This is a genomic window from Mycobacterium sp. E1386 (genome assembly GCF_001672745.1).
In the GTDB taxonomy this organism is placed as follows: domain Bacteria; phylum Actinomycetota; class Actinomycetes; order Mycobacteriales; family Mycobacteriaceae; genus Mycobacterium.
Map to the genome: position 1 here is coordinate 1 of NZ_LZKH01000012.1, position 51,353 is coordinate 51,353.

Genomic DNA, 51,353 nt, shown 5'->3' on the forward strand with positions numbered 1-51,353 from the left:
GCCATACTGTGGCGCGGCCGCCCGGCGGGTGTCCAAGACCGAGCCGCTATGCAGCGATTCACGCCGTCTATCGCCGCTGGCCAGCCGGGTTCCCAGCGTCGATAGCCAACGGTTATCGGTCGTGAGTGAATCGATATTGGACGCACGGAGCGGCCACCCGGCATGGTTCGAGCAGGTGATGACCAAGAGAGAAGGAGTGCGGCGATGAAATCTGAGGCGATCATCGGCGGCCACGCCACGGCGGAGACACCGGGCCCACGCATCGCCGACCTGGTCGAGGAGGCGGCACGCCGGTCACCGGCCGCTCCCGCGCTTGTCGCCACCTCCGACCGGGTACCGGTCAGCTACCACGATCTGCTCCGGCTGGCCGACGACCTGGCCGCGCAGCTGAAGCGGGCCGGGCTGCGGCCCGGCGATCGCGTCGCGCTGCGCTCGGGGAGCAACGCGGAATTCGTCGTCGGACTGTTGGCGGCCTCGCGGGCCGACCTGGTCGCGGTCCCGCTGGACCCGGCCCTTCCGGTCGCCGACCAGCGGGCCCGCAGCGAGGCGGTCGGGGCGCGGGCGGTGCTCATCGACGGCGACGCGCCGATCGATCAAGGGGAACCGGCTCCGCCGTGGTGGCCGCTCGCGGTGACACTCGGCGTCCCAGCGGTGCGCCTGGACGTGACCAGCGCTCCGGCACAACACTTTTCGACGCCGGAGGGGCTGCGCGCAGACGACGCCATGATCATGTTCACCGGCGGCACCACCGGGGTGCCGAAGATGGTCCCCTGGACCCGCGCCAACATCGCCGCCTCGGTGCGGGCCATCATCGACGGATACGGGCTCGGTCCCAGGGACGCCACGGTGGCGGTGATGCCGCTCTACCACGGCCACGGGCTACTCGCCGCGCTGCTGGGGACCCTGGTGTCCGGGGGAGCGGTGTTGCTTCCCGCGCGGGGACGGTTCTCGGCGCACACCTTCTGGGACGACATCGGCGCCGTGCGCGCCACCTGGTACACGGCAGTCCCGACGATTCACCAGATCCTGTTGGAGCGGGCCGAAACCGACCGACCGGGCGACGCCGCGTTGCGGTTCATCCGCAGCTGCAGTGCCCCCCTCACCGCCGAAACGGCGCAGGCCCTGCAGGACACGTTCTCGGCCCCGGTGGTGTGCGCCTTCGGCATGACCGAAGCGACCCACCAGGTCGCCACAACAGAAATCGGCCACACCGAAAACCCGGCTGCCACACCGGGTCTCGTCGGCCGCTCGACCGGGCCGGAAATCAGGATCGTCGGGCCCGACGGCCGGCCCGCGCCCACGGGGGAGGTCGGTGAGGTCTGGCTGCACGGTCCCACCGTGGTCCGGGGCTACCTCGGCGACCCGGCAATCACCGCAGCCAATTTCACCGACGGATGGCTGCGCACCGGCGACCTGGGAACGCTGTCGGCGACGGACGAGCTGATCATCCGCGGCCGCATCAAGGAGCTCATCAACCGGGGCGGAGAGAAGATCTCCCCGGAACGCGTCGAGGGCGTCCTGGGCAGCCACCCCGGGGTGCTGGAGGTGGCGGTCTTCGGGATTCCCGACAAGCTGTACGGCGAGACGGTGGCAGCGGTGATCGTTCCCCGCGGAGCCGCCGCACCGACCGCGGACGAACTCGCCGCGTTCGCCCGCGACCGGCTGGCCCCTTTCGAGGTGCCGGGCAGCTTCCGGCAGGCGACCGAGCTGCCGCACACCGCCAAAGGGTCACTGGATCGCCGTGCCGTGGCCCAGCGGTTCGGTGCGTGACGAATCAGACCGTGGCCTTCACCCGGCTGGCCGCGGTTTCCGGCATCGGTTCGTAGCGGGCGAAGGCCCGGGTGAACGACGCCGCGCCGTGGGCCAGTGAGCGCAAGTCGATGGCGTAGCGCGTCAATTCCACCTGCGGCACCTCGGCTTTGACCAGTGTGCGCTCGTGGCCGGCGGTCTCGGTACCGAGCACGCGACCGCGGCGGCCCGACAGGTCGCCCATCACCGCGCCCACGAAATCGTCGGGCACCAGGACCGAGATCTCGTCAATGGGCTCGAGCAGGCTCACCTTGGTCGCCGCGGCCGCCTCGCGCAGTGCCAGGGAGCCCGCCATCTGGAACGCGAAATCCGAGGAGTCGACGCTGTGCGCCTTGCCGTCGAGCAGCGTGACGCGGATGTCGACCACCGGGTAGCCGGCGTGCACACCCTTCTCCATCTGTGCGCGCACGCCCTTCTCCACGCTCGGGATGAATTGCCGCGGCACCGCCCCGCCGACCACCCTGTCGAGGAATTCGAAGCCGGAGCCCTCGGGCAGCGGCTCCACTTCGATATCGCACACCGCGTATTGACCGTGCCCGCCGGACTGCTTGACGTGGCGGCCGTGGCCTTTTGCTTTGCCGCCGAACGTTTCTCGCAGCGGCACCCGGAGCTCGACGGTGTCGACCGTGACGCCGTACCGGTTGGCCAGCGCGTCGAGGACGACACCGGCGTGGGCCTCGCCCATGCACCACAACACGATCTGGTGGGTTTCCTGGTTCTGCTCGATGCGCAGCGTCGGGTCTTCGGCGGCCAGCCGTCCCAGCCCGACCGACAGCTTGTCCTCGTCGGTCTTGGCGTGCGCCTGGATCGCCACCGGCAGCAGGGGCTCGGGCATCGTCCACGGTTTCAGCACGAGCGGCTCCGCCTTGTCCGAAAGGGTGTCGCCCGTTTCGGCCCGGCTCAGCTTGCCGATCGCGCAAATGTCGCCCGCCACCACGGCCGGTGCGGGGCGCTGCTGCTTGCCGAGCGGGAAGGACAGGACTCCGACGCGCTCGTCTTCGTCGTGGTCGGGGTGCGTGCTGCCGTTCCCGTTGACCGCGCCGAAGAACGACGCAAAATGGCCCGACACATGGACCGTCGTGTCGGGCCTGATGGTCCCGGAGAACACCCGGACCAGGCTGACCCTTCCGACGTAGGGGTCCGACGTCGTCTTCACCACCTCCGCGAGCAGGGGCGCGTCGGCATCGCAGGTCAGCGTCGCGTGCGGGGCGCCCTGCGGCGTAAACACCTCCGGGAGTGGATGTTCCATCGGCGACGGGAATCCGCGCGTGGCGACCTCCAGCAGTTCCAGGGTGCCGACGCCGGTGCTGCTGCATACCGGGATCACCGGGAAGAACGACCCCCGGGCGACGGCCCGCTCCAGGTCCTCGATCAGCACCGCCTCGTCGATGGACTCACCGCCGAGGTAGCGATCCATCAGCGATTCGTCCTCGGATTCCTCGATGATGCCTTCGATGAGGGTGCCGCGCGCCTCCTCGATCCGGTCCGCGTCGGATGGATCGGGCGACTGCATGGTCCGCTTGCCGTCGGCGTATTGGTAGCGGGTCTGCGACAGTAACCCGATCAAGCCTTCGCAAGACGGCAGGCCGGTCGGCAGGTAAAGCGGTAACACCTTGTCCCCGAACGCGTTCTGCGCGGCGGCCAGCGCCTCGGAGTAGTTCGCCCGGGCGTGGTCGAGCTTCGTGATCACCACGGCGCGGGGCATGCCGACCTGATCGCATTCCTGCCACAGCGATTTGGTGGGTTCGTCGACGCCCTCGTTGGCCGCGATCACGAAAAGCGCGCAGTCCGCGGCGCGCAAGCCCGCCCGCAACTCGCCGACGAAATCGGCGTATCCCGGGGTGTCGACCAGATTGATCTTGATGCCGTCGTGCGCCAGGGAGGCGACAGCGACGCCGACGGACCGCTGTTGGCGGATCTCGGCGTCGTCGTAGTCGCATACCGTGCTGCCGTCGGTGACGGAACCCGCTCTGTTCAGCACCCCGCCGGCGACCAACAGCGCCTCGACCAGGGTGGTCTTGCCGCCGCCCGAGGGCCCCACGAGGACGATGTTGCGCACATCGCCGGGACCGTTCGCGGTGGGGGCGGCCGCCGCGCCCTGGGAGGCATTCGCCTTGTCCGCCATGTCCTTCCTCCAGTTCTCCCCGGTGACGTCGCCGGTGGGTGCGCCCAGCGTGGTGTGTCCTAGCTCACAGGGTCTACTGGCAACTTTTCCCCCAACCGCGGCCCAACACAAGGCCACGGGCGGGCCACATTTGCGTCGGTCTGGCGGGGAAGGGAGCGTCGGTCGTCAGGCGTGCCAGCTCGACCAGCGGCGCACCGCGATCGCGATCACCGGCCCGTCCAACGGAACGGATTGATACTGAGGGTATTTGGCGCGCAGTAACCGGTATGCGGCCTCCATCACCGGCCCGTGGGCGTGGACGGTGGCCGCGCCGTCGGCTCGCACCCACCACAGCCGCGTCCAATCGTCGGCGTAAAGGTCGACGAGCAGGCTCACGAGGGGGTTCTCTTCGATGTTGGCCAGCCGCCGCAGCCGCCGCGTGGTCTTGGGTTTCGCGTCGACGGCGGTGTACACCACGTCGGGGGAGTCGTCGGCGACCGCGAACACCACCGGCACCAGGTGGGGGAGGCCTTCCGGCGTGACCGTGGCCAGCCGGGCCACCGGGGATCGGGTGAAGCTGGCCTTGGGGTCGAATTCGCCCACCGTGTCAGCCTAGGCGGATCGGGGCCTTGCCACTGCCATGAATAGCTACCTGCATTACGGTTATATACAGATAATTGTGCCGCCCAGAACCGCACGGCCGGGACAGTTTGGTGTTACCGCGAAGCAGGAAGGGTGTCGGATGAGCAAATCGCACCACCGCTCGGTCTGGTGGTCATGGTTGGTCAGTGTGCTGGCGGTGGTCGGGCTGGGCCTCGGTCTGGGCACCGTGCCGGCGGCCGCGACGCCGTTCACCCGGCCGCTGGCTCCGATCGACGCTGCGGCACTAGTCGGCCAGGTCGGGCCGCAAGTGGTCAACATCAGCACCAAGTTCGGCTACAACAACGCGGTGGGGGCCGGGACCGGCATCGTCATCGACCCCAACGGGGTCGTGCTGACCAACAATCACGTGATCTCCGGCGCTACGGACATCAGCGCGTTCGACGTCGGCAACGGGCAGACCTACGCCGTGGACGTGGTCGGCTACGACCGCAGCCAGGACGTCGCGGTGCTGCAACTCCGCGGGGCCGCCGGGCTGCCGACCGCCGCGATCGGCGGCGGGGTCACGGTGGGCCAGCCGGTCGTGGCGATGGGCAACGCGGGCGGCCAGGGCGGAACGCCCAGCGCCGTGGCCGGCAAAGTCGTCGCGCTCAACCAAAGCGTGTCGGCGACCGACACCCTGACCGGCGCCAACGAATCACTGGGCGGGCTGATCCAGGCCGACACGCCGATCAGGCCCGGTGACTCCGGTGGACCGATGGTCAACAACGACGGGCAGGTCGTCGGCGTGAACACCGCCGCCACCGACAACTACAAGATGTCGGGCGGACAGGGCTTTGCCATCCCGATCGGCCACGCGATGGGCGTGGCCGGACAGATCAGGTCGGGCGCCGGCTCGAACACCGTGCACATCGGCCCAACCGCGTTCCTCGGGCTGGGTGTGACCGACAGCAACGGCAACGGCGCGCGCGTCGAGCGCGTGGTCACCAGCGGCCCCGCGGCGGCGGCCGGGATCTCCCCCGGCGACGTCATCACCGGGGTTGACAACGTCGCGATCACCGGGGCCACGTCGATGACCGAGGTGCTCGTTCCGCACCACCCCGGCGACAACATCACGGTGCGCTATCGCTCGGCCGGGGGTGGCGACCGCACCACAAACGTGACGCTGGCGGACGGACCGCCGGCCTGATTCCCATGTCGACGAAGCTCGGCGGGTGGCCAATTCTCTTGGCGCCGGGCGTGTTTCGTCACATGTCAGTAGGCGTGATTCCGAATGTCGCGCCTCGGGTACCCGTGGCATCGTGGATTTGATGAACGACGCAAGAGAAGCTGTCGAGCACCATCCCGCAGGGGGCAGTCACGTCCAGGGCGGTGTCGTCGAGCACCCCGAGTCCGATGACTTCGACAACGCCGCCGCGCTGCCCACCGACCCGACGTGGTTCAAGCACGCCGTTTTCTACGAGGTGCTGGTGCGGGCATTCTTCGACGCCAACGCGGACGGGTCGGGCGACCTGCGGGGGCTCCTGGGGCGCCTGGACTACCTGCAGTGGCTGGGCATCGACTGCATCTGGCTGCCGCCGTTCTACGACTCGCCGCTGCGCGACGGCGGTTACGACATCCGGGACTTCTACAAGGTGCTGCCCGAGTTCGGCACGGTCGAGGATTTCGTCGCGCTGCTGAACGCTGCGCACGAGCGGGGCATCCGGGTCATCACCGATCTGGTCATGAACCACACCTCGGATTCGCACCCCTGGTTCCAGGAGTCGCGGCACGACCCGGACGGCCCGTACGGCGACTTCTACGTGTGGAGCGACACCAGCGAGAAGTACACCGACGCCCGAATCATCTTCGTCGACACCGAGGAGTCCAATTGGACCTTCGACCCGGTGCGCAAACAGTTCTATTGGCACCGGTTCTTCTCGCACCAGCCGGACCTGAACTACGAAAACCCGGCCGTGCAGGAAGCCATGATCGACGTGCTGCGCTTCTGGCTCGGCCTGGGTATCGACGGGTTCCGCCTGGACGCGGTGCCCTACCTGTTCGAACGGGAGGGCACCAACTGCGAGAACCTGCCCGAGACGCACGCCTTCCTCAAGCGTGTCCGTAAGGTCATCGACGACGAGTTCCCGGGCCGCGTGCTGCTGGCCGAGGCCAACCAGTGGCCGGCCGATGTGGTCGAGTACTTCGGCGACACCAGCACCGGCGGCGACGAATGCCACATGGCGTTCCACTTCCCGCTGATGCCGCGCATCTTCATGGCGGTCCGCCGGGAGTCGCGCATTCCGATCTCGGAGATCCTGGCGCAGACGCCGGAAATTCCCGACATGGCGCAATGGGGAATCTTCCTGCGCAACCACGACGAGTTGACGCTGGAGATGGTCACGGACGAGGAACGTGACTACATGTACTCCGAGTACGCCAAGGATCCCCGGATGAAGGCGAACGTAGGGATCCGGCGCCGGCTGGCACCGCTGCTCGACAACGACCGCAACCAAATCGAGCTGTTCACCGCGCTGCTCCTGTCGCTGCCCGGATCGCCGGTGCTGTACTACGGCGACGAGATCGGCATGGGCGACGTCATCTGGCTGGGTGATCGCGACGGTGTGCGCACCCCGATGCAGTGGACGCCGGACCGCAACGCCGGGTTCTCCAAGGCCAACCCGGGCCGGCTCTACCTGCCGGCCAGCCAGGACTCGGTCTATGGCTATCAGGCCGTCAACGTCGAGGCCCAACGCGACACGTCCACGTCGCTGCTGAACTTCACCCGCGTGATGTTGGCGGTGCGGCGTCGCCACGAGGCCTTCGCGATCGGCACATTCGAGGAGCTCGGTGGCTCCAACCCGTCGGTGCTGGCGTTCGTGCGCCAGGCGCCCAACGGGGGCGACACGGTGTTGTGCGTCAACAACCTGTCGCGGTTCCCTCAGCCGATCGAATTGAATCTGCAGCACTGGAGCGGTTGCACACCGGTGGAACTGACCGGGCACGTCGAATTTCCGCGGATCGGGCACCTGCCCTACCTGCTGACGTTGCCTGGGCACGGGTTCTACTGGTTCCAGCTGACCGCATGTGAGGATGAAGAGGAGCGGCGCACATGACTGAGCCAGCCAAATTGCCCTGGTCGGACTGGCTCCCACAGCAGCGGTGGTACGCCGGGCGCAATCGAGAACTGACCTCCGCCGAGGCCGCCGTGGTCGTCCCGCTGCGGGAGGACCTCGACCTGGTGCTGGTCGACGCCCAGTACGCCGACGGCTCGTCCGAGCGTTACCAGGTGGTCGTGCGGTGGGATACCGCGCCGGTCTCCGAGTACAGCACCGTGGCCACCATCGGCGCCGCCGGTGACCGCACCGGATTCGACGGCCTGTACGACACCGAGGCGCCGCAGTTTCTGCTGTCGCTGATCGATTCGTCGGGCGTTCGGGCCGCGTCGGGCACCGAAGTGAGGTTCGACAAGGAACCCGACGCGGTGCTGCCGCTGGAGGCGATGCCGCATGTGTCCGACGCCGAACAGAGCAATACCAGCGTGATCTTCGACCGGGAAGCGATCTTCAAGGCGTTCCGTCGCGTCAGCAGCGGCATCAACCCGGACATCGAACTGAACCGGGTGCTGGCCCGCGCGGGTAATCCGCACGTGGCCCGGCTGCTCGGCACCTACGAGATGGCCGCCCCGGACGGGACGGCCGATGAAGCCTGGCCGCTCGGCATGGTGACCGAGTTCGCGTCCAACGCGGCCGAAGGGTGGGCGATGGCCACCGCCAGCGTTCGCGACCTGTTCGCGGAAGGTGACCTGTATGCCCACGAAGTCGGCGGTGACTTTGCCGGCGAATCCTGCCGGCTCGGCGAGGCCGTGGCGTCCGTGCACGCCACGCTGGCCGAGTCCCTCGGAACGGCGCAGTCGGCCTTCCCGGTCGACACCGTGCTAGGACGGCTGTCGTCGACCGTGGCGAAGGTGCCCGAGCTGCAGGAGTACGCGGCAACCATCGAGGAGCGATTCGCCAAGCTCGCGGACCAGACGATCACCGTCCAGCGGGTACACGGCGACCTGCACCTCGGGCAGGTGCTGCGCACGCCCGAAAGCTGGCTGCTCATCGACTTCGAGGGCGAACCGGGGCAGCCACTCGATGAGCGCCGGGCGCCGGATTCACCGTTGCGCGACGTGGCGGGCGTGCTGCGGTCCTTCGAATACGCCGCGTACGGGCCCCTGGTGGACCAGGCGGCCGACAAGCAACTGGCCGCCCGCGCCCGGGAGTGGGTCGAACGCAACCGGACCGCTTTCTGCGAGGGTTACGCCGCCGCGTCGGGCACCGACCCCCGCGATTCGGCCGAGCTGCTGGCCGCTTACGAGCTCGACAAGGCCGTGTACGAGGCCGGATACGAGGCGCGACACCGGCCCGGCTGGCTGCCGATCCCGCTGCGCTCCATCGCCCGGCTCACCGGCTCGTAGGTGCGAGATAGGAGTTCGCTATGCGTGCCCTGCGGGGGCGGCGAGCTTCTGACAGCATGTCAGCGTGGCGAGCGAAACCTTCAATAGCGAAGCGCGGTTGTCGTGGGTGCTGGCGGTGTTGGCCGGTGTGGTCGGCGCGATCTCCTTCACCCACTCCGCGGGCTATTTCGTGGTTTTCATCACCGGCAACGCCCAACGTGCCGTGCTCGGGTACTTCACCGGGCAAGGCTGGCTAGCCGCAAGCGCGGGGCTGCTCATTGCGGCGTTCGTCGTCGGCGTGATCGTTGCGTCACTGTGCCGGCGATTTTTCTGGGTGGACCATCCGCACGGCCCGACGGTGCTGACCACCTTCAGTCTGGCGGCCGCCACCGTGGTCGACGTCCTTGATGAGGGCTGGGAAGAGAATCTCGTCGATTTCTTGCCGATGATGCTGCTGGCGTTCGGCACCGGGGCGTTGAACACCTCTTTTGTCAAAGATGGTGAGGTTTCGGTGCCGTTGAGCTATGTGACCGGCACGACCGTCAAGATGGGCCAGGGCATCGAGCGTCACATCGCTGGTGGTGGAAGCGTCTCGGACTGGCTCGGTTACTTCCTGCTGTTGGCCAGCTTTGTCGTGGGCGCGGCGGTGGGCGGCTTCATCAGCGTGGTCGTCAACGGGACCTGGATGCTGGTGATGGCCACGTCCCTTTGTGCGGTAACGACCGGGTACACCTACTTTCACCAGGACCGGCGCGCTCTGTTGATGCAACGGTCCGACAAAAAGCATCGGCAGTAGCGCTGACCGGTGCGCTACTGCCGATGCTGGTCGGGGGTCAGGCGGCTGGCTGTGCCGGCTGCGCCGGTTGCGCCGGCTGGGCCGTGGTGTTGCTGGCCAGCAGCACCTGCTGGATGTCGGGCTTCATCGCGAGCAATTGCTGGTTCCAGTAGGGCCACGAGTGCGTCCCGTTGGCCGGGAAGTTGAACGTCCCGTTGCGTCCGCCCGCGGCCGCGTAGGTGTTCTGGAACTGCTGGTTGGTGCGCAGCGTGAGGCCTTCCAGGAACTTGGCCGGCATGTTGTCGCCGCCGAGGTCGCTGGGGGTCCCGTTGCCGCAGTAGACCCAGATCCGGGTGTTGTTGGCGACCAGCCGCGGAATCTGCAGCATCGGGTCGTTGCGCTTCCACGCCGGGTCAGTGGACGGTCCCCACATGCTGTTGGCGTTGTAGCCACCCGAGTCGTTCATCGCCAGCCCGATCAGCGTCGGCCACCAGCCCTCGGACGGGTTGAGGAAGCCCGAAAGCGAAGCGGCGTAAGGGAATTGCTGCGGGTAGTACGCGGCCAGGATCAGGGCGGAGCCGCCCGACATCGACAGGCCCACCGCGGCGTTGCCGGCCGGGGAGATCTGCTTGTTGGCCTGCAGCCACAGCGGCATCTCCTGGGTCAGGAACGTCTCCCACTTGTAGGTGTAGTTCTGACCGTTGCCCGACGACGGCTGGTACCAGTTGGTGTAGAAGCTGGACTGCCCGCCGACCGGCATCACCACCGACAGGCCGGATTGGTAGAACTCCTCGAAGGCGGGGGTGTTGATGTCCCAGCCGTTGTAGTCGTCCTGGGCCCGCAGGCCGTCGAGCAGGTACACCGCGTGCGGTCCGCCGCCCTCGAACTGAACCTTGATGTTGCGGCCCATCGACGGTGACGGCACCTCCAGGTACTCCACCGGCAGCCCCGGCTTCGAGAACGCCCCCGCGGTGGCCGCGCCGCCTGCGGCGGTGACGAGGCCGGACACCAGGGCAGCCCCCACAGCCGCGACCGCCAGCTGGCGCGGCATGGTCGCCGCGGCGCCACGCAACTTCCGCAACTCTTCGAAGAACTTCATAGCTCTCTACCCATCCCAACTTTCATCTGCCATGTGCGGCGGTCGAATCTGTTCGCTGGGCAGTGAAACACGTGGGGAGGGCTCGATTCGCCTGTCACGGCCGGAGCTTCACATCGCGGTTGGCTAACGATTGGGAGTCAGGCCGGAATCGTCACCGTTGGATAACGATTGGCTATCGGAACCGAACGCCGACCTTCCCAACGGGCGGCACATCGGCTAGCGCCGGACGCCTTCCCTAGGCGACGAGTCGGCGCAATAACGTTGACGCCGCGGCGATTCCGAGCACCGCGGCAACCACCAGCACGACGAGGTCCACCGCGTTGAATGGCGTGCCGATGAGCAGCCCCCGTAGGGCGTTGACCTCGTAGCTGAGCGGGTTGACCCTGCTCAGCACGTGCAGCCACCTCGGCATCACGTCGACCGGGTACAACGCGTTGGAGGCGAAGAACAGCGGCATCGTGATCGCCTGGCCGATTCCCATCAGGCGATCGCGATTACGCACCAGGCCGGCCAGCGTCATCGACAGGCAGGCGAAGAACGCGGCACCGAGCATGACGACGGCCATCGCCGCCAGAATCCGCAGCGGGTTGGCCGTCAGGCCGACATTCATCAGATACGCCAACGCCATCACGCCGACCACCTGAGCAACCGAGCGCACCCCGGCCGCAAACGCCTTGCCGGTGATCAGCGCCGACGCGGGTGCCGGCGTCACCATCAGCTTGGCCAGGACGCCCGCGTCTCGATCCCAAATGATCTGTATCCCATAGAAGATCGAGATGAACAGCGCCGACTGGGCGATGATCCCGGGCGCCAGGAAGGCTAGGTAGGACACCGATCCGGTCTGGATGACGTGCAGGTGGCTGAAGGTGGTGCCGAAAATCAGCAGCCACAGCGCCGGCTGCACCATCCGGGTGACGAGCTCGGTCCTGTCGTGCTGCAGCTTCTGCAGTTCGACGATCGCGAACGCGCCGATGCGGCTCGACACGGCACCGACCCGTTGCCAACCGCGCGGCGCGCGGACCAGGGTGCCCGGCATGGCACTATCAACCGACACGGCGCGCAACCTTTCTGGCAGAACGGATTTCACGGAACGGTTCGGCCGGCTCGTCCGCCAAGTCCGAGGCGGCATAGTGGCGGAACACGTCCTCGAGGGTCGCGCGGGGCGACACCGTCGACTTCAACTTGGCGGGCGTGCCCACCGCCCGCAACTCACCCTGGTGCATCAGTGCGACGCGATCGCACAACGCGTCGGCCTCTTCCATGTAGTGGGTGGTCAGCAGCACGGTCATCCCGAACTGCGCCTGCATCTTCTGCACCTGTGTCCAGACGCCGTCGCGCGCAATCGGGTCCAGCCCGACGGTCGGTTCGTCGAGAACCAGCAGCGACGGGCGGTTCACGAGCGCCTGCGCCACCTCGAGTCGGCGGACCATGCCGCCGGAATAGGCGGAGGCCAGCCGGTCGGCAACGTCAAGCAGGTCCATGGCGTCCAGCGCCTGCCCGACCCGATCGGAGCGCGCGGCCCGGGGCACACCGTAGAGCCGCGCGAACCATTCGACATTCTGCCGGCCGGTCAATGCGGGCTCGATCGAGAGTTGTTGCGGCACATAGCCGATGTTGCTGCGAATGTCGGTGGTTTGGCGGCGGGCGTCCAACCCGAAGATGCGCAGTTCACCCTGCTGCACCGGCGCCAGCGTGGTGAGCATCCGGACCATGGTCGTCTTCCCGGCCCCGTTGGGACCGAGCAGGCCCATGGTTTCACCCGGCCGCACCTGCAACGTCACGTCGTTGACGGCGGTGAACTGGCCGTACCGATAGGTCAGGCCTTTGGCATCGATCGCCATCGGCAGTGCTGCGCTCATGGCCGTCGCTCCTGCAGTGTCTGGGTCATCATCTCAATGACCTCCAATCCTCTTGTCAAAGACTCGATTTGGTCGTCGTCGAGTTCGGCGAGCACCTCGGCCAGCACCGCTCGACGCGCTGCCCGGGACGTGTCGACGATCTGCTGGGCGGGCTCGGCGAGGTGTAGCCGGCCGACCCGGCGGTCCGTGTCCCCGACGGTGCGCATCAGCAACCCGCCGGATACCAGCTTGGAGACCAGGGTGGAAGCGGTGTTGGGCGCCAGGCCGAGTTCGGCGGCGGCGGCGTTGACCGAAATACCCGGCCGCCTGCCCACCAGCCACAGCAGCTCGGACTGCGACTCGGTCAGCCGCGACGAATCGAAGCCGCGGCCGGCTGACCGCCGGAGTTGCCGACGGAATCTGCCGACGACGCGAAACACCTCGGTGACCACGTCGGTACTTGACTTCACCTTGCCCATAATACCTCTGTAGCCGAGCTATCTATGTGTGGAGGCTGTGCAGCAGGTAAGTACCCGTTACTTCGTAAGGCGATGCAGGACCACGTCGGCGAGGGTCCCGTCGGCGACGTCGGCGGTCATGTAGGTGCAGAACGGCTGGCGGCGCCGATCCGTCGGCGAGCCCGGATTGAGCAGGCGCAGGCCGGTGTCGGAGCGGGTGTCCCAGGGGATGTGGCTGTGCCCGAACACCAGGACCTGGGTGCCCGGATACAACCGCGACATCCGGGCCTCGCGGCCCGTCGCCGCACCGGTCTCGTGCACGACCGTGAATCGCACACCCGCCAGCGTCACGTCCGCCCGTTCCGGCAGCCTCGCCCGCAGGGCCGGCCCGTCGTTGTTGCCCCAGCAGGCCACCAGCCGCGCCGACCTGGTTTCGAGTTCGTCGAGCAGCGCGGGCGCCACCCAATCACCGGCGTGCACGACCACGTCGGCCGCGTCCACCTCATCCCAAACCCGTGGGGGCAGGTCGCGGGCGCGCTTGGGGACGTGGGTATCGGATATCAGCAGCAGCCGCACAACCCCATCTTGCCGTCCCTGGTCGTTACCTCGCCGTGGACGCCATCGCTTTTTCGGGCTTGGTGATTGGCGCGTCGGCTTCCTCGCCGAGAAGAAGCGAACGAACGAGGCGGCGGGGCCCGAAGGGCCGCAGCATTTCGCTGGCGGGGCGGGGCCGCACCCGCATCGGCCACCAGAACCAACGCCCCAGCAGTGCCGCGATCGACGGCGTCATCAGCGAGCGCACGATCAACGTGTCGAACAGCAGCCCGAGACCGATCGTGCTGCCGGCCTGGCCGATCGAGCGCAGGTCGCTGGCGACCATCGACATCATGGTGAAGGCGAAGACCAGACCCGCGGAGGTGACCACGCCACCCGTCCCGCCCATCGAGCGGATGATGCCGGTCTTCAGTCCGGCGCCGATCTCCTCCTGGAACCGGGAAACCAGCAGCAGGTTGTAGTCGGATCCGACCGCCAGCAGAATGATCAGGCCGAATACCGGTGCGATCCAGTTCAATTCGAGGCCCAACAGGTGTTGCCACACCAACACCGACAGCCCGAAGGCGGCACCCAGCGAGAGCAGCACCGTGCCGACGATCACCAGGGATGCGACCAGGGCACGCGTGATGATCAGCATCACGACGAAGATCAGCGTCAGCGCCGCGAGCCCCACGATCAGCAGGTCGTAGTGGGAGCCCGACTGGATGTCACGGTAGATGGCCGCCGTGCCCGCGAGATAGAACTTGGCGCCCGTCAGCGTCGTACCCTTCACCGCTTGATGCGCGGCGGCCAGTTCCGGCATGACCGCCGAAATGCCCGCCGGCGTTGCCGGGTCCGCGTCGTGGGTGATGATGAAGCGCGCGGCCTTGCCGTCCGGCGACAGGAACAGCTTCAGGCCACGCTGAAAGTCGGGATTCTGGAACGCTTCCGGGGGCAGGTAGAAGTAGTCGCCGCTGCGGGACGCGTCGAATGCCTGACCCATCGCGCTGGCCGTGTCGGTCATCTGCGCCATTTGGGTGACCAGACCGGAGAAGCTGCTGTGCATCGTGAGCAGAGTGCCCTGCATCGACTGGGCGACGGCGATGATCGGCGGGAACTCGGCGAGCATCTGGGGCAATATCGCGTCGACGTTGTTCACGTCATTGATCAGCGTGCGCATGTTCTCGCTGAACTTGTCCACACCATCGATCGCCTCGAACACCGACCTCGCGGCCCAGCACACGGGGATGTTGAAACAGTGCTGTTCCCAATACAGATAGCCGCGGAACGGGCGGGCGAAATCGTCGAAATCCGCAAGGTGGTCACGCATCTCGTCCAGCGTGGCCTGCATCTCGTGCATGTCGCCGACCATGTGATGCGTCGCGCCGCTCATCTGCCCGACCAGGTCCTGCATCCGCCGCATCGAGACGATCATGGCGCCGAGGTCGTCGCTCATCTTGAGCATGTCGTCGGTGCGGTCCCGCATGAATTGCAGGTTCTGCTGGATCGGGATCGACTGGGCGCTGATCTGGAACGGTATGGAGGTGTGTTCGATCGGGCCGCCCAATGGCCGGGTGATGCTCTGCACCATCGCGATTCCGGGTGCGCGAAAGATGTCTTTGGCTAGCCTGTCGAGGATGATCATGTCGCCGCCGTTCCGCATGTCGTGATCGCTTTCGATCATGAGGATGTCGGGATTCATTGTGGCGGCGCTGAAATGGCGCTCCGCGGCCGCGTAGCCGACGCTCGACGGGAGACCGTGGGGTATGTAGAAGCGGTCGTTGTAGCTGACCTTCATGCTCGGCATGATGAGGATCCCGACGATCGCGATGACGAGCGACGCCGCGAAGACGGGGCCGGGCCAGCGCACGGTGGCGGTGCCGACCCGCCGCCAACCGCGCGTCTTGATCATCCGTCTCGGGTCGAGCAAGCCGAACCGGGTGGCCACCGCGACGACGGCTGGGGCCGCGGTCATCGCTCCGGCCACGACGACGAGCAGGCCCAAGGCGGACGGGATGCCCAGCGCCCGAAAGTACGACAGGCGCGCCAGGTGAAGGCACAACGTGGCGCCTGCGATCGTCAACCCCGAGCCCAGGATGATGTGCGAGGTCCCGCGAAACATGGTGTAGTAGGCGGTTTCTCGGTCTTGACCGGCCTGACGCGCCTCCTGGTAGCGGCCGATGAGGAAGATCGCGTAGTCCGTGCCCGCCGCGATGGCCAACGAGGACAGCATCGCAACGACGAACGTCGAGAATCCCAACAGCTCGTTGTTTCCAAGCAGCGCGACGAGCCCCCGCGCCGTGCCCATTTCGAAACCGACCATGACCAGGACCAGAAGGACGGTGCTGACCGAACGATAGGCGATGAACAGCATGATCATGATGACCACACCGGTGACGCCCATCATCTTGAACATGCTCTTGTCGGCGGCCTCGTTCATGTCCGTGGTCAAGGGGGCCGGACCGGTGACGTAGACCCTGAGTCCCTTGGGGGGCTCTGACTTGTCGACGATCTTCCGCACCGCGTCGACTGACTGGTTGCCCAGGGTGCTGCCCTGGTTGCCGGCCAGGTTGAGTTGGACGTAGGCGGCCTTGCCGTCGCGGCTCTGGACACCGGCGGCGGTGAGCGGATCGCCCCAGACGTTCTGGACGTGCTGCACGTGCTTGGGGTCGGCCTGCAGCTTGTTCACCAAGCCGTCGTAATAGCGGTGCGCCTCGTCGCCGAGCGGTCTGTCGCTCTCCAGGACGATCATCGCGATGCTGTCGGAGTCGGACTCGTGGAAGGTCGCGCCGATGCGCTTGGCGGCGATCATCGCCGGAGCGTCCTGGGGCGACATGGTCACCGCGTGGTTCCGCGCGACCGACTCGATCGGCGGCACGAGCACGTTCAGGGCGACGGTGAGTAGTAGCCAGCCGATGATGATGGGCCAGGCGAACTTGCGGACGAACCGCATGAATTTCGGACGGGCTTCGGTTTCGGTGTTCATGCGGCCTTCACCAGACAGGAAGTTTGGGCGTGGCGCCCGGCCGAGGAGCGCTGGTCCTTGACCACGCCGTTGACGGTGATGCGGCATCCGATGTCGTCGCTGTTGCCCTGTGCCACCAGGCTGGCGATCACGGCCGGCACCGTTGTGGTCACCGTGAAGGTCCACGGCAGAGCGGTGAAGTTCGCCTGTTCCGGCCGCGCGTTGTTGTCTAGGTAGCTCACGGTTCCCGTTGTGTCACTTGGGCCGTAGACCTCGTAGGTCACCTGCTTGATGTGCGAGGCTTCGAGTGGTTCGGCGCTGCGGCCCGTCGCGGTGAAGATCGCGTCGGAGCCGAAGACGCCGCGGAGCCGCTCGACGGCGATGCCACCGAGAGCGACTGCCGTCACGACGACCAGCGGCACCCACGCCCGTCTGAGAAACGTGGACACTGCCGTTTCCTTCCCTCGTGACCTGGTCGTTCTGGTACGGAGTCTCAGCCCGCGTCGCCGCGGCGAATAGGGCCGTTTGGCCCGCAGTTGAGGGCCAGCGGGCACACGCCGCACGTGATCGCGTGACTGGTACCCGCGAGTCGCGACTTGAACCCAGCGCAATTAGTACCATACCCGGTGGGGTATCGGCCAACGCGCCATGTATACCCCCGAGGGTATGGTATGAAGGAGTCATGGCTAACGAAGTTCACGACCCCGGCGACATGGATGCCGTCCTGGCCCGACTGCGTCGCGCGCACGGTCAGCTCGGGGGCGTCATCGCGATGATCGAGCAGGGCCGCAGTTGTAAGGACGTCGTCACCCAACTGGCCGCGGTGTCGCGGGCACTGGATCGCGCCGGCTTCAAGATCATTGCCTCGGGGCTGCGCGACTGCATCGCCCGACCGGAGGGTAGTCCCACCGACGGGCCGGCCGTGTCGATCGATGAGCTGGAGAAGCTGTTCCTGAGCCTGGCCTGACGGCCGGCCTTGACGAGAGGGGAAGACCAATGGAACCGACGAGGGTGACCCTGTGGTTGGACCCGGTGTGCCCGTTTTCGTGGAACACCGCACGATGGTTGCGCGCCGTCGCCGAGAAGACCGGCATTGCCGTCGATTGGCAACTGATGAATCTGGCGGTGCTCAACGAGGGACGAGAACTGCCGCCACCTCAGCAGGCCCGCATGCGCGACTCGCAACACGTAGGCCGGCTGATGGCCGCTATAGCGCGCGAAAAGGGCGCCCCCGGGTGGGCCGACGCGTACTTCGCCTTCGGTGAGCGGTACTTCGACCGCTCCGAACCGCTCGACGACGATCTGGTCGCCCACGTTTTGGCCACTGTGGGCGCGCGCGACACCACCGCCGCGGCAATCGGGGATGAATCCCTAGACGGACTCGTGCGGCAAGCGCACCGGGCGGGACAGGATGCGCTCGGGGAAACCGGGGGCAGTCCGATTTTGCGCATCGACGGGCACGCGTTCTTCGGTCCGGTCCTCACGGCGTTACCCGACCCGGCAGCCTCGATCGCACTCTTCGACGCGGTCACGACTTTGGCCGCGACTGCCGAATTCAGCCAGCTGCAGCGCCCGCGCGCCGCGGGTTAGTTGTGACCGCGCCGGGCGCGAATCGCCCTAGCGCCGAATGAAATTCCGGGTAGATCGAAACACCGAGGAGGAAGAAATGACATCAGGATTGAGCGCCACATTGCACACCTCGTTTGAGGACGCGGTGGAACAGACCACTAAGGCTCTGGCCGAACAGGGCTTCGGAGTGCTGACCACTATCGACGTCAAGGCCACCCTGAAGAACAAGCTCGGGGAGGACATGGAGGACTATGTGATCCTGGGTGCCTGTAACCCGGTGTTGGCGCATCGCGCGCTGGGCATTCACCGCCAGATCGGCCAATTATTGCCGTGCAACGTCGTGGTGCGAACCGACCCCGCCGAAAACGACGCGGTTCTGGTCGAAGCCATGGATCCCCAACTCATGGTCCGGGTGACAGGCGAGCAGGGCGCCCTGCAGGAGGTTGCGGATCAGGCCACCACCAAATTGCAGGCCGCGATCGGCGCACTCCGGTAACCGGTCCGCGGAGGGGTCGGGAGTCAGCCCTGCTGGCTCCGCGCTTCGGCACCCGATTCCCCGGCATCGAAAGAATCGTCCGAGCCGGCCGCTCCTACGTACGAGCCGTCGGCCTCGCCGGCCGCGGCGCGTGACCGTGACTCGTGAGCCTCCGGTTCGACGTCGGACTCCGTCTTGTGGCCCTTCGGCTCTCCCATTTGCTTCCTTCCGGTGCGGGTCTTGACTTCCGACGGGGTTCCCAGTGCATGCGCCGCCAAACCAGCGTGCACTGCGCTGTCGACTTCCCGCAGGATCGGTCAAGCCTCGCCCAAGGCGTCGCCGAATCCGCGGACGACGCGGTTGTGTTGGCTTTCTGCCAGCGCCTGGCCGGCGCCGAGCACCAGGGCCATGGGCCACTCGAGGATCTGAAGCGCCGCGAGTGCGGCCAATCCACCATAGAAGGCGAGATGGTCGGGGTGCGGCACCCGCACCTGCCCGATGATCGGAACGTTCAGACGCGTGAATGCGGCTTCACGGATTCGTTCCGAGGGCCGCCGGGACGTCCAGTCGTCTTCCGCGGCGGTGACGCGCGTTCGTGACCCATGCGCCTCCGATTCGATCGCGCGCTTCTTGCGTTCGGTCATGCCGTTCCCCTTCGGGTTGTTGCGTGTGCACACAGGGCTTCCCCGGGCGATCACCGTGAAACGAATTCCGGTTCTCGCGGCAGACTCGACGGGCCGAACGGCGATGCCGGATGCCCCCGGCGCTATCCTTAGCGCCCGGAGTCAAGGAGAAACCTCAATGCGCACCTTCGAATCAGTAGCCGAACTCGCGGCGGCAGCCGGCGAAACCATCGGCCACAGCGACTGGGTGACCATCACCCAGGAAGACGTCAACCTGTTCGCCGACGCGACCGGCGATCACCAGTGGATCCACGTCGATCCGGAACGCGCCGCCGCCGGTCCTTTCGGCGGGACGATCGCCCACGGTTTCATGACCCTGGCCCTGTTGCCGCGCCTGCAGCACCAGATCTACGCGGTCAACGGCATCAAGCTCGCAATCAACTACGGTCTCAACAAGGTTCGCTTCCCCGCCCCGGTGCCCGTCGGCTCCCGTGTGCGCGCGCAGACGTCGCTGGTCAGCGTTGACGACGTCGGAAACGGTGCCGTGCAGGCGACCATGTCCACCACCGTCGAGATCGAGGGCGCGCCGAAGCCGGCGTGTGTGGCCGAGAGCATCGTCCGCTACGTCTCGTGAGCCACTGCCGCGAGACATAAACCACGGCGGCGCTTTACGGCGTGTCGGCGCTGAGGTTTATGTGTCGTGACGCTGCCGGGGAGAGCCGGGTCAGAACTCCGCGACGGAATGCTCGAGCCGCTCGGCCAGTCGCGCCTGGGCTTCCGCGCGCCGGGTGGGTATGTGCGCGGACGGGAATGGCGTTGTCACCGGCTGATATTCGCGCAAGGTGCGGCGTGCCACCGTCATCTTGTGCAGTTCGGTGGCGCCATCGGCGATGCCCAGCGACTCGGCCGCCACCATCATCTTGACGAACGGCATCTCGTCGGAAACGCCCAGCGCGCCGTGCAGGTGCATGGCCCGCTGCACGACGTCATGCAGCACCTGGGGCATGGCCACCTTGACCGCCGCGATGTCGCGACGCACCTTCTGGTAGTCGTGGTGCTTGTCGATCAGCCACGCCGTGCGCAGCACCAGCAGCCGGAACTGCTCGATCTGTATCCAGCTGTCCGCGATCTTCTCCTGGGTCATCTGAAAATCGGAGAGTCGCCCGTGTCGCGTCTTTCGGGACACGGCGCGCTCGCACATCATGTCAAAGGCGCTGCGCGCCAACGCGATTGTGCGCATCGCATGATGGATGCGCCCACCCCCAAGCCGGGTCTGCGCGATCATGAACGCCTGACCCTCGCCGCCCAGCACATGGTCGGCCGGAACGCGCACGTCGATGTAGCGGACATACCCGTGGCTGGCGCGCGCCGACGACTCGGCTCCCACGCCCACGTTGCGGACGATCTCGATGCCCGGTGTCTCGGCCGGGACGATGAACAGAGACATCTTGTCGTACGTGCGCGACTCGGGGTTGGTCACGGCCATGACGATGAAGAACGAGGCGTGCTTGGCGTTGGTGGAGAACCACTTCTCCCCGTTGATGACCCAGTGGTCGCCGTCGCGGGTGGCGGCGGTGACGAATTGTCCGGGATCGGAACCGCCCTGCGGCTCGGTCATCGAGTAGCACGAGGTGATCTCGCCGTCGAGCAACGGTTGCAGGTAGCGGCCCTTTTGGTCGTCGGTGCCGAACATCGCGAGAATCTCGGCGTTGCCGGAATCCGGCGCCTGGCAGCCGAACACCGACGGCGCCCAGCGGGAACGGCCGAGGATCTCGTTGAGCAGCGCGAGCTTGACCTGGCCGAAGCCCTGGCCGCCGAGCTCCGGCCGCAGATGCGCGGCCCACAGCCCCTGATCCTTCACCTGCTGCTGTAACGGCCGCAGGATCGCCATCATTTCGGCGTTCTTCTTGTCATAGGGATCGAGCGCGACCAGATCGAGCGGCTCGAGCTCGTCGACCATGAACTTTTCGACCCAGTCGAGCTTTGCCTGATATTCCGGGTCTGTTTCGAAATCCCACACGGTGGCCACCCGTTCCCCGGCGCAGCGCCGCGCCGGCCTCGTCGATGAAGCCACCCCATCGTAGATGGCGGCGGCGGGAATCAGTCCGCGTTGCGGGTATCGATGACGCGCTGCGCGATGTCGATGAGCTTGACCTGACTTTCTTGAGACAGGCGGCGCAGCAGGTCGAATGCGCGCAGCTCGTCCACGCCATAACGCTCCATGATGATGCCCTTGGCCTGGCCGATGCGGTCGCGCGTAGACAGGGCCGATTGCATCTGCTGCCCGTGGCGGCTCGCCATGATCGCCGACGCCGCGTGTGCGGCGAAGACGGTGCCGATGGTTTCGGCCTCGGTGTCCCACACGTCGGCCCGGTAGCTGAACAGGTTCAGCGCCCCCGCCGTGCGCTCGGCGGTATACAGCTTGAACGACAGGCTGCTCAGCACGCCGCGTTCCACGGCAGCCGGCGCGTAACTCGGCCAGCGGGGTTCGTTGCGGAGGTCATCGGTCCGCACGATCGTCTGCTTCAGGGCGGCGTCGTGACAGGGGCCCTCATTGAAGTCGTGCTGCAGCTTGTCGAGCTCCGCGGCCAGGCTGTGGGTGTCCGCGACCGACTCGAAGTCCTCGCCCCCCTTGATCAGCAGCACTCCCGCGACGTCCGCCGCCGGTATCAGCTCCACCGCGGCGGTGGTCACGTCGGTGAGAACCTGGTCGAGCGAGCGCGGGGCGGCGGTGTCGCGGGCCAGCTCGGCCATCCGCATCGCCAGCTCATGCCGGGAACTCGGGTCCGATAGGTCCATAACCGGGATTGTCCACGATGTGCCTCCCGCCGCCTCACGCGGGCGCCTTCCGGCAGACCCCTTGCAGGCGCCTGCGCGGTTGCTGTCGCCCCAGTTTGGTGACCCAGACCGCGGGTATCCGGCGAGACCATAACCTTCTCGACAAGCCTAGGGAGACCCCAGTGTTCGTTCACAACAAAGATCTTCAATTTGAGGTCAGAGTCGACAAGCCGGACCCGCGGTTCGCGACGTTGCTGCAGGAGCAGTTTGGCGGCGCCAACGGTGAACTCAAGGCTGCCATGCAGTACTTCACCCAGGCGTTCGTCCTGCGCGGCAAGAACCCGAAGCTGTACGACCTTTTCATGGACATCGCCACCGAAGAGCTCAGTCACCTGGAAATGGTCGGGTCGATGATCACTATGTTGCTGGACGGTCTCAACGACAACCTGAAGATCGCCAACGAGACGTGTGACTGGATGCCGGCGGTGGCCAGCGGCGACGGTCGCGACCAGATCATTCATCAAGTCGCGGTCAACCCGCTTTATCTCGCGCTGAACGGGGGCAGCCCGGATGTGAGCAACTCCCAGGGCGTGCCCTGGATGGGCTCCTACGTCAACGCCAACGGCGATCCCACGGTGGATCTGCGCAGCAACTTGGCCGCCGAATCGCGCGCGAAGATCGTGTACGAGTACCTCAAGCAGTACACGGACGATCCCGGTGTGCAGGACACCCTCAGCTTTTTGATGACGCGCGAGGTGACGCACTACCAGCAGTTCACCGCGGCGCTCAACGAGCTACCGGTTAACTTCCCGCCGGGGCAGTTGCCGGGCGACCCGCGCTTCCAGAACGTCGCGTTCAACATGTCCAACGGTGGCGGCGAATCGATCCGCGGCCCGTGGAACGAGGGCCAGGGGCCGTGGCCCAAGGGTATGGAGTGGGACTACGTCGAGAAGCCCGAACAGCAGTGGCTCGGCGGCACCACTCGGCAGAACCAGGGCGCGCAACAGAACCCGCAGGGTTCGCCCGCCATCACGGCAGAGAAACCCTTCACGCACGAACAACACAGTCCCACAAGCTAGTTGGAGACAAGAAGGCCGGGCGTTGAGGATCCAACGCCCGGCCTTCGAGTTTCTACTTGACCTGCGGGTCCGGCGGGTTGTCCTCCGCGCGGCCGGTCAACGCGTCGCGCACGTGGTCGACGACCGCCGCCCCCATCCCCACCGTCTTGAGCACCGCCGGGTTGGGCGGGGTGCCCGGATGGGGGCGGGTAGGAGCGATCTTCTTTGCCTGCTCCAGCTTTTCGCCGATCTTCTCCAACTCTTGTCGGCTGATCGCCAGCTCGACCTGCGGCCACACCACGTCCTGCTCGTAGGCGATGTGCTCGCGGCCGGCTTTGACGAACTCCTGCAACGCCTCGTGATAGTCCGGCTCGCCGGGCTTGCCGTCCTCGAGCCGCTGCAAGAGTTGCTTACCGGCCTGCTCCTGCTCGATCGCCTTGTCGACGATTCCATCACCGATGGCCTCGCGCACCGCCGGCCAAAAGAATTGCTCCTCAATGGCTTCGTGTTGCGACTCGGCGATGATGAGGTTGTTCACCACGGTTTCCAGGCCGCTCGCTTGGGCGCCCGAGCCCGACGGCGCTCCGTCGAGCGTCTCGAACAGACCGAGGACACTTTTGTGGTCCTGGCGAAGAAAAGTGATTGCATCCATGCGTTGCCTTCCAGTTGGGCTTGTCACTCGAAGTGGCCTGCGGATACCCTGGCCCGTGGCGTTGAAACGGCCGCCCGCGGCGCTGGCGCCAGTGCGGTTGTGGCAAAAGAGCGTCGTTTCAACCGGTCTCGCCCGGGGTAGGTCGTCGAGCCCGGTTCCGTCTAGTGCAACTTGGGCAAGACGTTGGTGCGGTAGAAGTCGATCGCCGTCAGCGGATTGCTCTGGGGGAAATGCAGAAACGGCACGGCGCCGGCGTCGAGGACCGTTTGCACGGCGTTGATGTGGGCGGCCGGGTCGGTGCCGACGGTCCAATTGGCGAGCACCTTGTCGATGGGATTGACCGCGGCGGCGCGCTGGATTTCGACCGGATTCGGCTGGTCGACGGCGCCGGCGGTGAAGCGCCACAGGCCGGCGGCCGTCGTCGCCTCGGTGTTATCGCCGACGACAGCGAACAGCTCCGCGCGCTTGCCCAGGCTGCCCGGGTCGCGGCCGGCGGCCTCCGCGCCGGCGCCGAATGCGGCCACCAGCGCGGGATTCGTGACATCACGCGCTTGACCGATCCAACCGTCACCGTATTGACCCGCCATGGTCGCGCTTTTGGGTCCGCTGGCCGCCACGAAGATCGGTGGCGGTGTGGCCGGTGTGTCGTAGATCTTCAACGAGTTGGTCTGAAAGTAGCGGCCCGCGAACGACGTTCGCGATCCGCTCCACAATTCGCGGATCATCTTGATCGCCTCGACCAGCCGGTCGTGGCGCTCGGCGTATTTGCCGAACGTGTTGGTGGTCGCCTGTTCGTTGAGCCGTTCCCCGGTGCCGACCCCCAGGAACACCCGGCCGGGGCTGAGGATGGCCAGCGAGGCGAAGGCCTGTGCCACCACGGCCGGGTGATAACGGTAGGTGGGGCAGGTGACTCCGGTGCCGAACCCGATGCGGCTGGTGGCGTTGCCCACCAGCGCGAGCGTCAGCCAGGGGAACATCGAATGGCCCTCGTTGTCCTGCCACGGCTGGATGTGGTCGCTGGCCCAGACATACTGAAACCCGGCCTGTTCGGCCGCCTGCGCTTGCGCCACCAGCTGGTCGGTGCGGAACTGCTCGTGCGAGAGCACCACGCCCACCCGTTTGACCGCGGGCGGCGGCGGGGCGGCGGGGGCGCCGTGGTCATGTTCCGGCCGCCCACAGCCGGCCGGCAGCCCGGCCGTGCCGAGCATGCCCGCCCCGGCGGCCATCCGCCCGAATGCGCGACGCGAAACGCCGGTCACCGCCCTAACGTACCCGCCGCTTCGGTGATGACACCCGAATGTGGTTCACCCGCTAGCCTGACTCGGATGACTCCCCAGCCACGGCCGGCGCGGAAGGCCGACGTCCGCGACCTTTCACTCACCCTGGGCCGGGCCTTCTACGACGACCCGGTAACAACGTGGCTGCTGCCCGACCCGAAGGACCGGGCCGCCAACCTGCACCGGTTGTTCGCGACGATGACCCGCCACCACCATCTGGGCTGCGGCGGCGTCGAGGTGGCCTGCGACGGACCGGACATCGGCGCGGCCGCGCTGTGGGATCCGCCGAACCAATGGCGCGAGACCCGTCGGGGCGAACTGGCGATGATTCCGACGTTTCTGCGGGTGTTCGGCCTGCGCACGGCGAGGGCACGCGGCCTGCAGGAGCTCATGAAGCGCATGCATCCCGAAGAGCCGCACTGGTATCTCGCCGTGATCGGGAGCGACCCGTCGGTGCGCGGGCGGGGGTTCGGGCAGGCGTTGATGCGGTCGCGGCTGGATCGCTGCGACGCCGAATACTGTCCGGCCTACCTCGAGTCGAGTAAGCCCGAAAACGTGCCGTACTACGAACGTTTCGGCTTCACGGTGACCCGCGAGATCGTCGTCCCCGACGGCGGGCCAACCATGTGGGCGATGTGGCGGTCGCCGCGCTAGGAGCGGGGTTTAACCCCCCGACCCGGCGGGCAACCGTTCCCGCATGAGCGAAAACCCCCAAGCCGACGAGCTGGTGGACCCCTCGGACTTCCCCGAGGAAGGCGGCCCCGGTGACACGTTGAACGCGAGCGAAGGCACCGACTCCGACGAGTTGCACAATGACGACGGCGACATCGTCGTCGACCCGCCCGAGGACTGGAGCGAAGCGAACCGGTTCGGCATGACCGCGCGGGAGGAGCGCGAGGGCGAATCGCTGGACGCCCGGCTGGCGGAAGAGGAGCCGGACATCTCGCCCGACTTCCCCGCGGAAGGTGGGGATGCGCTCGCCGACGGTCGTCCCGGACGCGCCCACCGGGGCCAGATCGACGGAGCGCCCGAAGACGGTCAGTCCCTGTACGAGGTCGTCGACGAGAACGGAGCGCCGGACTTCACTCAGATCACGGAGTGAGGTAGCCAGTGTTCGACTGTTCACTCCGAGTGCGGCGCCGCTAAGGCTTGCTCTTCCAGCCGGCGATGCCGATGGCGATCATCCGTAGCTGCTTGACGGCGAGCCGCCGAATGTCTTCCAGCGTTTCGGCGCTCTGCGCATCCTCGATCGCCTCCGCGATGACGATCATCGCGTTGACGAACAGGGTCGCGAGCACGTTGAGATCCTCAGTGGTCCACTCGTGCAGCCGCGGGAAGCGCGCCAGGTCGGTGGCCAGTTCGGACGTGATCAACCGGATCTCGGTGCGGATCGCATAACGCAGCACAGCGAGACCGCTGTTGCGTTCACGGGCAATGAATCGCCAGTGTTCCCGCCGCTGCGCAACACTGGCGACCAGGATCTCGACGGATGATTCGATCACCCGGTTCGGGTCGAGCTTGCCGGCACGCGCGTCGCGCAGGGTGTCGCGCAAGCTGCGGAATGACTCGTCGATCAAGACCAGCCCGAGCGCCTCCATCGACTCGAAGTGGCGATAGAACGCGGCCGGCACGATACCGACCTCGCGGGTCACCTCGCGCAGGCTGAGACTGGAAAAGCTGCGGTCCTGCAGCAGCTTGAGTGCCGCGGCGATGATTGCGCGACGGGTCGCCTCCTTGCGCTCCTCACGCGACCGACTTTCGCGCGTGCGCTCGCGACCAGAACCGCGCACCCGTGAGCTAGGAGTACGGCTGTTCACTATGTGAACCCTACCACAGACCTGCGGAAACCCTTGACTGACCGGGGGGTATGGTCCCACAGTGTACATATGTTCACTCAAACCGCTCAGACTTCGGGTCGAGCCCTCGCTCGGACTTTTCGGAAGCGAGTCTTGGGTTCAGACCTTCTCGATCTGCTCACCGGCCCGCACGGCGTCGACCGGTACACCGAGCTGGTGGCGCCGACCTGGACGCTGGGGGAGGCCCGCGCCAAGGTGATCGACACGCGCCGCACCACCGCGCGCAGCGTCACCCTCACCCTGGCTCCGAATGACAGCTTCACGTCCGCCCATACCGTCAAAGCCGGCCAGTACGTCAACCTCAGCGTCGAGATCGACGGGCGCCAGCACACCCGCTGCTACTCCCCGGCCAACGCCGAGGGGAGTGCCCATCTCGAGCTGACGATCGGGCAGCACGACGGCGGGCTGGTTTCGAACTACCTGTACGAACACGCCCGCCCCGGCATGGTGTTCGGTTTGGCCGGCGTCGGCGGCGACTTCGTGTTGCCGGTGGAGCGGCCCCGGCGGGTCCTCTTCGTTTCGGGTGGAAGCGGCATCACACCGGTCATGGCCATGGTGCGCACCCTGATCGCCGAGGGGCACCGCGGTGAGATTGCCTTCATCCATTACGCCCGGAACGAGCGCGAGGCGTGCTACCGCGATGAGCTCGCGACGCTGACCGGCGTCCGGGTGCTGCACGGCTACACCCGAGCCGACGGCGGCGATCTCGCCGGCCGGTTCGGCGCCGCGCATCTGGCCGCCGCGATGCCGTCACCCGACGCGGTGTTCGTCTGCGGGCCAACGCCTTTGGTCGATGCCGTCCAAACCCACTGCGACAACGTCCACACCGAGAGCTTCGTGCCACCGTCCTTCGATGCGCCCGCCAACCCCGCGGGCGGGCGGGTTACCTTCTCCGACAGCGGGGTCGATGTCGTTGACGACGGACGTCCCCTGCTGGAACAGGCGGAATCGGCCGGCCTGTCACCCGAAAACGGCTGCCGGATGGGCATCTGCCACACCTGCACGCGGCGAAAGACCGCCGGCACGGTGCGCAACCTGATCACCGGCGCGGTCTCGACCGGCCCCGACGAGGACGTGCAGATCTGCGTGTCCGTCCCGGTCGGCGACGTGGAGCTCTCGCTTTAACCTTCGGAAAGGAAAAGCCATGACACAGAACAAGATCCACCTAACCCCCGAACAGGCCGACGCATTCGGCCGCGAACTGGATGCCATCAGGGAACGCGTGATGGCCAGCCTGGGCGCGGAGGACGCCGACTACATCCGCCGCGTCATCAAAGCCCAGCGCGCGCTGGAAGTCGGCGGCCGCGCGCTGCTGTTCCTGCCGCCCGCCTGGCTGCTGGGGACCACCATGCTCGGGTTGTCGAAAATCCTGGACAACATGGAGATCGGCCACAACATCATGCACGGCCAATACGACTGGATGCGTGACCCGAACATCTCCGGCCGCTCCTTCGAGTGGGACACCGCGTGCCCGGCCGATCAGTGGCGGCATTCGCACAACTACATGCACCACACCCACACCAACATCGTGGGGATGGACCGCGACATCGGCTACGGCATCCTGCGGATGAGCGAAGACCAGCGCTGGCAGCCGTACTTCCTCGGCAACCCCCTCTACGCCTTCTTGCTGATGGTGTTGTTTCAGTACGGCGTCGCATTGCACGAACTGGAAACCGAGCGAATCCGCTCCGGCGAAATCGCGCTCGCCGACAAGCGCGACGTGCTGCGCGCGATCTGGAAGAAGACGCGCCGGCAAACCCTCAAGGACTACGTGGCCTTCCCGCTGCTGGCCGGTCCCTTCGCGCCGTTCGTCTTCGCGGGCAACCTCTCGGCCAACCTGATGCGCAACGTCTGGTCGTACATGATCATCTTCTGCGGCCACTTCCCGGACGGCACGCAGGAATTCACCGTTGAGGAGACCAAGGACGAGTCGCGCGGCCAGTGGTACTTCCGCCAGGTCCTCGGTTCGGCAAACCTGACCGGCGGCAAGCTCTTTCACCTGCTGTCCGGCAACCTGTCCCACCAGATCGAGCACCACCTGTTCCCGGACATGCCGGCGCGGCGCTACGCCGAGATCGCGCCCGAGGTGCAGGCGATCTGCGAGCGCTACGGCATCCCGTACAACCGCGGCCCGCTGCTGCGGCAGTTCGGCACCGTCGTCCGCAAGATCGTCCGGCTCAGCGTCCCGGACTCGGTGCTGCGGAAGGCCACCGCCGACCGGTCGGCCGATCCGGTGCCCGCTGCTGCCTGACGGCCGCCCATAGCCCCCGCACGTGACCCGGGCATTCACGTGCGGGGGCACAATGGGCTGCGTGGAATGGACCGGCGCGCGCTATGCGGACAAACCGACGGTGGAGGCATCGACGTGGATCGACGCCGACCCATCCCGGGTGTGGAGCCTGGTCTCCGATATCAAGCTCATGCCGACGCTCAGCAACGAGCTGCAGGCGGTGGAGTGGGCCGAGGGTGCCGACGGCCCGCGGGTGGGCGCCCGCTTCATCGGACACAACGAGCACGACGCGTTCGGGCGATGGACCACCACCTCGCAAATCGTCGCGTGTGACGAGCCGCGCGAATTCGCCTGGGCCGTCGGGGAACCCGACAACCCCGCGACGATGTGGCGGTTTCGGCTGAAGTCCCGCGATGGCGGCACGGCGCTGAGCTACTGGATGCAGATGGGTCCGGGACGTTCGGGGCTGTCGGTGGCGATCGAATCGATGCCCGACAAGGAACAGAAGATCGTGTTCGTGCGGATGCGCGAGTTCGAAGGCGCGATCGGCAAGACGCTCGCGGCCATCAAGAGACTGGCCGAGCACGGGGTGCGCTGATGCGCACCGCCACCACGGTCGAGTTGTCGAGCGCCGGCCGTGAAACCGTGGCCTTCGTCGTCGAGGCGGAGAAGCTGGGCCTCGATGTGTGCTGGGTGGCCGAGGCCTGGGGCTCCGACGCACCCTCGGCCCTGGGCTACCTCGCGGCGCGGACCGAACGAATTCTGCTCGGGTCAGGCATCCTGCAGGTCGGCGTTCGCTCGCCCGTCATGGTCGCTCAAACCGCCATCACGCTGTCGAACTTGTCGGGCGGGCGTTTCCTGCTCGGGCTGGGCGCGTCCGGCCCGCAGGTGATCGAAGGCTTGCACGGCGTCTCGTTCAGCCGGCCCCTGGCCCGCATCTCCGAGACCGTCGACATCGTCCGGCAGGTGTTCACCGGAGAGAAACTCTCGTACTCGGGCAAGCACTTTCAGATTCCGCTCCCCGGCGGCGAAGGGGTGCCGATGCGGTTGTCGACCCGGCCCGAGCATCCCATTCCGATCTACCTGGCCGCGCTGTCACCGGCCATGCTGCGGTTGACGGGCCGGGTCGCCGACGGGTGGCTGGGGACCAGCTTCGTCCCGGAGGGCGCCGGCGCCGCCTACTTCTCGCATCTTGACGAGGGTCTGGCCGCGGCCGGCCGCACACGGGCCGACGTCGACATCTGCCAGGGCGCCGAGGTCGCCTTCGCCTCGGACGAAGACGAACTGCGCGCGATGGTGGCCGGCCGCAAAAAGGAGCTCGCGTTCAGCCTGGGCGGGATGGGATCGTCGAGCACCAACTACTACAACCAGGCCTACAGCCGGCAAGGCTGGGCCGGCATCGCCGCCGAGGTGCGCGAGCGCTGGCAGCGGGGCGACCGCGCGGGCGCGGCCGCATTGGTGACCGACGACATGGTTTTGGCCACCACGCTGATCGGCACCGAGGAGATGGTCCGCGCGCGGCTCGCGGTGTGGCGCGACGCCGGTGTGAACACCGTGCGGCTGTACCCGGCCGGCGACACGCTGGACGCGAAGCTTCGCACGCTCGGCCGGGCCGTCGAGTTGGTTGCCGAGGTCTAGGACACGTCTGTCGGGGCCTCGGATGCCCTGACGAGCTTCACCTCCGGCCGCTCCGGCACGCTGTCCGCCAGGAACCACCGGAAGGCAAGGTTGCCGCGCGGATAGCCCAGCGTGGTCAGCGAATTCGGGTGGCCGGTTCGATCGCGGGACAAGACGATCGTCACGGAGCCGTCGCTGTTGAGGGCGGCGCTGTGGCCGTTGACCGAGCAGCGGGCATCCGGGCCCTCGGAGGCGCCGAAGGTGGCCATGAACTGGTTCCAGACCACCATGTTCCAGAATCGGCACGCCGGCGGCCGGTGGGTTATCACCAGCGCCTCGTCGGCGTCGAGCACGAAGCTGCCGTAGGAATAGCACGCGTCGCGCGCTGACCAACCGAAGTTTGCGTCGGGCACCTGATAGGGATCGGCGAATTCGTTTGCGGCATGGGCGGTTTCGTGCCCGAGCGCGTGCTCGTCGTCGACACGCGTCCCTACGGCCAGCGGCACGATGGCGAACATGGTGCGCAACCAGGTCGCGACCGCCCGCAGGCTCGCGGCGGTCTCGGCGTCGCCGTGGCGGATCGGCTCCGGATCGTCGAGCGCCTCGATGCGCCAGGTGACGGGACGCCCGGTCAGCGGATCGGCCTGGTAGTCGCGGGTCATCAGCACCGCGGCGTCGGGGGTAGGGCCGAGTTCGAAGGCGAAGTTGCCGTCGGCGCCCACGTCGAGATCGCTGTCACGGACGATCGCGACCACCCGGTCGGACCACGCGCCCGGTGCCGGCTCGTTGTAGGCGGTCACCGAAAAGTACACGCTGTCACCGCGATTGCCACTGATACGGTATCGGCGCTGCGGGTCGACCGGGCACATGAAGTAGTAGGCGTCGGTGTTGTCGCCACCCCAGCGGCGGTCGCGCCGGAACGGTGTGTTCACCGCGACGAACTGGGGCCGGCCGGGCTCGGGGAACAGGTAGGCGTCGAACGCCACGCCGAGCGTGCTGGCGAGCATGCGGTAGCCGTCGGCGATGTGGCGGTCGTCGGTCACGGCCCGGTCGCCCTCCAGAAAGGGGCGGTCCAGGGTGCCAAGCGTGCCGAGCAACTCCTGCCAGGCGGCCGTCGTTTCGTGCGTCATGCGCGGATTCCCTTCAGGAGCAACGTGGTTGTGCGATCGACCCAGGCGTCTCCGAGTTCGCCGACGCGGGTGAGCAAGCCCATCAGGGTGATGCCGGCGATGGCGTCGGTGAGTTCGGTGGCGGTCACGTCGGGCCGGACCTCGCCGCGGCCCGCGGCCCGCTCCAGCAACTCGGTCAGGCCGCCGCCGATGACGCCGGCGAATCGGTCCAGCAGCGCCGAGTGCAGGGTCGGGTCGGCGGCCATCTCGCCCACCAGGCCCGGCAGGGCCGCCCTGGCGGCTGGCGTCGTCAGGAAAGCCGCTGAGCGACGGACCATTTCGCGTAGGTCTTCGGGCAGTGAGCCGGTATCGGGCAGCTCGGTCGCGACACCGATGGGAAACACCGCCTCATGGACCAAGTGCGCCTTGCTGGGCCAGCGCCGGTAGATCGCCGGCTTGCTGGTCCCGGCGCGATCGGCGATCGCGGAGACCAAGAGCCCCGCATAACCGGTCTCGACGAGCAGCTCGACCGTCGCGGTCAACACCGCGCCGTCGATGCGCGGGTCGCGGGGCCGGCCAAAATCCACTACCATTACGAAACTGAGAGTAACATAAGTCGCCGTGACCGACGCCGTTCGCCTCGATGACCTCGCCGCGCCCCGTTTCAGCGCCGAGGCACAACAACTGCTCGACATGATGGCCACGCTGGCGCCGGACTGCCCCCTGGATGCCGACGCGTTGCATGCGAGGGCCGCCGCGGACACCGGCCTGGACGACTTCGGCCCGGGCGACTACCGCGAACGGCTCGACGTCTACCTGGCCGCGCTGCGCGACATCGACGGGCTCCACCCGGCCGGCGTGGTGAACTTCTACGGGCAGCTGCTGCAGTTGCTCAAGAACCGGCTGCTGTTGACCGACCTGCTGCGCCGGCATCCCGAGATCGACGAGATCGAGCTGCAACCGCCGGTGGTGATCGCCGGCCTGCCCCGCACCGGCACCACCCATCTGCACAACCTGCTGGCGACGCCGCCCACCTTTCGCACCATGCCGTACTGGGAAAGCGTCGAACCGTTTCCGTTGCCGGCCGAGGCCGGGGTCGAGCCGGATCCCCGCCGGGCGCGGATGGACGTCGCGGTCGGGCTCATCAACACCGTGATGCCGCACTTCCCGCTGATGCACGAGATGACCACCGAGCACGTCCATGAAGAGATCCAACTGCTCGCCAACGATCTGTCGACCATGCTCTTCGAGACGCTGGCCGACGTGCCGCGCTGGCGCGAGTACTACCAGGCCCACGAACAGACGCCGCACTACGCGTACCTCGCCCGGCAACTCAAGACCATGCAGTTCTTGCGGGGCGGGCGGCGCTGGCTGCTCAAGTCGCCCCAGCATCTCGAGCAGGTGCCGGTGCTCGATCGCGTATTCCCGGGCGGCATCGTGGTTTTCACGCACCGCGACCCGGTGCCGGTGGCGCTGTCGATGATCGCGATGATCACCTACTCCGCGCGCATGCACCGGTCGCCGGTGCCCGTGGAGCGGATCGCGGCGTCGTGGATCGACCGCCTCGAGGACATGCTCACCGCCCTGGTCCGCGACCGGGAAACCATCGGTCCAGACCGCTCGATCGACATCCGGTTCGACGACTTCATGGCCGACGAAACCGGTGTCGCCGAGCGGGTGTACGCCCTGGCCGGCGAGCCGTTCACCGACGAAGTCCGAACGGCGATCGACGAGTACCTGGCCGGTCACCGCCGCGGCCGGCTCGGGAACGTCGCGACATCCTGCGAGATGTTCGGCCTGGACGAGGCCGACCTGCGCGGCCGCTTCGCGCCGTACGTCGAGCGGTTCCTGGCCTAACCCGCGGCGGCCCGCTACGTTCTCACTTCATGGTCACAATGCCCGCGCTGGACGGTGTCGAACACAGGTATGTGGATCTGGGAAGCGGTGTGACGATCCACGTGGCGGACGCCGGCCCGGCCGACGGCCCGGCGGTGATGCTGGTGCACGGATTCCCCCAGAACTGGTGGGAATGGCACAACCTGATCGGGCCGCTGGCCGCCGACGGCTATCGCGTGCTGTGCCCCGACCTGCGCGGCGCCGGCTGGAGCTCGGCGCCCCGGTCGAGTTACACCAAGGCCGAGATGGCCGACGATCTGGCGGCCGTCCTGGACCGCCTGAATGTCAAGGCGGTCAAGCTCGTCGCGCACGACTGGGGCGGCCCGGTCGCGTTCATCATGATGCTGCGCCACCCGGAGAAGGTGACCGGCTTCTTCGGCGTGAACACCGTTGCGCCCTGGGTGAAGCGCGACTTGCGCGCGGTTAGGAATATCTGGCGGCTCTGGTATCAGATCCCGATTTCGTTGCCGGTCATCGGGCCGAGGCTGATCAGCAACGCCAATTCGAGGGCCAGCCGCCTGCTCGGGGCATGGGTGGGTGGCGGCTACACGCTGCCCGAGGAGGACCTCCGTCTCTACGCCGAGTGCATGCGCCAGCCCGGCCACGCGGAGGCGGGTTCCCGTTGGTATCGCAGCTTCCAGACCGGGGAGATGCTGAGCTGGATGCGCGGCGAGTACGCCGACGCCCGCGTCGAGGTGCCGGTGCGCTGGCTGACCGGCACCCAAGATCCGGTGATCACGCCCGACCTGACCGACGGATACGCCGACCACATCGGCGATTTCGAGGTGGAGCTGGTCGACGGCGTCGGCCATTGGATCATCGACCAGCGACCCGAGCTCGTACTCGACCGGCTGCGGTCCTTCCTGCGCGGCGAAGGTTAAGCGCCGGCGCCTCAGGGCTGGACGAGGATGCGGATCGGGTTGCCCTGCTGGCGTTCGAGCATCTCGATGCCGTGCGCCACGTCCTCCAGGGCGACGATCTCGCTGATCGACCGTGAAAGGTCAAGGCGCCCAGCCGAAACCAGCTTCGCCAGGGTCTCGATGTCGACGTTCTGGTAGCCCAGGTGGCCGAGCACCTGCTTGCGGGTCAATCCGAACAGGGAGGTGGGCCCGACGGTCGGCGCCTCGGCGCTCATCCCGACGCCCACCAGCCGGCCGCCCGGGGTGAGGCAGTCAAGCCCCTGCTCGAACGTCGCCTTCAGCCCGACGGCGTCGAAGGCCACATCCAGCAGCCGGCCGCCGGTTATCCCCGCGATCTTGTCCTGTAGCCCGTCGTCGCGGGAGTCGAACGCGTAGTCCGCGCCCACGGCCAGGGCGCGCTCCAGAACCGCGGGGTTGACGTCGACGGCGATGATCGGCACGGCACCGACCAGCCGCGCCAGCTGGACGATGTGGGTGCCGAGGCCGCCGACGCCCCACACGCCGACCGACTCACCGACCGCCACCTTCCCGGTCCGCACGACCGCACCGAACGGCGTGGACACCGCGTCGGCCAGGATCGCCGCCTGCTCCAGCGGCACGTTGTCCGGTACCCGGGTCAGGCCAGCCGCCTGAGCCAGGGTGTAGTCGGCCCATGCCCCGTCGTAAGCGAAAGCCATCAACTGGATCCGCAGGCAATTCACCACATCACCGCGCCGGCAGTTCGCGCATTTCTGGCAGGGCCGGCCTGCGGCAACCACGACACGGTCACCCTCGGCCCAGCCGGTCACCTCCGGGCCCAGCTTCGCGATGGTGCCCGACGCTTCGTGGCCCTGGGTCACCACGGGTCGCTGCGCCGGGAAGGTGCCGTTGATGAGGCTCAGGTCGGAATGGCAGATGCCGCAGAAGGCGACCTTGACCAGGACCTCTCCTGGACCGGGCTCCGGTATTGGAACATCTTCGAGCGCAACCGTTTTGGTGTCCGCATAGAAGCGCTCGGCGCGCATCGTCGTCGCCATGGGTCAGTCGACGCCGATGGTGACTTCCGTGGACTTGATGAACACGGTTGCGGGCTGCCCGACCTTGAGACCGAGGTCGGTCGCGGCGTCCTTGGTGACGGAGGAGGTGACGACCTGGTCGCCGCCGTCGAGCTTCACCTTCACGATCGCCATCACGCTCCCGAGATCGACTTCGGTGATGGTCCCTTTGAGCTGATTCCGGGTCGACAGCCGCATCGCGAGGTCCTCCGTCTGGTTGAGGGGTATGCGATGAGCCTAGTGTCGCGGGCCGAGCAGGGCTATGGAGGCGTCGACAGCCGGCTCGACGATTTCCCGCACCGGCTTTCCGTCTTCGACGGCGAGGGCGGTGAGTTCGCGCAAACCGCCCAGCAGGATGACGGCCAGCGGGGCGGTCAGCGGGGGCAGCTCGGCCCGCTGGAACCCCGGGCTGGCGCTGAGGTCGATCAGCAGGCTGGACAGCAGCTGCAGCCCGCGGCGCTGCACCGGGCGCGCGGCGGCACCGAGCGACGGAAGCTCCCGGATCCAGCTCAGCGTGATGGCCGGCCGGGATTCGATGTAGCCGACGTAGGCCTCGACGGCCTGACGGATCTGCTGATGCCAATCGGCCTCGGGGTCGACCGCCGCCGCGATGCACGCACCGAGCTTTTCGTTGTCGGACCCCAGCAGCTCGAGGAAGCACTCCTCCTTGCTCGCGAACTGGTCGTAGAAGGTGCGCTTGGACGTCCGGGCGTGACGAACGACGTCGGCGACGGTGCTGGCGCGGTAGCCGCGCTCGGCGATCGAGCTGGCGAGGCCGTCGAGCAGTCTGAGCCGGAAAGGGTCACCGAGGACCGCTTCGTCAGCCGTTGCTGTCGTCGCTGAGGTCACGGGCGGCGCCTTTCGGTAGGTACGGCACCCTTGTCAGGCTGTGGTACCACAGAGTACCGTATCCCCGAAAGGTTTGGTACACCGCGGTACCACCCCGGGCTCGGGGGAGAAATGGGGAGAAGTCCGTCATGAGTGAAGCCGCCACCGCCCCACCGGCAACCATGCCCGTCCGGTTACCCCCAGCGACCCGGCTGCCAAAGATGTTGCAGGGGTTGGGTTTTGCGGTGTCGCGGCGCGGGATGATCCAGCGGCTGGCCCGCAAGCACGGCGACGTCTTCACGCTGAATCTCCCCATCTACGGTCCGGTCGTGGTGGTGGCCGACCCGCAGCTGGCCAAGCAGATCTTCACCACCAGCCCCGACGAGCTCGGCAACATCCAGCCCAACCTGAGCCGGCTGTTCGGCTCCGGCTCGGTGTTCGCGCTCGACGGGGAGGGCCACCGCCGGCGGCGGCGGTTGCTGGCGCCGCCGTTCCACGGCAAGAGCATGAAGAAGTACGAGGCGATCATCGAGGAAGAAACCTTGCGCGAGACCGCCGGCTGGCCGGAGGGCGAGGCCTTTCCGACGCTGCCGTCGATGATGCGCATCACGCTCAACGCCATCCTGCGCGCCGTCTTCGGGGCGGAGGGCGCCGAGCTCGACGAGCTGCGCCGGCTCATCCCGCCGTGGGTCACGCTGGGCTCGCGGATGGCGACGATGCCGAAACCGCAACGCAATTACGGGCGCTTCACCCCGTGGGGGCGGCTAGACGAGTGGCGCCGCCAGTACGACACCATCATCGACAGGCTGATCGCAATCGAGCGGGCCGACCCGAACTTCGACGAGCGCTCCGACGTGCTCGCACTGATGCTGCGCAGCACCTACGACGACGGTTCCGCCATGTCGCGCAAGGACATCGGCGACGAACTGCTAACGCTGCTGGCCGCCGGCCACGAAACGACCGCCTCGACGCTGGGCTGGGCTTTCGAACGGCTGACGCGGCATCCGGAGGTGCTGGCCGCCCTGGTCGAGGAGGCCGACAATGGCGGCCAGGAGCTGCGACAGGCGACCATCCTGGAGGTCCAGCGGGCGCGGACCGTCATCGATTTCGCGGCCCGGCGCGTCTATCCGCCCCGCTATCAACTCGGGGAGTGGGTCATTCCCCGCGGCGAGTCAATCCTGGTGAGCATCGCGCAGATTCACGAAAATCCCGACGTGTTCCCGAATCCAGAACGCTTCGACCCGCAACGCTACGTCGGGACCAAGCCGTCGGCCTTCGCGTGGATCCCGTTCGGCGGCGGCACCCGTCGCTGCGTGGGGGCGGCGTTCGCCAACATGGAGATGGATGTCGTACTGCGAACGGTGTTGCGTCACTTCACCCTTGAGACCACGACGGCCCCGGGGGAGCGGTGGCACGGCCGCGGCGTCGCCTACACGCCGAAGGACGGCGGCCGGGTCGTGGTGCACCGCCGCTGAGCCGGAGCGGCCTACTGGTCCGCGGTGGCCCGCCGCGGCAGCTTCCATCCGGGGCGGATGTAGTGGCAGGTGTACCCGTTGGGGTAGTGCTGCAGGTAGTCCTGGTGCTCGGGCTCGGCCTCCCAGAAATCCCCGGCGGGGCTGACCTCGGTCACCACCTTGCCCGGCCACAACCCGGAGGCTTCGACGTCGGCGATGGTGTCCAGCGCGATCCGTTTCTGGTCCTCATCGAGGTAGAAGATGGCCGACCGGTAACTGGGCCCGCGATCGTTGCCCTGGCGGTCTTTCGTTGTCGGATCGTGGATCTGGAAGAAGAACTCCAGCATGGTGCGATAGTCGGTGACCGCCGGGTCGTAGACGATCTCGATGGCCTCGGCGTGCGTGCCGTGATTGCGATAGGTCGCGTTCGGGACGTCGCCGCCGGTGTAACCGACCCGCGTCGAAACCACGCCCGGCTGCTTGCGGATCAGTTCTTGCATCCCCCAGAAACAGCCGCCGGCAAGGATCGCTTTTTCGGTTGCCATTGCTCGTCCTCCTCACGGGCCACGATGCCGCCCAGGCTACACTCCGCCGATGAGCTGCAACGGTGCCGCGAAGTGACTACCCGTTCGTTCTCCCGCAGCGAACTGGCCGCCGCCTTCGAGAAGTTCGAGGAGACGGTGGCCCGGGCCGCCGAGACGCGGGACTGGGACGCCTGGGTCGAGCAGTACACGCCCGACGTCGAGTACGTCGAGCATGCGGCGGGCACGATGCGCGGACGCGACGAGGTGCGCGAGTGGATCAAGCAGACGATGACGACGTTCCCTGGCAGCCACATGATCGCGTTCCCCACGCTGTGGTCGGTGATCGACGAGCCCACCGGGCGGGTCATCCTCGAACTGGACAACCCGATGCGCGACCCGGGCGACGGCAGTGTCATCAGCGCCACCAACATCACGATCATCACGTACGCCGGTGACGGCCAGTGGAGCCGTGAAGAAGACATCTACAACCCGCTGCGTTTCCTGAAGGCCGGGATGAAGTGGTGTCACAAGGCCAAGGCGCTGGGCACGCTCGACGAAGACGCCGAGAGGTGGATGCAGCAATACGGAGGACCTCAGTGAGCACCAAACCCAAACTCGTCATCGGCGCCAACGGATTTTTGGGTTCGCACGTCACCCGTCAACTCGTGGCCGACGGTGTCCCGGTCCGGGCGATGGTGCGCCCGAATGCCAACACCCGCTCCATCGACGACCTCGAGCTCACCCGCTTCCACGGCGACGTTTTCGATGACGCCACATTGCGGGAGGCGATGGACGGTGTGGACGACGTCTACTACTGCGTCGTCGACACCCGGGCCTGGCTGCGGGACCCCGCGCCGCTGTTTCGCACCAACGTCGAAGGCCTGCGTAACGTTCTCGACGTCGCCGTCAGCCAACCCGACCTGCGCAGGTTCATCTTCACGAGCACCTACGCGACGGTGGGCCGGCGACACGGGCACGTGGCGACCGAAGACGACGTGATCAGCCCGCGGGGACAGACCCCCTACGTGCAGTCGCGGGTGCAGGCCGAAGACCTGGTCATGCGGTACGTGGCCGAGGCGGGGTTGCCCGCCATCGCGATGTGCGTGTCCACGACCTACGGCAGTGGCGACTGGGGCGGCACGCCGCATGGTGCCTTCATCGCCGGCGCCGTCTTCGGCAAGCTGCCCTTCCTGATGAACGGCATTCAGCTGGAAGTCGTCGGCGTCGACGATGCCGCCCGGGCCATGATCCTGGCCGCCGGGCGCGGCCGCATCGGTGAGCGATACCTGGTCTCCGAGCGGATGATCGCGTTGAACGACGTCGTCCGCATCGCGGCCGACGAGGCCGGGGTGCCGGCGCCGCAACGCTCGATATCGGTCCCGATGCTTTACGCCCTCTCCGCGCTCGGCAGCCTGAAGGCCCGGCTCACCGGCAAGGACTCCGAACTCAGCCTCGCGTCGGTGCGCATGATGCGCGCCGAGGCCAACGTGGACAGCGGCAAGGCCAAACGCGAACTGGGTTGGCAGCCGCGCCCGGTCGAGGAGTCGATCCGCGAGGCGGCCCGGTTCTGGGCCGCCATGCGCAGTCCGCGAAAGGCCAGCCCGGCCGCACAGCCCGAATAGGCGCCGGGCCCATGGACCGCATACACGTCGATCTCGAGGGGCCGCCGCAAACGATGCTGGCGACGCTCTACGCCAAGGCCCTGGACGCAGACCTGCCGAACCCGATTCTGGGCGACCGCTATGCCAAAGAGGTCGCCGAGCGGATCGAGTACGACTGGACGAAGACCGCGATCACCGCACGCAATTCAGCCTCGGTGACGACCCGCACCGCGCACTTCGACATCTGGGCTCGCCAATTCCTTGACGCGCATCCGAGCGCCGTTGTGCTGCATATGGGTTGCGGACTGGACGGCCGATACTTCAGGCTCCAGCCGGGCCCGGGGGTGGAGTGGTACGACATCGACTACCCCGACGTCGCCGAACTGCGCGCGCGGCTCTATCCGGCCACCGAGCACTGCCACGTCGTCGCGGCGCCGATAACCGATCCCGCCTGGCTGGCGGAGATACCCGATAGCCGGCCCGCGCTGATGATCGCCGAAGGCCTGACCATGTACCTGTGCGAACAGGACGGCATCGCGCTGCTGCGGCGGGTCGTTGATCGCTTTGACCGGGGCGAGCTGCAATTCGACGTGTTCAACCGAGTGGGTATCAAGTCTCAGTGGATGAACGCGGTGGTGCGCCGGTCCGGATCGAAGTTGAGCTGGGGCATCGATGGCCCGGACGAGATACTCGCGGCGGTGCCCGGCACGCGACTGCTTGCCTGGGTGCGATGGTTTGAATCCGACACCTACGAGCGGCTTCCGCGCGCCTACCACGTGATGGGCAGGGCCATGTCGCTGATTCCGGCCATGGCCAATATGTCCCAGTATCACCGCTACGCATTCGGGCCGCCCTGATCGGGAAGTGTCGGGCGCCGGCTCGTGTTGAAACCCTTATCGGCGTCTAGGAGGAGACCATGAGCCATCCCGAAATCAAAGAACCCAGTGCCGGCCACCCGATCACCATCGAGCCGACGAAGGGGCGGGTCCAGGTCCGCGTCAACGGCGAGGTGGTCGCCGACACGACGGCCGCGCTGGAACTGTGCGAAGCGACTTTGCCTGCGGTGCAATACATTCCGATGAGCGACGTGGTGCAAGACCGGCTGACCCGCACGGACACCAGCACGTATTGCCCCTTCAAGGGCGAGGCCAGCTATTACAGCGTGACCACCTCGGCCGGCGAAACCATGGAGGACGTGATCTGGACCTACGAGCAGCCCTATCCGGCGGTCGCGGCCATCGCCGGGCATGTCGCGTTCTACCCGAACAAGGCCGAAATCAGCGTGTCGGCGTCCTAGCAAATCCACCCGGGCAGCGCGGCCTCGTGGGCCCGGGTGTCGCTGTACAGCCGCATCGAGACGATCAAGCCGTCGCGGGTGTCGAAGATGCAGACGAACGGGCTGTCATATTCGACGCCGGCGGTGGTGGTGCCGCTGGCGTTCGCCTCGACCACCACGGTTTCCCCCTCGTTCACACAGCGGACCAGGTCGATGGTCAGCTCGAGATCCTTTTTGCGTCGCTCGACAACTTGGCGGAAACCTTCCTTGTCGCACGAGGCCCGGGTGACGAGCGACCAGTAGCTGAAGTCGTCGCTGAGCAGTGAGAAGCCCTCGTCGAGGTCGCCCCCGTCGCTCGTACTCTGGAGGAACATCCAGGCCAGTTCGCCCTGCGGGTCATCGAACGGCGTCATCACATCGCAATATTGACTTGGCACATCGTTAACGGTCAATCGGAGAGTTGGTCGGTGGAGAGCACGCGCACCGTCACGTTCCCCGGGGCGGTCAGCTTCGGGCACACGTTGGCGCCGCTTCGCCGTGGTCTGGGGGATCCGTGTTTCCAGTCTTCCGGTGACGGCACGATCTGGCGGACCAGCCTGTTGCCGACCGGGCCCGTCGCCGCGCGCATCAGCCGGGTGGCCGCCAACGCCGCGCACTGCGTGGCGTGGGGCAGCGGCGCACCGGAGTTCGTCGAACGGCTGCCCGCGCTGCTCGGCCACGAGGACGACGCTTCCGATTTCGTCCCCCGGGACCCGATCGTCGCCGCCGCGCACCGGCGGGTACCGCATCTGCGCCTCGGCCGTACGGGGCTCGTGCTGGAGGCGCTCATCCCGGCGATCATCGAGCAGCGGGTGCCCGGCGCCGATGCGTTCCGGTCGTGGCGCCTGCTGGTGTCCAAGTACGGGTCACCGGCGCCGGGGCCCGCGCCGGCGCGGATGCGGGTGCCGCCGTCGGCCGACGAGTGGCGGCACATCCCGTCGTGGGAATTCCACCGAGCCAACGTCGACCCGGGGCGTGCGCGGACCGTGGTGACGTGTGCGCGACGGGCCGCCTCGCTGGAACGGTTGGCGTCCCGTCCGCCCGCGCAGGTGCGCGCGGCGATGATGTCGTTGCCGGGGGTGGGCGAGTGGACCGCCGCCGAGACCGCGCAACGGGCGTTCGGCGACGCGGACGCACTTTCGGTCGGCGACTATCACATCCCGAAGATGATCGGCTGGACGCTGGCGGGCCGCCCGGTCGACGACGCGGGCATGCTCGAGCTGCTCGAGCCGATGCGGCCGCACCGCCACCGGGTGGTCCGGTTGCTCGAGGCCAGCGGGCTGGCGTACGAACCGCGGCGGGGTGCCCGGCTACCGGTGCAGCACATCGCCGAGCTCTAAACGTGGTCATCGCCTCGCCGGGCCCGGGTTTTCAGCAACCGCCTTCGGGTAACCAACCCGAGAAGTGACGTGTGCGAAACGGAGGCAATCGATGACACAGTTCACCATCCCGGGGCTCACCGACAAACAGGGAGCGCGGCTGACCGAACTGCTGCAAAAGCAACTGAGCACCTACAACGACCTTCACCTGACGCTCAAGCATGTGCACTGGAATGTGGTGGGGCCCAACTTTATTGGCGTGCATGAGATGATCGACCCGCAGGTCGAGGCGGTCCGCGGTTTCGCCGACGATGTCGCCGAGCGCATCGCGGCCCTGGGCGGGTCACCGCAGGGCACGCCCGGGGCGATCATCAAAGACCGCACCTGGGACGACTACTCCGTCGGACGCGACACCGTCCAGGCGCATCTGGCCGCACTGGATCTCGTCTACACCGGCGTCATCGAGGACATCCGCAAGTACATCGAGGAGACCGAGGAGCTCGACCCGGTCACCCAGGATCTGTTGATCGATCAGGCCGGGAACCTGGAGAAGTTCCAGTGGTTCGTCCGAGCGCACCTGGAGAGCGCGGGTGGTCAGTTGACCCACGAGGGCTCGACCACCGAGCAGGACGCCGCCAGCAGCGCGCGCAGCACCTAACGGTCTTCCGAATCCGATTGCTGCGCACCGTTTTTGGGTGCAAGAACGTTTACGCGGTCGCCGGCGCTCAGCTTTAAGGTGGCGTCGGCGTCGATGAGTCGCCGATTGTGCAGCACCGAGACGGGGAAATGACCGTCCGGCCAGTCGAGATCGCCGAGAATCCGGCCGACGGCAGTCGAGTCGCCGGCCAGGGTGTATTCGACGATGCAATACCCGTCAAGCTCACTGTGCGGGTCGTGTTCGGCGGGTCGCGGCTCGACCCAATCCGCAGCCGGGTTAGTTGCGGCGACGTCCGGCTGGACGTCGGTGAAGTGGGTCGCGACCGCACGCAGCACATTTTGATTGGTCAGCCACCCCTGGACAGACCGGGCCTCGGTGTCGATGACGGGCAATCCGTCGCGCCCGTAAAGCACGAGCTGGCGCAGGGCTTGGGCGAGGCTGTCGTTGGCGAATAGTGCCTGCGGTTCGCGCATGCGCGTGACGGGGCCGAGCAAGGCCGTCAAGTCCGGACCGGCGCTGCCGACGGGCCGGGTCAGGTCCAGTGGGACGGCGAACGGGTGCATGGCGTCGGCCGCGGTGAGGTCGGCGAACGCATGGGTGGGAGTGGGGCGGTCGATGTCGATGCCCCGGCGCAGCAGCTTCGTCGTGTAGATGGTGCCGTAGGAAACCCCCCGTGACACGGTGGTGCCGACCGCCACGGCCAACATGACCGGCAGGGTAAGGCTGAAATCGCCGGTCATTTCGACCGTGCTCGCCAGCGCGGTGAGCGGGGCGCGCGCCGCGGAGGCGAACACGGCGCCCATGCCGACGATGGCGTACAGGGCGGGGTGCCCGACGGCCGTCCCGATGGTGTGCTGCACGAACAGGCCGAAGGCCATGCCGGAAGTGGCCCCGACGAACAGCGAGGGAGCGAACACCCCGCCCGAGCCGCCGATCCCGATGGTCAGGCTGCAGGCCAGCATCTTGCCGGCGGCGAGGACCACCAAGAGCCACAGCGCGTAGTGGCCTGCGAAGGCGGCGTACATCACCGGGTAGCCGACACCGTAGAGCTGCGGCACCGCGAGCAGCAGCAGGCCGAGCACGATCCCCCCGACCGCCGGCCGTGCCCAATCCGGGCGGCCACCCCACACTCGGTCGCAAAGGTCTTCGGTCTTGTACAGGACATTCTTGAAGAGGATCCCGATCAGCCCGGCGATCGCCGCGAGAAGCGCCACCAGCACGTAGTTGGCTATGTGATTCAGCTCGATGCCTGCGGGCAACTGGGTGAGGAAGGGCGCCGAGCCGAAGAACACACGGGCAACCACGTCGGCGACCATCGACGACAGCATGATCGTGAAGATCGCCTCGACGGACAGTTCGCGCAGGATCAGATCGACGGCGAAGAACACCCCGGTGATCGGGGCGTTGAAGGTGGCCGAGATGCCGCCCGCCGCGCCACAGGCCACCAGGACCCGCAGCCGGTTTTCCGGCATCCGCACCCACTGGCCGAAACCGGAGGCGAGCGCCGCGCCAATCTGCACGATGGGTCCCTCACGGCCGACCGATCCGCCCGTACCGATGCACAGGGCGGAGGCCAGCGCCTTCACGACGGTCACCTGCGGACGGATGCGGCCGCCGTTCTCCGCCACCGCGATCATGACTTCCGGGACGCCGTGGCCGCGAGCCTCCCGGGCGAACCGCGAGATCAGCGGCCCGTAGAGCAGTCCGCCGATGACCGGGATGATCACGAAGAAGCCAATTCCCAGCCAGGGTAAATGGTCGCTGCCCACCCAACCGTCCTGGCCGAATTCGTCGTGTCCGGTCGCCAACCAGGTGAAGCCGTAGATCAGGTAGCGGAACGCCACCGCGCCGAGGCCGGCGCCGAGCCCGACGACGATCGCCACACAGAACAGCCCGAGCCGGTTCGCGCGCAGCCAACCGGCGAACTGGCCCACGGCTCTGGACACGGGCCGGATCGGCCGAACCGTACCCGTGGCCGCCACTTTTTGCCCCATCCACGCATCCTTCCCCCGACGGCCTCACTTTGCTTGTCGACCGCCTCCGGATCGGGCACGCCGCTGCGACCATCTACTGCAGCAAATATTGCACTACGCAACTATTCGCCGCGACGGCAGCGCCGGGGAATAACTGGACCGTAGTCCGGTTATGCGGGGTAGTTCTCATTTCTGGAGGTCACATGCCCGCTGTCACGGCCAACACGTTGACGTTGCCCCGCGTCGGTTCCGCCGCACCCGCCGACACCGAGCGCCCGGTCCGGTCGATCACCACCGGACCGCGCGGCTACGAGGGCGAGGGCTTTCCCGTCGTCCGCGCCTTCGCCGGGGTCAGCGCCGCCGCCCTGGACCCCTTTGTGCACATGGACCAGATGGGCGCGGTGGAGTACGAGCCCGGCGAGCCCAGGGGCACGGACTGGCACCCGCACCGCGGGTTCGAGACGGTCACCTACATGATCGACGGCAAGTTCGCCCACCAGGACTCCCATGGCGGTGGCGGCCTGATCACCGACGGCGCGACGCAGTGGATGACCGCCGGTTCGGGGATCCTGCATATCGAGACGCCGCCCGCGGAACTGGTCGATAGCGGAGGCCTCTTTCATGGCATCCAGTTGTGGGTGAATCTGCCGAAGCGAGACAAATTCGCGCCGCCTCGGTATCAGGCCATCGAAGGTGGCGACGCGAAGCTGATCTCGTCCGAGGACGGCGGGGCGCTAGTCCGCATCATCGCGGGCGAAATCGGCGGTCATCGCGGCCCAGGGATCACTCACACGCCGATCACGCTCGCCCACGCCACGATCGAAACCGGCGCCCGACTCAACCTGCCGTGGCTACGCGATTTCAATGCGCTCGTATACGTGTTGTCCGGCAGCGGATACGTCGGCCCGGTCGCTCACCCGATTCGCGAGGGCCAATTGGCGGTGCTGGGCCCCGGGGATCGGATCACGGTGGGCGCCGACCCGGCGCAGGAATCGTCGCGCACCACCGCGATGGATGTGCTGATTCTGGGCGGCCGACCCATTCGCGAGCCGGTATTCCACTACGGGCCTTTCGTAATGAACTCGCGCGCGGAATTGGTCGAGGCGGTGCAGGACTACCAGGCCGGGAAGTTTGGCAGCATTCCGCCAAATGCGCTAATGCCGCACCGTGGCGGTGGCACACTTTAACGATGTCTTCAGGGGCGGGTCGCAGGCCAGGACGCCCCCCTGCCGCAAAGGCGGATGAGACGCGCCAGCGGATCATGCGGGCCGCCCGCCTGGTGTTCAGCGAGCGCGGCTACGACGGCGCGACGTTCCAGGCTATCGCGGCCCGCGCCGATCTGACGCGCCCGGCCATCAACCATTACTTCTCCAGCAAGCGCGCCCTGTATCGCGAGGTATTGGAGCAAACCAACGAAGCCATCATCGGAACCGGCATCAAAGTTGCCAACCGCGAAACCACACTGGCGGCGCAGCTGACGGCATTCATCACCGCCGCGGTGCAAGCGAATTCCGAGAATCCCGCCGGGTCGGCGCTGATAATTTCCGGGGTGCTCGAGTCGCAGCGGCACCCGGAATGGAACAAGACCGAAAACGAGTCAGTCCGGGCGGTCCGGGAATTTCTGGACCGAGTCGTCGGGGACGCGATCGAGCGCGGCGAGGTCGCCGCTGACATCGACGCGTCGGCGCTGATCGAGTCGCTGGTCGTCATCATGTGCGGCGTCGGCTTGTACGCGGGGTGGGTGGAGAGCCCCCAGCAGATGCTGGCCGTGACCGGAATGCTGCGCCAGCTGATGGAAGGCGGACTTCTGCGGCCGGGAGCTTAGCCCCTCGCGCGGACAGTGAAGTTGCGCACAAAGCGTATAGGCTAACTAACTTATCCCGGTAACATGGCGCCCGTCATGACTGATCTGGACGCGTCGTTACCGCCTTCCTTGAGATCCGCCGGCGACAGCTGGGCCATCACCGAACTCGTCGGCGCCACCGCGCTGGGCGTCGCCGCGTCGCGCGCGGCGGAAACCGCGGGAAGCAACCCCTTGATCCGCGACGAGTTCGCTCGCGTCCTGGTCTCGTCGGCTGGCCCGGCATGGGCCCGGCTCACCGACCCCGAATTGGCCTGGCTCGACGGCGACGAGCAGGGCCGCCGCGCGCATCGGATCGGCATCGACTACCAAGCCGTGCGCACCCACTTCTTCGACGAGTACTTCGCCGACGCCGTGAAGGCCGGGATTCGCCAGGTTGTCATCCTGGCCGCCGGCTTGGACTCGAGGGCCTACCGCCTGGATTGGCCGGCCGGCACCGCGGTCTACGAGATCGACCAGCCGAAGGTGCTCGAATACAAGACGGAAATTCTGCAGCAGCACGGCGCCGCCCCCGCCGCCAGCCGCCGCCCGGTCCCCGTCGACCTGCGCGACGACTGGCCCGCGGCGTTGGCCGCGGCGGGCTTCGACCGCACGCAACCGACCGCATGGCTCGCGGAGGGCTTGCTCCCGTACCTGCCAAGTGACGCGCAAGACCGCCTGTTCGAGATGTTCACGGCTCTCAGCGCCCCGCGCAGCCGGGTCGCCATCGAGGCGTTCGGCCTCAACTCGCGAAGCAATTCACAGCGTTGGCTGCGGATGCGGGAGCGGCTCGGCCTGGACGTCAACGTGCAGGCGCTGACCTATCACGAGCCGGACCGCTCGGACGCGGCCCAGTGGCTGACCGACCACGGCTGGCAGGTGCAGGCCGTGGACAACCGCGACGAAATGGCCCGGCTGGGCCGCCCGGTACCCGAAGACCTGGCCGAAGACGCCGTGCGCAGCGCGCTGCTGCGGGCGCACCTCGGCGAGCCGACCGCCTGACTTCCGAGGATCAAGGAGCAACCCAATGAGCTCACTGCGCACCCACGACGACACCTGGGACATCAAGACCAGCGTCGGCAGTACCGCGGTGATGGTCGCCGCCGCCCGGGCCGTCGAGACCGAACGGACCGACGCCCTCATCCGCGACCCGTACGCCAAACTTCTGGTCACCAACGCCGGTGCCGGGGTCTTGTGGGAGCACATGCTCGACCCCGACGTCGCGGCCAAGATCGAATCCCTCGACGCCGACTCCGCGGCGCAGCTCGAGCACATGCGCGGCTATCAGGCGGTGCGCACCCATTTCTTCGACACCTACTTCAAGGACGCCGTCGCCGCCGGAATCCGGCAGGTGGTAATCCTGGCGTCGGGCCTGGATTCGCGGGCATACCGCCTGGACTGGCCCGCCGGCACCGTGGTGTACGAGATCGACCAGCCCCAGGTCCTGGAGTACAAGTCCGCGACGCTGGCGGAAAACGGCGTGGCGCCTTCGGCGGAGCGCCGCGCGGTGGCCATCGACCTGCGGCAGGACTGGCCGGCCGCGCTGCGCGACGCGGGCTTCGACCCGACGGCGCGGACCGCGTGGCTGGCCGAGGGCCTGCTGATGTACCTGCCGGCCGAGGCACAAGACCGGTTGTTCACCCAGATCGGCGAGCTGAGCCCGGCCGGAAGCCGGGTCTCGGCGGAGACCGCGCCCGCACACGCCGACGAGCGCCGGCAGCAGATGCGCGAGCGGTTCAGGAGGGTCGCCGACGAACTGGGCATCGAAGAGACCGTCGACGTCGGCGAGCTGATGTACCGCGACGAGCACCGGGCGAACGTCACCGACTGGCTCAACAACCACGGCTGGCGTGCTCGGGCGCAGCGCTCGACGGACGAGATGCGCCGGCTGGGCCGCTGGATCGAGAACGTCCCCCTGGCCGACGACAAGGACGCCTTCTCCGACTTCGTCATCGCCGAGCGGCTGTAATGCCCCGCACGCTGGACGACTCCTGGGACGTCGCCACCAGCGTCGGCGCCACCGCGGTGATGCAACCGGCGGACCGGCCGTTCGCGAACAGCTTCCTGACGGCGGCCAAACCCTGAGCCGGTTCGCCGGGTCAGATCCTTTCTACTGCTCTCCCAACCGGATGGTTAGGATCGCGGTTATCACCCATGAGCGCTCGTGAGACGAGCAGCGGGCGCACGGGGATGGCCGAAGCAGGGGAAGGACAACGATGACCACCGAATCGGTTACACCCACGACATCCGCCGCCAATGGCGCGCCGGCACCTCAGCCGGCGAACATCCCCGCGACCGTGGCGCGGTTGCGCAAGACCTTCGCCAGCGGGCGCACCCGCGACGTCGAGTGGCGCAAACGCCAGTTATTGCAGCTGGCCAAGCTGATGGAAGAGAACGAGGCGGCCATCGCGGACGCTCTCGCCACCGATCTCGACCGCAGCCCGTTCGAGGCGTTCATCGCCGACATCGCAACGACGGCAGGCGAAGCGAAGTATGCGGCCAAGCGGGTTCGCAAGTGGACGCGCCGCAGGTATCAGCTGCTCGAGATGCCGCAGCTCCCCGGCCGCGGTTGGATCGAATACGAGCCCTACGGCACCGTGCTGATCATCGGTGCGTGGAACTACCCGTTCTATCTGACGCTGGGCCCGGCGGTCGGCGCGATCGCCGCGGGTAACGCCGTCATCCTCAAGCCCTCGGAGATCGCCGCCGCGTCCGCGCAGCTAATGGCCGAGCTGGTGCCCGAATACCTCGACAACGACGCGATCGCCGTGGTGGAGGGCGACGGTTCGGTCAGCCAGGAACTCATCGCGCAGGGCCTGGACCGCCTGCTGTTCACCGGCGGCACCGAGATCGGTCGCAAGGTCTACGAAGGCGCCGCGCCGCATCTGACGCCGTGCACGCTGGAACTCGGCGGCAAGAGCCCGGTGATCGTGGCGGCCGACGCGGACGTGGACGTGGCGGCCAAGCGGATCGCCTGGATGAAGCTGCTAAACGCCGGCCAGACGTGTGTGGCCCCCGACTACGTGTTGGCGGACGCCAAGATCCGCGACGAACTGGTGAGCAAGATCGGCGCGGCCATCACCAAGTTCACGTCGGACAAGCCCGACGGAATGCGGATCGTCAACCAGCGTCAGTTCGACCGGATCAGCGGCTACCTGGCCGGCGGGGACGGCACGGTCGTCGTCGGCGGCAAATGTGACCCGTCGAGCCTGCGCATCCAGCCCGCGGTCGTGGTCGACCCCGACCCGGACGGACCGCTGATGCAGAACGAGATCTTCGGTCCCGTGCTGCCGGTCATCACCGTCCAATCCCTGGATGACGCAATACGTTTCATCAACTCGCGGCCCAAGCCGTTGTCCGCCTACCTGTTCACCAAGACGCGCGAGACCCGCGAGCGGGTGATCAAGGAGGTGCCGGCGGGCGGCATGCTGGTCAATCACCTCGCCTTCCAGGTGTCGACGGCCAAGCTGCCGTTCGGCGGTGTCGGCGCATCGGGCATGGGCGCCTATCACGGGCGCTACGGCTTCGAGGAGTTCAGCCACCGCAAGTCGGTGTTGACCAAGCCGACCCGGCCCGACCTGTCCAGCTTCATCTACCCGCCGTACACGGCGCGGGCCTTCAAGATGGCCCGCCGGATGTTCTGACCACTGCTCCAATTCGCTTGCTAGGCCGTAGTTTTCACTTCAGAGAGGAACCTGATGCCCGGAGTGCAGGATCGTGTCATCGTCGTCACCGGAGCCGGCGGGGGGCTGGGCCGTGAATACGCCCTGACCCTGGCCCGCGAGGGGGCCAACGTCGTCGTCAACGACCTCGGCGGGTCCCGGGACGGCACGGGCGCCGGCCACAACATGGCCGACCAGGTCGTCAACGAGATCAAGGACGCCGGTGGCCGGGCGGTCGCCAACTACGACAGCGTCGCCGAGCCCGAGGGCGCCGCGAACATCATCAAGACGGCACTCGACGAGTTCGGCGCCGTGCACGGCGTGGTGAGCAACGCCGGGATCCTGCGTGACGGCACCTTCCACAAGATGACGTTCGAGAACTGGGACGCCGTGCTCAAGGTGCACCTGTACGGCGGGTACAACGTGCTGCGCGCCGCCTGGCCGCATTTCCGGGAGCAGAGCTACGGCCGGGTCGTCGTCGCC

The 51,353-nt window shown here is 67.2% G+C and carries 55 protein-coding genes; 31 read left to right on the forward strand and 24 right to left on the reverse strand.

The genetic code is table 11. From position 1 onward, the window contains the following. Positions 1–204 precede the first annotated feature (204 nt). Positions 205–1,770, forward strand: coding sequence for a FadD7 family fatty acid--CoA ligase (locus A5709_RS00780; RefSeq protein WP_067946903.1), 1,566 nt, complete (start codon positions 205–207; stop codon positions 1,768–1,770). A 4-nt stretch (positions 1,771–1,774) separates the two neighbouring features. Here the strand turns inward: A5709_RS00780 and A5709_RS00785 are convergent, their stop codons facing one another. Together A5709_RS00785 and A5709_RS00790 are read right to left on the reverse strand one after the other, a co-directional pair. Then, positions 1,775–3,934 carry an elongation factor G-like protein EF-G2 gene (locus A5709_RS00785; protein WP_068117302.1) on the reverse strand — a complete coding sequence of 720 codons (2,160 nt, stop codon included), beginning with the start codon at positions 3,932–3,934 and terminating at the stop codon, positions 1,775–1,777. A gap of 165 nt (positions 3,935–4,099) precedes the next feature. Then, positions 4,100–4,516 carry a TIGR03668 family PPOX class F420-dependent oxidoreductase gene (locus A5709_RS00790; protein WP_067946900.1) on the reverse strand — a complete coding sequence of 139 codons (417 nt, stop codon included), beginning with the start codon at positions 4,514–4,516 and terminating at the stop codon, positions 4,100–4,102. Between the two features lie 139 nt (positions 4,517–4,655). On the opposite strand from A5709_RS00790, the gene A5709_RS00795 reads away from it, so the two are divergent. The 4 genes from A5709_RS00795 (at position 4,656) to A5709_RS00810 (ending at position 9,729) form a co-directional block, all read left to right on the forward strand. Continuing rightward, on the forward strand, positions 4,656–5,702 hold the full coding sequence (locus A5709_RS00795) for a S1C family serine protease (RefSeq protein WP_067946898.1): 1,047 nt from the start codon (positions 4,656–4,658) through the stop codon (positions 5,700–5,702). Positions 5,703–5,823: 121 nt separating this feature from the next. Continuing rightward, positions 5,824–7,608 (forward strand): maltose alpha-D-glucosyltransferase, encoded by a 1,785-nt coding sequence (gene treS, locus A5709_RS00800; RefSeq protein WP_068117331.1) that lies wholly within the window; start codon positions 5,824–5,826, stop codon positions 7,606–7,608. After that, positions 7,605–8,954, forward strand: coding sequence for a phosphotransferase (locus tag A5709_RS00805; RefSeq protein ID WP_067946896.1), 1,350 nt, complete (start codon positions 7,605–7,607; stop codon positions 8,952–8,954). Before treS ends, A5709_RS00805 begins: the two co-directional genes overlap by 4 nt. Before the next feature lie 64 nt (positions 8,955–9,018). Further along, positions 9,019–9,729 carry a YoaK family protein gene (locus A5709_RS00810; protein WP_067946894.1) on the forward strand — a complete coding sequence of 237 codons (711 nt, stop codon included), beginning with the start codon at positions 9,019–9,021 and terminating at the stop codon, positions 9,727–9,729. 37 nt (positions 9,730–9,766) lie between these two features. Here A5709_RS00810 and ag85C read toward each other — a convergent pair whose 3' ends face one another. From ag85C to A5709_RS00845, 7 genes are all read right to left on the reverse strand, one after another. Then, a complete protein-coding gene (gene ag85C / locus A5709_RS00815; protein WP_067946892.1) occupies positions 9,767–10,807 on the reverse strand; it encodes a diacylglycerol acyltransferase/mycolyltransferase Ag85C in 1,041 nt (346 codons plus the stop codon). A 235-nt stretch (positions 10,808–11,042) separates the two neighbouring features. Next, a complete protein-coding gene (locus A5709_RS00820) occupies positions 11,043–11,861 on the reverse strand; it encodes an ABC transporter permease (RefSeq protein ID WP_067946971.1) in 819 nt (272 codons plus the stop codon). Continuing rightward, on the reverse strand, positions 11,851–12,666 hold the full coding sequence (locus A5709_RS00825) for an ATP-binding cassette domain-containing protein (protein WP_067946890.1): 816 nt from the start codon (positions 12,664–12,666) through the stop codon (positions 11,851–11,853). The genes A5709_RS00820 and A5709_RS00825 overlap by 11 nt, the downstream gene beginning before the upstream one ends. Further along, positions 12,663–13,124: a MarR family winged helix-turn-helix transcriptional regulator gene (locus A5709_RS00830; RefSeq protein WP_067946888.1), complete on the reverse strand. Its 462-nt coding sequence runs from the start codon at positions 13,122–13,124 to the stop codon at positions 12,663–12,665. Before A5709_RS00830 ends, A5709_RS00825 begins: the two co-directional genes overlap by 4 nt. A 57-nt stretch (positions 13,125–13,181) precedes the next feature. Continuing rightward, positions 13,182–13,679, reverse strand: coding sequence for a metallophosphoesterase (locus A5709_RS00835; RefSeq protein ID WP_067946886.1), 498 nt, complete (start codon positions 13,677–13,679; stop codon positions 13,182–13,184). Positions 13,680–13,704: 25 nt separating this feature from the next. After that, positions 13,705–16,623, reverse strand: a complete 2,919-nt coding sequence (locus A5709_RS00840; protein WP_067946884.1) for an RND family transporter — start codon at positions 16,621–16,623, stop codon at positions 13,705–13,707. Beyond that, positions 16,620–17,051 (reverse strand): MmpS family transport accessory protein, encoded by a 432-nt coding sequence (locus tag A5709_RS00845; protein WP_068009654.1) that lies wholly within the window; start codon positions 17,049–17,051, stop codon positions 16,620–16,622. The genes A5709_RS00840 and A5709_RS00845 overlap by 4 nt, the downstream gene beginning before the upstream one ends. A gap of 233 nt (positions 17,052–17,284) precedes the next feature. Between A5709_RS00845 and A5709_RS00850 the strand changes: the two genes are divergently transcribed. From A5709_RS00850 to A5709_RS00860, 3 genes are all read left to right on the forward strand, one after another. Then, on the forward strand, positions 17,285–17,569 hold the full coding sequence (locus A5709_RS00850) for a metal-sensitive transcriptional regulator (protein WP_067946880.1): 285 nt from the start codon (positions 17,285–17,287) through the stop codon (positions 17,567–17,569). A gap of 29 nt (positions 17,570–17,598) precedes the next feature. Beyond that, positions 17,599–18,192, forward strand: a complete 594-nt coding sequence (locus A5709_RS00855; protein WP_067946878.1) for a DsbA family protein — start codon at positions 17,599–17,601, stop codon at positions 18,190–18,192. A 76-nt stretch (positions 18,193–18,268) separates the two neighbouring features. Next, complete coding sequence (locus A5709_RS00860; RefSeq protein ID WP_067946969.1) at positions 18,269–18,667, forward strand: DUF302 domain-containing protein; 399 nt, start codon at positions 18,269–18,271, stop codon at positions 18,665–18,667. A 23-nt stretch (positions 18,668–18,690) separates the two neighbouring features. On the opposite strand, the gene A5709_RS28295 is transcribed toward A5709_RS00860, so the two are convergent. Continuing rightward, positions 18,691–18,864: a hypothetical protein gene (locus tag A5709_RS28295; RefSeq protein WP_197500957.1), complete on the reverse strand. Its 174-nt coding sequence runs from the start codon at positions 18,862–18,864 to the stop codon at positions 18,691–18,693. Between the two features lie 99 nt (positions 18,865–18,963). After that, positions 18,964–19,290, reverse strand: coding sequence for a hypothetical protein (locus tag A5709_RS00870; RefSeq protein WP_082953299.1), 327 nt, complete (start codon positions 19,288–19,290; stop codon positions 18,964–18,966). 157 nt (positions 19,291–19,447) lie between these two features. On the opposite strand from A5709_RS00870, the gene A5709_RS00875 reads away from it, so the two are divergent. After that, positions 19,448–19,903, forward strand: coding sequence for a MaoC family dehydratase (locus tag A5709_RS00875; RefSeq protein WP_067946874.1), 456 nt, complete (start codon positions 19,448–19,450; stop codon positions 19,901–19,903). A 90-nt stretch (positions 19,904–19,993) separates the two neighbouring features. Here the strand turns inward: A5709_RS00875 and A5709_RS00880 are convergent, their stop codons facing one another. Together A5709_RS00880 and A5709_RS00885 are read right to left on the reverse strand one after the other, a co-directional pair. Continuing rightward, positions 19,994–21,289, reverse strand: a complete 1,296-nt coding sequence (locus tag A5709_RS00880; protein ID WP_067946964.1) for an acyl-CoA dehydrogenase family protein — start codon at positions 21,287–21,289, stop codon at positions 19,994–19,996. 80 nt (positions 21,290–21,369) lie between these two features. Beyond that, positions 21,370–22,068: a GAF and ANTAR domain-containing protein gene (locus A5709_RS00885; RefSeq protein WP_067946872.1), complete on the reverse strand. Its 699-nt coding sequence runs from the start codon at positions 22,066–22,068 to the stop codon at positions 21,370–21,372. A gap of 161 nt (positions 22,069–22,229) precedes the next feature. Between A5709_RS00885 and A5709_RS00890 the strand changes: the two genes are divergently transcribed. Further along, a complete protein-coding gene (locus tag A5709_RS00890; RefSeq protein ID WP_067946870.1) occupies positions 22,230–23,126 on the forward strand; it encodes a manganese catalase family protein in 897 nt (298 codons plus the stop codon). 52 nt (positions 23,127–23,178) lie between these two features. Here the strand turns inward: A5709_RS00890 and A5709_RS00895 are convergent, their stop codons facing one another. Together A5709_RS00895 and A5709_RS00900 are read right to left on the reverse strand one after the other, a co-directional pair. After that, entirely contained in the window at positions 23,179–23,757 is a 579-nt protein-coding gene (locus A5709_RS00895; protein ID WP_067946868.1) for a hemerythrin domain-containing protein, read from the reverse strand. Positions 23,758–23,918: 161 nt separating this feature from the next. Beyond that, positions 23,919–25,016, reverse strand: a complete 1,098-nt coding sequence (locus A5709_RS00900; protein ID WP_067946866.1) for a F420-dependent hydroxymycolic acid dehydrogenase — start codon at positions 25,014–25,016, stop codon at positions 23,919–23,921. A gap of 66 nt (positions 25,017–25,082) precedes the next feature. On the opposite strand from A5709_RS00900, the gene A5709_RS00905 reads away from it, so the two are divergent. Beyond that, positions 25,083–25,688, forward strand: coding sequence for a GNAT family N-acetyltransferase (locus tag A5709_RS00905; protein WP_068117310.1), 606 nt, complete (start codon positions 25,083–25,085; stop codon positions 25,686–25,688). 43 nt (positions 25,689–25,731) lie between these two features. Then, positions 25,732–26,136, forward strand: a complete 405-nt coding sequence (locus A5709_RS00910) for a hypothetical protein (RefSeq protein WP_067946863.1) — start codon at positions 25,732–25,734, stop codon at positions 26,134–26,136. 40 nt (positions 26,137–26,176) lie between these two features. Here A5709_RS00910 and A5709_RS00915 read toward each other — a convergent pair whose 3' ends face one another. Further along, the gene (locus A5709_RS00915; RefSeq protein WP_197500959.1) at positions 26,177–26,824 is read right to left on the reverse strand and encodes a TetR family transcriptional regulator; all 648 of its coding nucleotides are present in this window, start codon (positions 26,822–26,824) and stop codon (positions 26,177–26,179) included. A 96-nt stretch (positions 26,825–26,920) separates the two neighbouring features. On the opposite strand from A5709_RS00915, the gene A5709_RS00920 reads away from it, so the two are divergent. The 4 genes from A5709_RS00920 to A5709_RS00935 are packed head-to-tail and all read left to right on the forward strand — an operon-like array spanning position 26,921 to position 30,758. Further along, positions 26,921–28,015: a ferredoxin reductase gene (locus A5709_RS00920; protein WP_068117313.1), complete on the forward strand. Its 1,095-nt coding sequence runs from the start codon at positions 26,921–26,923 to the stop codon at positions 28,013–28,015. 19 nt (positions 28,016–28,034) lie between these two features. Next, the gene (locus A5709_RS00925) at positions 28,035–29,141 is read left to right on the forward strand and encodes an acyl-CoA desaturase (RefSeq protein WP_068009644.1); all 1,107 of its coding nucleotides are present in this window, start codon (positions 28,035–28,037) and stop codon (positions 29,139–29,141) included. Between the two features lie 52 nt (positions 29,142–29,193). Beyond that, positions 29,194–29,718, forward strand: coding sequence for an SRPBCC family protein (locus tag A5709_RS00930; RefSeq protein WP_197520055.1), 525 nt, complete (start codon positions 29,194–29,196; stop codon positions 29,716–29,718). After that, positions 29,718–30,758, forward strand: a complete 1,041-nt coding sequence (locus tag A5709_RS00935; protein ID WP_067946856.1) for an LLM class flavin-dependent oxidoreductase — start codon at positions 29,718–29,720, stop codon at positions 30,756–30,758. Before A5709_RS00930 ends, A5709_RS00935 begins: the two co-directional genes overlap by 1 nt. On the opposite strand, the gene A5709_RS00940 is transcribed toward A5709_RS00935, so the two are convergent. Next, positions 30,755–31,867, reverse strand: a complete 1,113-nt coding sequence (locus tag A5709_RS00940) for a DUF1214 domain-containing protein (RefSeq protein WP_067946853.1) — start codon at positions 31,865–31,867, stop codon at positions 30,755–30,757. The genes A5709_RS00935 and A5709_RS00940 overlap by 4 nt on opposite strands. Continuing rightward, positions 31,864–32,439, reverse strand: a complete 576-nt coding sequence (locus A5709_RS00945; RefSeq protein WP_068117316.1) for a TetR/AcrR family transcriptional regulator — start codon at positions 32,437–32,439, stop codon at positions 31,864–31,866. Before A5709_RS00945 ends, A5709_RS00940 begins: the two co-directional genes overlap by 4 nt. A 28-nt stretch (positions 32,440–32,467) precedes the next feature. On the opposite strand from A5709_RS00945, the gene A5709_RS00950 reads away from it, so the two are divergent. Both A5709_RS00950 and A5709_RS00955 read left to right on the forward strand, forming a co-directional pair. Continuing rightward, complete coding sequence (locus A5709_RS00950) at positions 32,468–33,703, forward strand: sulfotransferase (protein ID WP_068009640.1); 1,236 nt, start codon at positions 32,468–32,470, stop codon at positions 33,701–33,703. A 29-nt stretch (positions 33,704–33,732) separates the two neighbouring features. Beyond that, entirely contained in the window at positions 33,733–34,623 is an 891-nt protein-coding gene (locus A5709_RS00955; protein ID WP_068009638.1) for an alpha/beta fold hydrolase, read from the forward strand. 11 nt (positions 34,624–34,634) lie between these two features. On the opposite strand, the gene A5709_RS00960 is transcribed toward A5709_RS00955, so the two are convergent. The 3 genes from A5709_RS00960 to A5709_RS00970 are packed head-to-tail and all read right to left on the reverse strand — an operon-like array spanning position 34,635 to position 36,545. Further along, on the reverse strand, positions 34,635–35,678 hold the full coding sequence (locus tag A5709_RS00960; RefSeq protein ID WP_067946845.1) for a zinc-binding dehydrogenase: 1,044 nt from the start codon (positions 35,676–35,678) through the stop codon (positions 34,635–34,637). A gap of 3 nt (positions 35,679–35,681) precedes the next feature. Further along, positions 35,682–35,894 carry a molybdopterin-binding protein gene (locus A5709_RS00965; RefSeq protein WP_007167199.1) on the reverse strand — a complete coding sequence of 71 codons (213 nt, stop codon included), beginning with the start codon at positions 35,892–35,894 and terminating at the stop codon, positions 35,682–35,684. 39 nt (positions 35,895–35,933) lie between these two features. After that, a complete protein-coding gene (locus A5709_RS00970; protein WP_067946843.1) occupies positions 35,934–36,545 on the reverse strand; it encodes a TetR/AcrR family transcriptional regulator in 612 nt (203 codons plus the stop codon). A gap of 128 nt (positions 36,546–36,673) precedes the next feature. Here A5709_RS00970 and A5709_RS00975 point away from each other — a divergent pair, with 128 nt between their 5' ends. Continuing rightward, complete coding sequence (locus A5709_RS00975; RefSeq protein WP_068009634.1) at positions 36,674–37,999, forward strand: cytochrome P450; 1,326 nt, start codon at positions 36,674–36,676, stop codon at positions 37,997–37,999. Between the two features lie 11 nt (positions 38,000–38,010). Here A5709_RS00975 and msrA read toward each other — a convergent pair whose 3' ends face one another. Then, positions 38,011–38,523 carry a peptide-methionine (S)-S-oxide reductase MsrA gene (gene msrA / locus A5709_RS00980; protein WP_067946839.1) on the reverse strand — a complete coding sequence of 171 codons (513 nt, stop codon included), beginning with the start codon at positions 38,521–38,523 and terminating at the stop codon, positions 38,011–38,013. 24 nt (positions 38,524–38,547) lie between these two features. Between msrA and A5709_RS00985 the strand changes: the two genes are divergently transcribed. The 4 genes from A5709_RS00985 to A5709_RS01000 are packed head-to-tail and all read left to right on the forward strand — an operon-like array spanning position 38,548 to position 41,400. Further along, positions 38,548–39,102 carry a nuclear transport factor 2 family protein gene (locus A5709_RS00985; protein WP_369827218.1) on the forward strand — a complete coding sequence of 185 codons (555 nt, stop codon included), beginning with the start codon at positions 38,548–38,550 and terminating at the stop codon, positions 39,100–39,102. Beyond that, on the forward strand, positions 39,099–40,124 hold the full coding sequence (locus A5709_RS00990; RefSeq protein ID WP_068117319.1) for an NAD-dependent epimerase/dehydratase family protein: 1,026 nt from the start codon (positions 39,099–39,101) through the stop codon (positions 40,122–40,124). The genes A5709_RS00985 and A5709_RS00990 overlap by 4 nt, the downstream gene beginning before the upstream one ends. A gap of 20 nt (positions 40,125–40,144) precedes the next feature. After that, a complete protein-coding gene (locus A5709_RS00995; protein ID WP_082973736.1) occupies positions 40,145–40,960 on the forward strand; it encodes a class I SAM-dependent methyltransferase in 816 nt (271 codons plus the stop codon). A gap of 59 nt (positions 40,961–41,019) precedes the next feature. Then, positions 41,020–41,400, forward strand: a complete 381-nt coding sequence (locus tag A5709_RS01000) for a DUF427 domain-containing protein (RefSeq protein ID WP_068009631.1) — start codon at positions 41,020–41,022, stop codon at positions 41,398–41,400. Here the strand turns inward: A5709_RS01000 and A5709_RS01005 are convergent. Next, complete coding sequence (locus A5709_RS01005) at positions 41,397–41,795, reverse strand: nuclear transport factor 2 family protein (RefSeq protein WP_067946832.1); 399 nt, start codon at positions 41,793–41,795, stop codon at positions 41,397–41,399. The genes A5709_RS01000 and A5709_RS01005 overlap by 4 nt on opposite strands. A 51-nt stretch (positions 41,796–41,846) precedes the next feature. On the opposite strand from A5709_RS01005, the gene A5709_RS01010 reads away from it, so the two are divergent. Next, on the forward strand, positions 41,847–42,758 hold the full coding sequence (locus A5709_RS01010) for a DNA-3-methyladenine glycosylase (RefSeq protein ID WP_068117325.1): 912 nt from the start codon (positions 41,847–41,849) through the stop codon (positions 42,756–42,758). 64 nt (positions 42,759–42,822) lie between these two features. Continuing rightward, on the forward strand, positions 42,823–43,395 hold the full coding sequence (gene dps, locus A5709_RS01015) for a DNA starvation/stationary phase protection protein Dps (RefSeq protein WP_255395171.1): 573 nt from the start codon (positions 42,823–42,825) through the stop codon (positions 43,393–43,395). Here dps and A5709_RS01020 read toward each other — a convergent pair. After that, positions 43,392–45,389, reverse strand: coding sequence for a chloride channel protein (locus A5709_RS01020; RefSeq protein WP_068117328.1), 1,998 nt, complete (start codon positions 45,387–45,389; stop codon positions 43,392–43,394). The two genes, dps and A5709_RS01020, sit on opposite strands and share 4 nt — an antisense overlap. Positions 45,390–45,571: 182 nt before the next feature. On the opposite strand from A5709_RS01020, the gene A5709_RS01025 reads away from it, so the two are divergent. From A5709_RS01025 to A5709_RS01050, 6 genes are all read left to right on the forward strand, one after another. Further along, the gene (locus A5709_RS01025; RefSeq protein ID WP_068009629.1) at positions 45,572–46,555 is read left to right on the forward strand and encodes a pirin family protein; all 984 of its coding nucleotides are present in this window, start codon (positions 45,572–45,574) and stop codon (positions 46,553–46,555) included. A gap of 2 nt (positions 46,556–46,557) precedes the next feature. Beyond that, positions 46,558–47,193 carry a TetR/AcrR family transcriptional regulator gene (locus A5709_RS01030; RefSeq protein ID WP_067946822.1) on the forward strand — a complete coding sequence of 212 codons (636 nt, stop codon included), beginning with the start codon at positions 46,558–46,560 and terminating at the stop codon, positions 47,191–47,193. A 75-nt stretch (positions 47,194–47,268) separates the two neighbouring features. Then, positions 47,269–48,210 (forward strand): class I SAM-dependent methyltransferase, encoded by a 942-nt coding sequence (locus tag A5709_RS01035; RefSeq protein ID WP_068117338.1) that lies wholly within the window; start codon positions 47,269–47,271, stop codon positions 48,208–48,210. A gap of 34 nt (positions 48,211–48,244) precedes the next feature. Continuing rightward, positions 48,245–49,177 (forward strand): class I SAM-dependent methyltransferase, encoded by a 933-nt coding sequence (locus A5709_RS01040; protein WP_156744908.1) that lies wholly within the window; start codon positions 48,245–48,247, stop codon positions 49,175–49,177. A 247-nt stretch (positions 49,178–49,424) separates the two neighbouring features. Next, on the forward strand, positions 49,425–50,852 hold the full coding sequence (locus tag A5709_RS01045; RefSeq protein WP_067946818.1) for an aldehyde dehydrogenase family protein: 1,428 nt from the start codon (positions 49,425–49,427) through the stop codon (positions 50,850–50,852). A gap of 54 nt (positions 50,853–50,906) precedes the next feature. After that, on the forward strand, positions 50,907–51,353 hold a 447-nt coding region (locus A5709_RS01050; protein ID WP_156767935.1), incomplete at its 3' end, for an SDR family NAD(P)-dependent oxidoreductase.

What these genes read in the sequence shown, in the direction of transcription:
- A5709_RS00955 (WP_068009638.1), top strand. Translation starts at nt 33,733, where the DNA reads ATGGTCACAATGCCCGCGCTGGACGGTGTCGAACACAGGTATGTGGAT.
- A5709_RS01035 (WP_068117338.1), top strand. Translation starts at nt 47,269, where the DNA reads ATGACTGATCTGGACGCGTCGTTACCGCCTTCCTTGAGATCCGCCGGC.
- A5709_RS00860 (WP_067946969.1), top strand. Translation starts at nt 18,269, where the DNA reads ATGACATCAGGATTGAGCGCCACATTGCACACCTCGTTTGAGGACGCG.
- A5709_RS00965 (WP_007167199.1), bottom strand. Translation starts at nt 35,894, where the DNA reads ATGCGGCTGTCGACCCGGAATCAGCTCAAAGGGACCATCACCGAAGTC.
- A5709_RS00930 (WP_197520055.1), top strand. Translation starts at nt 29,194, where the DNA reads ATGGGCTGCGTGGAATGGACCGGCGCGCGCTATGCGGACAAACCGACG.
- A5709_RS01045 (WP_067946818.1), top strand. Translation starts at nt 49,425, where the DNA reads ATGACCACCGAATCGGTTACACCCACGACATCCGCCGCCAATGGCGCG.
- A5709_RS00925 (WP_068009644.1), top strand. Translation starts at nt 28,035, where the DNA reads ATGACACAGAACAAGATCCACCTAACCCCCGAACAGGCCGACGCATTC.
- A5709_RS01030 (WP_067946822.1), top strand. Translation starts at nt 46,558, where the DNA reads ATGTCTTCAGGGGCGGGTCGCAGGCCAGGACGCCCCCCTGCCGCAAAG.
- A5709_RS01020 (WP_068117328.1), bottom strand. Translation starts at nt 45,389, where the DNA reads ATGGGGCAAAAAGTGGCGGCCACGGGTACGGTTCGGCCGATCCGGCCC.
- A5709_RS00825 (WP_067946890.1), bottom strand. Translation starts at nt 12,666, where the DNA reads ATGAGCGCAGCACTGCCGATGGCGATCGATGCCAAAGGCCTGACCTAT.
- A5709_RS00850 (WP_067946880.1), top strand. Translation starts at nt 17,285, where the DNA reads ATGGCTAACGAAGTTCACGACCCCGGCGACATGGATGCCGTCCTGGCC.
- A5709_RS00840 (WP_067946884.1), bottom strand. Translation starts at nt 16,623, where the DNA reads ATGAACACCGAAACCGAAGCCCGTCCGAAATTCATGCGGTTCGTCCGC.
- A5709_RS00935 (WP_067946856.1), top strand. Translation starts at nt 29,718, where the DNA reads ATGCGCACCGCCACCACGGTCGAGTTGTCGAGCGCCGGCCGTGAAACC.
- A5709_RS00870 (WP_082953299.1), bottom strand. Translation starts at nt 19,290, where the DNA reads ATGACCGAACGCAAGAAGCGCGCGATCGAATCGGAGGCGCATGGGTCA.
- A5709_RS00785 (WP_068117302.1), bottom strand. Translation starts at nt 3,934, where the DNA reads ATGGCGGACAAGGCGAATGCCTCCCAGGGCGCGGCGGCCGCCCCCACC.
- A5709_RS00975 (WP_068009634.1), top strand. Translation starts at nt 36,674, where the DNA reads ATGAGTGAAGCCGCCACCGCCCCACCGGCAACCATGCCCGTCCGGTTA.
- treS (WP_068117331.1), top strand. Translation starts at nt 5,824, where the DNA reads ATGAACGACGCAAGAGAAGCTGTCGAGCACCATCCCGCAGGGGGCAGT.
- A5709_RS00945 (WP_068117316.1), bottom strand. Translation starts at nt 32,439, where the DNA reads ATGGTAGTGGATTTTGGCCGGCCCCGCGACCCGCGCATCGACGGCGCG.
- A5709_RS00905 (WP_068117310.1), top strand. Translation starts at nt 25,083, where the DNA reads ATGACTCCCCAGCCACGGCCGGCGCGGAAGGCCGACGTCCGCGACCTT.
- A5709_RS00855 (WP_067946878.1), top strand. Translation starts at nt 17,599, where the DNA reads ATGGAACCGACGAGGGTGACCCTGTGGTTGGACCCGGTGTGCCCGTTT.
- A5709_RS28295 (WP_197500957.1), bottom strand. Translation starts at nt 18,864, where the DNA reads ATGGGAGAGCCGAAGGGCCACAAGACGGAGTCCGACGTCGAACCGGAG.
- A5709_RS00830 (WP_067946888.1), bottom strand. Translation starts at nt 13,124, where the DNA reads ATGGGCAAGGTGAAGTCAAGTACCGACGTGGTCACCGAGGTGTTTCGC.
- ag85C (WP_067946892.1), bottom strand. Translation starts at nt 10,807, where the DNA reads ATGAAGTTCTTCGAAGAGTTGCGGAAGTTGCGTGGCGCCGCGGCGACC.
- A5709_RS00885 (WP_067946872.1), bottom strand. Translation starts at nt 22,068, where the DNA reads ATGGACCTATCGGACCCGAGTTCCCGGCATGAGCTGGCGATGCGGATG.
- A5709_RS00960 (WP_067946845.1), bottom strand. Translation starts at nt 35,678, where the DNA reads ATGGCGACGACGATGCGCGCCGAGCGCTTCTATGCGGACACCAAAACG.
- A5709_RS00985 (WP_369827218.1), top strand. Translation starts at nt 38,548, where the DNA reads ATGCCGCCCAGGCTACACTCCGCCGATGAGCTGCAACGGTGCCGCGAA.
- A5709_RS00875 (WP_067946874.1), top strand. Translation starts at nt 19,448, where the DNA reads ATGCGCACCTTCGAATCAGTAGCCGAACTCGCGGCGGCAGCCGGCGAA.
- A5709_RS00910 (WP_067946863.1), top strand. Translation starts at nt 25,732, where the DNA reads ATGAGCGAAAACCCCCAAGCCGACGAGCTGGTGGACCCCTCGGACTTC.
- A5709_RS00780 (WP_067946903.1), top strand. Translation starts at nt 205, where the DNA reads ATGAAATCTGAGGCGATCATCGGCGGCCACGCCACGGCGGAGACACCG.
- A5709_RS01025 (WP_068009629.1), top strand. Translation starts at nt 45,572, where the DNA reads ATGCCCGCTGTCACGGCCAACACGTTGACGTTGCCCCGCGTCGGTTCC.
- A5709_RS00940 (WP_067946853.1), bottom strand. Translation starts at nt 31,867, where the DNA reads ATGACGCACGAAACGACGGCCGCCTGGCAGGAGTTGCTCGGCACGCTT.
- A5709_RS01000 (WP_068009631.1), top strand. Translation starts at nt 41,020, where the DNA reads ATGAGCCATCCCGAAATCAAAGAACCCAGTGCCGGCCACCCGATCACC.
- A5709_RS00895 (WP_067946868.1), bottom strand. Translation starts at nt 23,757, where the DNA reads ATGGATGCAATCACTTTTCTTCGCCAGGACCACAAAAGTGTCCTCGGT.
- A5709_RS00805 (WP_067946896.1), top strand. Translation starts at nt 7,605, where the DNA reads ATGACTGAGCCAGCCAAATTGCCCTGGTCGGACTGGCTCCCACAGCAG.
- A5709_RS00795 (WP_067946898.1), top strand. Translation starts at nt 4,656, where the DNA reads ATGAGCAAATCGCACCACCGCTCGGTCTGGTGGTCATGGTTGGTCAGT.
- A5709_RS00920 (WP_068117313.1), top strand. Translation starts at nt 26,921, where the DNA reads ATGTTCACTCAAACCGCTCAGACTTCGGGTCGAGCCCTCGCTCGGACT.
- msrA (WP_067946839.1), bottom strand. Translation starts at nt 38,523, where the DNA reads ATGGCAACCGAAAAAGCGATCCTTGCCGGCGGCTGTTTCTGGGGGATG.